At 60.9% G+C, this 57,671-nt stretch carries 52 protein-coding genes and 1 riboswitch (1 of these 53 running past the window's edge); of the genes, 26 read left to right on the plus strand and 26 right to left on the minus strand.

All coding sequences use genetic code 11. From position 1 onward, the window contains the following. The first annotated feature begins 227 nt into the window (after positions 1-227). Positions 228-1,505 carry an acyl-CoA dehydrogenase family protein gene (locus M0D66_RS11115; protein WP_211707100.1) on the plus strand — a complete coding sequence of 426 codons (1,278 nt, stop codon included), beginning with the start codon at positions 228-230 and terminating at the stop codon, positions 1,503-1,505. A gap of 70 nt (positions 1,506-1,575) precedes the next feature. On the opposite strand, the gene M0D66_RS11120 is transcribed toward M0D66_RS11115, so the two are convergent. Further along, complete coding sequence (locus M0D66_RS11120) at positions 1,576-2,550, minus strand: aliphatic sulfonate ABC transporter substrate-binding protein (RefSeq protein WP_211707101.1); 975 nt, start codon at positions 2,548-2,550, stop codon at positions 1,576-1,578. 185 nt (positions 2,551-2,735) lie between these two features. Here M0D66_RS11120 and M0D66_RS11125 point away from each other — a divergent pair, with 185 nt between their 5' ends. From M0D66_RS11125 to M0D66_RS11145, 5 genes are all read left to right on the plus strand, one after another. Beyond that, positions 2,736-3,794, plus strand: coding sequence for an LLM class flavin-dependent oxidoreductase (locus tag M0D66_RS11125; protein WP_211707102.1), 1,059 nt, complete (start codon positions 2,736-2,738; stop codon positions 3,792-3,794). A 102-nt stretch (positions 3,795-3,896) separates the two neighbouring features. After that, entirely contained in the window at positions 3,897-4,415 is a 519-nt protein-coding gene (locus M0D66_RS11130) for an SLATT domain-containing protein (RefSeq protein ID WP_054035484.1), read from the plus strand. 280 nt (positions 4,416-4,695) lie between these two features. Further along, a complete protein-coding gene (locus tag M0D66_RS11135; RefSeq protein ID WP_093644193.1) occupies positions 4,696-5,466 on the plus strand; it encodes a DUF4118 domain-containing protein in 771 nt (256 codons plus the stop codon). Between the two features lie 3 nt (positions 5,467-5,469). Continuing rightward, on the plus strand, positions 5,470-6,354 hold the full coding sequence (locus M0D66_RS11140; protein WP_093644195.1) for a carboxylesterase: 885 nt from the start codon (positions 5,470-5,472) through the stop codon (positions 6,352-6,354). After that, positions 6,351-7,190, plus strand: coding sequence for a MipA/OmpV family protein (locus M0D66_RS11145; RefSeq protein ID WP_211707103.1), 840 nt, complete (start codon positions 6,351-6,353; stop codon positions 7,188-7,190). Before M0D66_RS11140 ends, M0D66_RS11145 begins: the two co-directional genes overlap by 4 nt. Positions 7,191-7,260: 70 nt before the next feature. Here the strand turns inward: M0D66_RS11145 and M0D66_RS11150 are convergent, their stop codons facing one another. Beyond that, positions 7,261-7,965: a YceH family protein gene (locus M0D66_RS11150; RefSeq protein ID WP_054035438.1), complete on the minus strand. Its 705-nt coding sequence runs from the start codon at positions 7,963-7,965 to the stop codon at positions 7,261-7,263. Positions 7,966-8,188: 223 nt separating this feature from the next. Here M0D66_RS11150 and M0D66_RS11155 point away from each other — a divergent pair, with 223 nt between their 5' ends. Continuing rightward, the gene (locus tag M0D66_RS11155; protein ID WP_211707104.1) at positions 8,189-8,761 is read left to right on the plus strand and encodes a helix-turn-helix domain-containing protein; all 573 of its coding nucleotides are present in this window, start codon (positions 8,189-8,191) and stop codon (positions 8,759-8,761) included. Positions 8,762-8,773: 12 nt separating this feature from the next. Further along, complete coding sequence (locus M0D66_RS11160) at positions 8,774-9,301, plus strand: GNAT family N-acetyltransferase (RefSeq protein WP_211707105.1); 528 nt, start codon at positions 8,774-8,776, stop codon at positions 9,299-9,301. 31 nt (positions 9,302-9,332) lie between these two features. On the opposite strand, the gene M0D66_RS11165 is transcribed toward M0D66_RS11160, so the two are convergent. Next, positions 9,333-9,965 (minus strand): LysE family translocator, encoded by a 633-nt coding sequence (locus tag M0D66_RS11165; RefSeq protein WP_054035436.1) that lies wholly within the window; start codon positions 9,963-9,965, stop codon positions 9,333-9,335. A gap of 137 nt (positions 9,966-10,102) precedes the next feature. Beyond that, positions 10,103-10,196, plus strand: a riboswitch (glycine riboswitch). A gap of 175 nt (positions 10,197-10,371) precedes the next feature. On the opposite strand from M0D66_RS11165, the gene M0D66_RS11170 reads away from it, so the two are divergent. Beyond that, entirely contained in the window at positions 10,372-11,580 is a 1,209-nt protein-coding gene (locus M0D66_RS11170; protein ID WP_211707106.1) for a D-amino acid dehydrogenase, read from the plus strand. A gap of 69 nt (positions 11,581-11,649) precedes the next feature. On the opposite strand, the gene M0D66_RS11175 is transcribed toward M0D66_RS11170, so the two are convergent. The 4 genes from M0D66_RS11175 to tssI are packed head-to-tail and all read right to left on the minus strand — an operon-like array spanning position 11,650 to position 19,525. After that, a complete protein-coding gene (locus M0D66_RS11175; protein WP_211707107.1) occupies positions 11,650-12,480 on the minus strand; it encodes a hypothetical protein in 831 nt (276 codons plus the stop codon). Continuing rightward, positions 12,458-16,915, minus strand: coding sequence for a DUF6531 domain-containing protein (locus M0D66_RS11180; protein WP_211707108.1), 4,458 nt, complete (start codon positions 16,913-16,915; stop codon positions 12,458-12,460). The genes M0D66_RS11175 and M0D66_RS11180 overlap by 23 nt, the downstream gene beginning before the upstream one ends. A gap of 13 nt (positions 16,916-16,928) precedes the next feature. Continuing rightward, complete coding sequence (locus tag M0D66_RS11185; RefSeq protein WP_211707109.1) at positions 16,929-17,351, minus strand: DUF1795 domain-containing protein; 423 nt, start codon at positions 17,349-17,351, stop codon at positions 16,929-16,931. Between the two features lie 41 nt (positions 17,352-17,392). Continuing rightward, a complete protein-coding gene (tssI, locus tag M0D66_RS11190; protein WP_211707110.1) occupies positions 17,393-19,525 on the minus strand; it encodes a type VI secretion system Vgr family protein in 2,133 nt (710 codons plus the stop codon). 318 nt (positions 19,526-19,843) lie between these two features. Between tssI and M0D66_RS11195 the strand changes: the two genes are divergently transcribed. Continuing rightward, entirely contained in the window at positions 19,844-20,113 is a 270-nt protein-coding gene (locus M0D66_RS11195; protein WP_093644215.1) for a BON domain-containing protein, read from the plus strand. 2 nt (positions 20,114-20,115) lie between these two features. Here the strand turns inward: M0D66_RS11195 and M0D66_RS11200 are convergent, their stop codons facing one another. The 4 genes from M0D66_RS11200 to M0D66_RS11215 all read right to left on the minus strand — a co-directional run bounded on the left by M0D66_RS11200 (position 20,116) and on the right by M0D66_RS11215 (position 24,432). After that, a complete protein-coding gene (locus M0D66_RS11200; protein WP_211707111.1) occupies positions 20,116-21,288 on the minus strand; it encodes an acetate/propionate family kinase in 1,173 nt (390 codons plus the stop codon). Between the two features lie 12 nt (positions 21,289-21,300). Then, positions 21,301-23,694: a phosphoketolase gene (locus M0D66_RS11205; protein ID WP_211707112.1), complete on the minus strand. Its 2,394-nt coding sequence runs from the start codon at positions 23,692-23,694 to the stop codon at positions 21,301-21,303. A 376-nt stretch (positions 23,695-24,070) separates the two neighbouring features. Continuing rightward, positions 24,071-24,277 carry a hypothetical protein gene (locus M0D66_RS11210; protein WP_093644221.1) on the minus strand — a complete coding sequence of 69 codons (207 nt, stop codon included), beginning with the start codon at positions 24,275-24,277 and terminating at the stop codon, positions 24,071-24,073. Between the two features lie 32 nt (positions 24,278-24,309). Continuing rightward, the gene (locus M0D66_RS11215; RefSeq protein WP_266210774.1) at positions 24,310-24,432 is read right to left on the minus strand and encodes a hypothetical protein; all 123 of its coding nucleotides are present in this window, start codon (positions 24,430-24,432) and stop codon (positions 24,310-24,312) included. A gap of 324 nt (positions 24,433-24,756) precedes the next feature. Between M0D66_RS11215 and M0D66_RS11220 the strand changes: the two genes are divergently transcribed. Next, positions 24,757-24,882, plus strand: coding sequence for a hypothetical protein (locus M0D66_RS11220; protein ID WP_266210775.1), 126 nt, complete (start codon positions 24,757-24,759; stop codon positions 24,880-24,882). A 43-nt stretch (positions 24,883-24,925) separates the two neighbouring features. On the opposite strand, the gene M0D66_RS11225 is transcribed toward M0D66_RS11220, so the two are convergent. From M0D66_RS11225 to M0D66_RS11245, 5 genes are all read right to left on the minus strand, one after another. Beyond that, positions 24,926-25,630 (minus strand): HAD family hydrolase, encoded by a 705-nt coding sequence (locus M0D66_RS11225; protein ID WP_200652745.1) that lies wholly within the window; start codon positions 25,628-25,630, stop codon positions 24,926-24,928. Between the two features lie 15 nt (positions 25,631-25,645). Continuing rightward, positions 25,646-26,683, minus strand: a complete 1,038-nt coding sequence (gnd, locus tag M0D66_RS11230; RefSeq protein ID WP_211707113.1) for a phosphogluconate dehydrogenase (NAD(+)-dependent, decarboxylating) — start codon at positions 26,681-26,683, stop codon at positions 25,646-25,648. A 404-nt stretch (positions 26,684-27,087) separates the two neighbouring features. Continuing rightward, positions 27,088-28,410: a sugar efflux transporter gene (locus tag M0D66_RS11235; protein ID WP_211707114.1), complete on the minus strand. Its 1,323-nt coding sequence runs from the start codon at positions 28,408-28,410 to the stop codon at positions 27,088-27,090. A 174-nt stretch (positions 28,411-28,584) separates the two neighbouring features. After that, complete coding sequence (locus tag M0D66_RS11240; RefSeq protein ID WP_211707115.1) at positions 28,585-29,118, minus strand: hypothetical protein; 534 nt, start codon at positions 29,116-29,118, stop codon at positions 28,585-28,587. A gap of 42 nt (positions 29,119-29,160) precedes the next feature. Further along, entirely contained in the window at positions 29,161-29,541 is a 381-nt protein-coding gene (locus tag M0D66_RS11245; protein WP_211707116.1) for a DUF2628 domain-containing protein, read from the minus strand. Positions 29,542-29,725: 184 nt separating this feature from the next. On the opposite strand from M0D66_RS11245, the gene M0D66_RS11250 reads away from it, so the two are divergent. The 4 genes from M0D66_RS11250 to M0D66_RS11265 all read left to right on the plus strand — a co-directional run bounded on the left by M0D66_RS11250 (position 29,726) and on the right by M0D66_RS11265 (position 32,038). After that, positions 29,726-30,142, plus strand: coding sequence for a MarR family winged helix-turn-helix transcriptional regulator (locus M0D66_RS11250; RefSeq protein ID WP_054035429.1), 417 nt, complete (start codon positions 29,726-29,728; stop codon positions 30,140-30,142). 58 nt (positions 30,143-30,200) lie between these two features. Further along, positions 30,201-30,488, plus strand: coding sequence for a hypothetical protein (locus tag M0D66_RS11255; protein WP_211707117.1), 288 nt, complete (start codon positions 30,201-30,203; stop codon positions 30,486-30,488). 168 nt (positions 30,489-30,656) lie between these two features. Next, a complete protein-coding gene (locus M0D66_RS11260) occupies positions 30,657-30,977 on the plus strand; it encodes a thioredoxin family protein (protein ID WP_093644233.1) in 321 nt (106 codons plus the stop codon). Between the two features lie 41 nt (positions 30,978-31,018). Continuing rightward, the gene (locus M0D66_RS11265; protein ID WP_211707118.1) at positions 31,019-32,038 is read left to right on the plus strand and encodes a class I fructose-bisphosphate aldolase; all 1,020 of its coding nucleotides are present in this window, start codon (positions 31,019-31,021) and stop codon (positions 32,036-32,038) included. A gap of 45 nt (positions 32,039-32,083) precedes the next feature. Here the strand turns inward: M0D66_RS11265 and M0D66_RS11270 are convergent, their stop codons facing one another. The 4 genes from M0D66_RS11270 to M0D66_RS11285 all read right to left on the minus strand — a co-directional run bounded on the left by M0D66_RS11270 (position 32,084) and on the right by M0D66_RS11285 (position 37,950). Continuing rightward, the gene (locus tag M0D66_RS11270; protein ID WP_211707119.1) at positions 32,084-34,237 is read right to left on the minus strand and encodes a hybrid sensor histidine kinase/response regulator; all 2,154 of its coding nucleotides are present in this window, start codon (positions 34,235-34,237) and stop codon (positions 32,084-32,086) included. 394 nt (positions 34,238-34,631) lie between these two features. Beyond that, positions 34,632-34,811: a DUF2934 domain-containing protein gene (locus M0D66_RS11275; RefSeq protein WP_200618875.1), complete on the minus strand. Its 180-nt coding sequence runs from the start codon at positions 34,809-34,811 to the stop codon at positions 34,632-34,634. 172 nt (positions 34,812-34,983) lie between these two features. Further along, a complete protein-coding gene (glgX, locus tag M0D66_RS11280; protein ID WP_211707120.1) occupies positions 34,984-37,200 on the minus strand; it encodes a glycogen debranching protein GlgX in 2,217 nt (738 codons plus the stop codon). Between the two features lie 291 nt (positions 37,201-37,491). Beyond that, entirely contained in the window at positions 37,492-37,950 is a 459-nt protein-coding gene (locus tag M0D66_RS11285) for a response regulator (protein ID WP_175051437.1), read from the minus strand. Between the two features lie 566 nt (positions 37,951-38,516). On the opposite strand from M0D66_RS11285, the gene M0D66_RS11290 reads away from it, so the two are divergent. From M0D66_RS11290 to zapE, 4 genes are all read left to right on the plus strand, one after another. Then, positions 38,517-39,419: a YihY/virulence factor BrkB family protein gene (locus M0D66_RS11290; RefSeq protein WP_093644243.1), complete on the plus strand. Its 903-nt coding sequence runs from the start codon at positions 38,517-38,519 to the stop codon at positions 39,417-39,419. A gap of 125 nt (positions 39,420-39,544) precedes the next feature. Further along, positions 39,545-40,351: an alpha/beta fold hydrolase gene (locus M0D66_RS11295; protein ID WP_093644245.1), complete on the plus strand. Its 807-nt coding sequence runs from the start codon at positions 39,545-39,547 to the stop codon at positions 40,349-40,351. 4 nt (positions 40,352-40,355) lie between these two features. Further along, positions 40,356-42,677 carry a PAS domain S-box protein gene (locus tag M0D66_RS11300; RefSeq protein ID WP_093644247.1) on the plus strand — a complete coding sequence of 774 codons (2,322 nt, stop codon included), beginning with the start codon at positions 40,356-40,358 and terminating at the stop codon, positions 42,675-42,677. 19 nt (positions 42,678-42,696) lie between these two features. Further along, positions 42,697-43,815, plus strand: a complete 1,119-nt coding sequence (gene zapE / locus M0D66_RS11305) for a cell division protein ZapE (protein ID WP_211707121.1) — start codon at positions 42,697-42,699, stop codon at positions 43,813-43,815. A 34-nt stretch (positions 43,816-43,849) separates the two neighbouring features. Here zapE and tkt read toward each other — a convergent pair whose 3' ends face one another. From tkt to M0D66_RS11320, 3 genes are all read right to left on the minus strand, one after another. Then, positions 43,850-45,934, minus strand: a complete 2,085-nt coding sequence (gene tkt, locus M0D66_RS11310) for a transketolase (protein ID WP_211707122.1) — start codon at positions 45,932-45,934, stop codon at positions 43,850-43,852. Between the two features lie 229 nt (positions 45,935-46,163). Then, entirely contained in the window at positions 46,164-46,409 is a 246-nt protein-coding gene (locus M0D66_RS11315; RefSeq protein ID WP_093644253.1) for a DUF6723 family protein, read from the minus strand. Positions 46,410-46,676: 267 nt separating this feature from the next. Continuing rightward, complete coding sequence (locus M0D66_RS11320) at positions 46,677-47,783, minus strand: porin (protein ID WP_200618882.1); 1,107 nt, start codon at positions 47,781-47,783, stop codon at positions 46,677-46,679. A 285-nt stretch (positions 47,784-48,068) separates the two neighbouring features. Between M0D66_RS11320 and M0D66_RS11325 the strand changes: the two genes are divergently transcribed. Then, the gene (locus M0D66_RS11325; RefSeq protein ID WP_211707123.1) at positions 48,069-49,295 is read left to right on the plus strand and encodes an AAA family ATPase; all 1,227 of its coding nucleotides are present in this window, start codon (positions 48,069-48,071) and stop codon (positions 49,293-49,295) included. A gap of 37 nt (positions 49,296-49,332) precedes the next feature. Then, the gene (locus M0D66_RS11330) at positions 49,333-51,084 is read left to right on the plus strand and encodes a cobalamin biosynthesis protein CobT (protein ID WP_211707124.1); all 1,752 of its coding nucleotides are present in this window, start codon (positions 49,333-49,335) and stop codon (positions 51,082-51,084) included. 5 nt (positions 51,085-51,089) lie between these two features. Here M0D66_RS11330 and M0D66_RS11335 read toward each other — a convergent pair whose 3' ends face one another. Together M0D66_RS11335 and M0D66_RS11340 are read right to left on the minus strand one after the other, a co-directional pair. Continuing rightward, the gene (locus M0D66_RS11335) at positions 51,090-51,923 is read right to left on the minus strand and encodes a class II glutamine amidotransferase (RefSeq protein WP_200654203.1); all 834 of its coding nucleotides are present in this window, start codon (positions 51,921-51,923) and stop codon (positions 51,090-51,092) included. A gap of 96 nt (positions 51,924-52,019) precedes the next feature. Continuing rightward, on the minus strand, positions 52,020-52,697 hold the full coding sequence (locus M0D66_RS11340; protein WP_200561711.1) for a MarC family protein: 678 nt from the start codon (positions 52,695-52,697) through the stop codon (positions 52,020-52,022). 347 nt (positions 52,698-53,044) lie between these two features. On the opposite strand from M0D66_RS11340, the gene M0D66_RS11345 reads away from it, so the two are divergent. From M0D66_RS11345 to M0D66_RS11355, 3 genes are all read left to right on the plus strand, one after another. Next, the gene (locus M0D66_RS11345) at positions 53,045-53,260 is read left to right on the plus strand and encodes a DUF3311 domain-containing protein (protein WP_154560458.1); all 216 of its coding nucleotides are present in this window, start codon (positions 53,045-53,047) and stop codon (positions 53,258-53,260) included. Then, on the plus strand, positions 53,257-54,729 hold the full coding sequence (locus M0D66_RS11350; RefSeq protein WP_200618865.1) for a sodium:solute symporter: 1,473 nt from the start codon (positions 53,257-53,259) through the stop codon (positions 54,727-54,729). The genes M0D66_RS11345 and M0D66_RS11350 overlap by 4 nt, the downstream gene beginning before the upstream one ends. A gap of 135 nt (positions 54,730-54,864) precedes the next feature. Further along, complete coding sequence (locus M0D66_RS11355; RefSeq protein ID WP_211707125.1) at positions 54,865-55,512, plus strand: glutathione S-transferase family protein; 648 nt, start codon at positions 54,865-54,867, stop codon at positions 55,510-55,512. A gap of 65 nt (positions 55,513-55,577) precedes the next feature. Here M0D66_RS11355 and M0D66_RS11360 read toward each other — a convergent pair whose 3' ends face one another. Then, complete coding sequence (locus M0D66_RS11360) at positions 55,578-56,411, minus strand: phytochelatin synthase family protein (RefSeq protein ID WP_211707126.1); 834 nt, start codon at positions 56,409-56,411, stop codon at positions 55,578-55,580. 195 nt (positions 56,412-56,606) lie between these two features. On the opposite strand from M0D66_RS11360, the gene M0D66_RS11365 reads away from it, so the two are divergent. Together M0D66_RS11365 and dmeF are read left to right on the plus strand one after the other, a co-directional pair. Further along, positions 56,607-56,882 carry a metal/formaldehyde-sensitive transcriptional repressor gene (locus M0D66_RS11365; RefSeq protein ID WP_054035422.1) on the plus strand — a complete coding sequence of 92 codons (276 nt, stop codon included), beginning with the start codon at positions 56,607-56,609 and terminating at the stop codon, positions 56,880-56,882. Positions 56,883-56,895: 13 nt separating this feature from the next. Then, positions 56,896-57,671, plus strand: partial view of a CDF family Co(II)/Ni(II) efflux transporter DmeF gene (gene dmeF, locus M0D66_RS11370; RefSeq protein WP_211707127.1) — the 5' portion only. The gene runs 259 nt beyond the window's last position; only the first 776 of its 1,035 coding nucleotides appear in the window; its start codon is at positions 56,896-56,898; its stop codon lies off the right edge, out of view.

Below are 57,671 nucleotides of genomic sequence, written 5' to 3' on the forward strand. Positions count from 1 at the left end.
CCGCACAGGGGCAACGCTAATAGACCACTAACAATGCAAGGAAAGGCACCAAGGCAAGAACAAGGAAAGGCCAAAGCCCTAAGAACACAGACAACAAGCGCCGCGCAGGCACAAAAACCATTTCACTCCCCGTTCTAAGAATCAACCAAATACTTGGTTGCCCGCCCCCTTCCCCTCCCGTACCGTTCTCAGATTGCGCTCGGCGCCAGGCCCGCTCTGGAGAACCCATGTCAACATCTGAATCACACGCATCCCCGAATCCTGCAACCGCAGACGCAGCAGACCCGTTCGGCGAAAACGAACTAACCCAACGCTTCGCACCTGTATTCGCCCGCATCGCCGAAGGCGCGGTAGAACGCGAACAGAATCGGGAACTGGCCTACGCGCCGGTGGAATGGCTGCGCGAAGCCGGCTACACCAAACTGCGCGTGCCCAAGCGCTTCGGCGGCGAAGGCATCTCCCTGAAAGCGTTCTTTGCGCTGGTCACGCGTCTCGGCGAAGCAGACTCGAACCTTCCGCAAATCCTGCGCGTGCACGGTGGATTTATCGAATCGCTGCTGGAAAACGGCGATGAATCGTTGCGTGACCGATGGTTCACGCGTATCGCACAAGGTGAAATTATCGGCGGCGCCGTTTCCGAACGCACCGGCGTGACCAACAACAGCGTGCGTCTTACCCAAACCAACGGGGCGTGGCATCTCGACGGCGAGAAGTACTACACCACGGGCACGCTCTACGCTGACTGGGTCGACGTTACCGCGCACGACGGCGAAAGCGACGTCCGCGTACTCGTCAAAACCGATGCGCCAGGCCTCGCCCGCATCGACGATTGGGATGGTTTCGGGCAGCGTCTGACCGGCAGCGGTACGGCACGTTTCGATCATGTGCCGGTCTCGCTCGACAATCTGTACCGCCGGTATAACGCGTCCGAACCTCGTCGTAACAGTCTGCTTACTGCGTACTATCAGGCACTGCATGTCGCGAACCTTGCCGGAATCAGTCGTGCGGCGCTGCGCGATGCGGTGGCGTTCACGCAGGGTAAAACGCGGACCTTCGGTATTCCGGGTGAATCGAGCCCGCGTGACAATCCCTTGGTGCATCGTGTAGTCGGCCGGCTTGCGAGCCTTGCTTACTCGACGCAGAGCATCAGCGCTTCGCTAGCCAACGCGATCGATGAAGTGTCAGTTGCGCGGCAGGAAGGTCGCACTGATGAACAGACCTATGTGCGCCTCGATATCCAGACTTTTCAGGCGCAGCAAATCGTCATCGAACAAACCCTGCAAGCGGCCACGTTGTTGTTCGAAGTGGGCGGTGCATCAGCGACCAGCGAGACGCGTCGCTTCGATCGCTACTGGCGCAATGCTCGCGTGCTGGCGTCGCACAATCCGGCGATCATCCGTGAAGCTGCTATCGGTGATTTCTATCTGAATGGGAATGCGCACAAGGAGAGGTTTGGTGTGGCGCGGAATCAGGAAGTCCTCACCGCGACTGCTGCTCAACTGTAACGACTAAGGCCGCTCGCGCGGCCTTAGAACTTCTTGCCCGGCCGCTGCTAGATGCAGCGGCTCCCCTGAATCACTTCGCCGAGGGCGTCCAGATACGGATGTCCGTCGCTTTCAAAGTAGCGGGAATCAGCCCCACCGCGCGATACGTGTCGGCGATACGCTGCTGTTCGGCCAATTGATCGCGTTTCACCGGCACGATGTCGTAGCTGCGGCGGCTATTGGCCAACTCAACAGTCGGCCCAGGAATATTGCCCCACACCGGGCCGAGAATCTGTGCGGCTTCCTGAGGATGCGCCTTGACCCACTTGCCGGTCGTGTTCAATTCGTCGAATACGACGCGCAGCACATCCGGATGCTTGTCGGCGAAGGCCGTTGTCGCTGTATAAAACCGGTTGTATTGAGCGACGCCGCCGCTGCCGTCCGCAATCACGCGAACATGCGCCTCACGCTGCTGAGCCGCGAGAAACGGGTCCCAGATTGCCCATGCATCGATATTGCCGCCACGGAATGCGGCGAGCGCGTCGGGCGCTTCCAGATAGCGCACCTGTATATCGTTGATCGTCAGACCCGCTTTAGCCAAAGCGCTCAGCAACAAAAAGTTGCAGCCTGAACCTTTGGACACCGCCACACGTTTGCCCTTCAGGTCCGCCACGGAATGAATCGGCGAATCCGGCGGCACGATGATCGCCTGGGCAGTCGGCGCCGAAGTCTCTTCGGCGTAGTAGGTCAACGGCGCGTTGGCGGCCTGCGTAAAGAGCGCAAAGGCATCCGCCACATCCGCATGCAGATCGACGCTGCCGGCGTTGAGCGACTGCAGCAGTCCCGTCGAGAACTCGTGCCAGCTCACGTCATAGCCGAGCGCGTTGAGCTTCTTCTCGAGGGCGCCAGTGCGTTTCAACAGAATAAATAGCGTCGATGAACGCTGGTAGCTGATCGACACCGTTTCGTTGGCGTATGCCACGTCAGTCGACAGCACGCCGCCGATCAACGTCAGGCATACGCAGAGGCGTCGCAGGCTTCGGGAGCCGGAGAAAGCGAGAGGCATCGATCGAGATCCATGTGATGTGAATATGCGGAATCGCTGAATATATAAAAGAACGACACACGGCCAAAGACTGATTTCATCGATCGATATGGGTAGAAATTGGAACGCGTGGCGGCGGCATCGCTCATCATTCGAGGTTTGATGCGAGTTGAAGCACACGCTTTTACCGTGGAGATTTCTGCTTTATGTCGACACTCCCTCCCCGCTTCGGTATCTGGGCGCTGGTTCATGGCAGCCGCGCAGCGCTGCAGGACCCCGATGAGCCGTACGACGCGTCGTGGGCGCGGAACAAATCCCTCGTTCTCGAAGCCGAGCGGCTTGGCTACGACTCCGTGCTGGTCGCGCAACATACGATCAATCCGCACAATCCCGACTTCGATCAGCTCGAAGCGTGGACCGCCTCCGCTGCGCTCGCGGCACTGACCGAGCGCATCGAGATTATCGCCGCCATCAAGCCGTATCTGTATCACCCGGTGGTGCTGGCGAAGATGGCGCAGCAGATCGAACACATCAGTGGCGGGCGTTTTGCGATCAATCTTGTCAACGCGTGGAATCGCCCGGAGCTGGAGCGCGCCGGTATCGGCTTCGCGGAGCACGACGCGCGTTATGCGTACGGACGTGAATGGATCACGGTGGTGGATTCCTTGCTGCGCGGCGAGCGTACGCGCTTTCGCGGCGAGCATTTTAATGTGGATGACTATCTATTGCGTCCCGCGGATCCGTTTCGCAGCCGTCCGCGCATCTATGTGGGCGGCGAATCGGAACCGGCGCGGGAGCTGGTCGCCAACAAGGGCGACGTGTGGTTCATCAACGGCCAGCCACTGGACGCCGTCAAGGCGTTGATCGCGGATGTCTCCGGCCGCAAGCGCCCTCGTCCGCATGAGCCGTTGCGTTTTGGTTTATCGGCCTTCGTCATCACTCGCGAATCCGGCGAGGCCGCCGATCAGCACCTCGCCCATCTGTTCGCACTGGCCGCAAAAGATGCCCCGTTACGTGAGCAACAGAAATCGAACATCGACCCCAAGGCGGTGATGTTCCAGACCTTCGCGCAAACGCCGCGTGTAGGTTCGAACGGCGGTACGGCGGCTGGACTGGTCGGCAGCTATGACACAGTCGCGCAGCGGATCGCCGATTTTCATCGTGCGGGGATCGAGTTGTTCATGTTGCAATTCCAGCCGTTCGAGACTGACATGCGCATTTTTGCCGAAGAAGTGATTCCACGGGTACGTCGCCTGCTCGGCTGATCCGGGCGAGGTGCGCGGCTTTCAGCGCGTCGCACTCATGTGGCACAGTATCGTCAAACGCATGCGCTACGCTTGCGATACTGGACAGCCCCGATGAGCGAGATGAAGAACCTGACTGCGTACGAGCCCCCGGTCGACGAAGACCAGCTTCTGCTGAAGTGGATCCGGCGCGCGCGTGAATCCCAGATGAGCCATTACGACATGGCCGACCTGCTATCAGCGCGAGACCGCAGTGTCGGCTGGCTGGTCACGGCATTGACCGCGTTCGTGGGGACGGCCGTGTTTGCGTCGTTGAGTTCGACCGCTGTCTCGCCGGCGCTCAGGATCTTTGTGGGCTTCGTGAGCGTTGCGGCGGCGGTCTCAGCCGCGCTGCAAACCTTCCTCAGATATGCGGAGCGCGCGGAAAAGCATCGCGCGGCGGGGGCCCGCTATGGCGCTGTACGGCGCAGGCTGGAAGCGATCTTCGCCGGTGACGCCGACGCACGCGATGGCCACTATCTCACCGCGATCCGCGACGAACTCGACCGGCTCGCAGAAGATTCACCCAACGTGCCGCCGCGCATTTTCTATCGCACCCAACGAACCCTGTCCGCCGAACCGCGACGCAGTCGCGATGCCTGAGCGGCCGCGCCACGCATTTGTAAATGGCATCAACTTCAATTTGCGGTCCTTAAGCGTCACTTAAGGACACTGCCTGCACAATCCACGCTGGTGAGAATACCCCTATTCACAGGTATGTTTTTCCGCCACCCATTCGAAACACGATAGCCCCGCCCGGCCTTCCGGTATTTACGTCTTTCCGGGCCTTTGCGTCCGCCCGATTATGGTATCGTCCGACCTGCGCTTAAAAGCGCAGTGTCACACTCAATCGGGAAGCGCAATCGCTCCCTAAAAAAAGATTATGGAAGTCCAAAACGCCCGTCGTTGGGCACCACGGGGAACCCGCGTCTGGCTCACCGCGGCCGCCGCATTGGCGATCGCGAGCGGAGTACGCCTGGTACTCCATCCGCTGCTGGGACCGATCATGCCGGGCACCGCGTTCTGTATCGCGGCGGCCCTGGTCGAGTATTTTTGCGGGCTGGCCCCGGCGCTCACCGTCATGTTTCTCGGCCTCGGTATCGCCGACTATCTGTTCGTCCCGCCTTACGCCACCATCGCCGTATTCGATCGCGCCGACGTGGTCCTGCTGGTCTCGTATCCGTTGGTGACGCTGATTGTCATCGTGCTGATTGAACGCCTGCGCCGCTCGCAGTTTCGTGCCGAACTGATCGCATCGGTTGCGCAATCGCGCTATGAAATGCTGCTGCGTCACGACAACGAACGCATGCTGGCGCGCCGCGGCGTCGACGAAACGCATCGGCTGCTGCGCCACCTATCCCATCACCACAGAACTTTCATTTTCATTCAGGCGCTCGAGCGCAACGCGCTACAGCCGGGTAACGACATCAAGTCGCAAGGCATGCTGCCGCGTCTGCCCAACGAGATTGCGCCAGGCCCGCGCTTTACCGACGTCGATCCCGACGACATCCAGCGGCTCAGCAAAGCGCTGTGGCCTGGCAGCCATCGCGTGCACCTGAAAAGCGGCGACGGTCCGTCGAAGCTGACCGAGTGCATGTGCGAGCGGTTCACCACCCACGCCGGCGAGTTTCTCGTCCTACGGATCGGAGCCTGATCCATGAGTCAACCGACGAGTCTCTTCTTACCCGGCGACGATCATGCCGTGCTGATGTTGCACGGCCTGTCGAGTTCGCCGCTCGAATTGCGTTTTCTCGCCCGCTTTCTGAATGCTGAAGGCTTCACTACGTGCGCGCCGGTCCTGCCAGGCTACAGCGCCGGCTCTGAAGAAGAGGCAATGGAGGCATGGCTCGAAGCCGCCGTGCGCGAGTACGACGCTTTGGCCGGGCGCTTTGCCCGCGTCTCGATCTGCGGACTATCGATCGGCGCGGCCTTGGCGCTGGCTCTCGCGCATCGCCGTCCAGGGGCGCAGTCGCTCGTGTTGTTGTCGCTGACGCTCTCATACGACGGCTGGGCGATCCCCTGGTATCGTTTCCTGCTCAACTGGGCGTACTTCACGCCAATGCGCAAACGCTGGCGCTACCGTGAAGAGGCGCCGTTCGGCCTGCGCAATGAAGCGCTACGAGCAAAGATCGCTCGCGCGATGCAGCGCAGCGATTTCAGCGAAGTCGGTCCGTCGACGATTTCATTGCCGGCCTTGCACCAGGCGAGCCGCCTTGCCGCGAGCGTGCGCACGCAGGTACGCGACATCAAGACCGATTGTCTGATTGTCCACGCGATCGACGACGAGACGTCGAGCCCGCGCAATGCCCGCTTTGTCGCCGCGAATATCGGCGCTGCCTTTTTACGCACAATCTGGCTGGATGATTCGTATCACATGATTACGTCGGACAACGAGCGCGAAATCGTCGCGCGTGAAACCGCCCTATTCCTGCGCGAAAGCGAAGCCGTCCATAGCGGCGACGACGGCAAACAACAGGTCGTCTCGAAGGCTTTGGCGCGACGCCTCAGGCAACTTGCGGCGCTTGGCAAGGAGCGCGCATGACGGCGAATACCACGCTGAGGTTCGGCAAGCCCGCACGTATGTCGCTACTGCTCGCCGCGGCGCTCGGCCTTTGCGCTGCACGCGCGGCCTACGCGGACGATGCAAGTCCGAACGCGACAACTGACGCCAGCACCGGCGCGGCCACCAGCAGCAAATGGAAAATCGGCGTGGGTCCTGGCGTGGTGATTACGCCCAAGTACCCGGGGTCCCGCCAGTTGAGCGTATTCCCGTTCCCGGCGCTGGACATCTCATACGACGACCGGATTTTCTCGCAGGGCCCTGACGTGCTCGGCGTGAACGTGCTGCGCGGCCCTGCCTACCACGTGGGCGCTGCGTTGAGCTTCGATTTCCAGATGCGCAAGGAGTCCGACGATCCGCGCCTGCATGGACTTGGTAATGTGAATGGCGGACCGAAACTGAAGCTCTTCGCTGACTACACGTGGTGGGCGTTTACCGGGTCGGTGGCCTTGTACCAGGATATCGCCGGGCATCACCAGGGGACGACGATCAGCACGGATTTCGTGGCGTCCGCCCCGGTTGGCGGCTGGTTGTTCTCGGTGGGACCAGGCTTCACCTGGGCGAATGGCACTTATACGCGGACGTTTTTCGGCGTGTCTGAGCAGCAGAGCGCGGCGTCAGGATTGCCTACGTACAGCACCAGTGCAGGCGTGCGGGACGTCCATATGAACGCCCAGGTGACTTACGACTTTTCGAAGCACTGGAATGGCTCGGTTTCCGCGACCTTCGGGCGACTGGAGCATGACGCCGCGAATAGCCCGATTACCGAAAAGAGATTCGAGCTCAACACGCTCGCTTCGGTGAACTATAAGTTCTAGTTTCTGGTTTCTTGCGCGCTCGCACGTTCCAACGCTCGCAGCGTGCGAGAAACCAAATGCCAATCGCGGTTCAATCCTCCGTGCGCAGCTCTTCAACTTCAATCCCCAACTCAGCAGCCATCCGGCGCACCACCACCTGAAGCCGGCTCACCTCGTCGGCAAGCCGCTTCTGTTCGGCTTTGACTGCCTCGAACGCCGACAGCGGCACGACCTCATCGTCTCCGCCAGGCTGGGCAAGATCGCTTGCGCTGACTTCGCCGCATAGCAGATGCATCCAGCGATTTTCGCGCTCGCCCGGCGTGCGGGCCAGCTTCGCCACTCGCGGCGGATCGTTGGCAGCCAGTTCGTCGAGAAACGCCTCGACCGAGGAGATGTCGGCAAATCCATGCAGGCGCGCGCTGTTCAAACGCAATTCGGCTGCGGTCTGCGGACCGCGTAACAGCAACGTGGTCAGTAACGCAGCCGACTGGCTCGGCAAGCCCAACACCCGATTCATGTTGTGCTCGAAGCGCGGCACGCGGCTGCTGCTGCCTTCCATCACGAGGCTCAGCCGCTTCAATCCGTCGACGGCGGTCAGCACCTCAGCTTCGGTCGCATTCATCACGGGTGCGCGGCCGGTTTTCTGATTGCAGCCCAAAGTCAGTGCGTTCAGCGAAAGCGGATAACTATCCGGCACGGTGTGCTGCTTTTCGACGAGCACGCCGAGCACACGCCCTTCAAGCAAGGTCAAAGCGCGGATGGAGGGACGGGAAACAGCGTCGGGAGTGGAGTTCATAGAAGATGTCGCGGCATGCGCCGCCGGGTCTCGTGGATGGTGTGCCTTACCGTTGCACAGCCAGGCGGCAGGTTTTAGTTTGTGGCCACTATGATAAACGGCCCGGCCGCTCGCAGTGTACGAATCTCCGCAATGGCGAAGCGTGCCCGGAACGCATTCGTATCCGCTTCGGCGTTTTTTTGTTCCGTTGACGAATTCCCATATTCGAGATAATTTCCCGAATATGGAAAACGCACTCACCGATGACAACGCCATCGACCGTCGCATCGCCCAGCGTCTGCGCGGATTACGCGCCGAGCGCAACTGGTCGCTCGACGATCTCGCCAAGCTGAGCAACGTCAGCCGCGCCACCCTCTCGCGCCTCGAGAACGCCGCCGTGAGCCCCACGGCGAGTGTGCTGGGCAAGCTCTGCGTGGCCTACGGCTTGCCGATGTCGCGTCTCATGCACATGGTCGAAGAGGACTTCGCGCCGCTGGTGGCGCGCGACGAGCAGTCGATCTGGGTCGACTCGAGCGTCGGTTTCCGGCGCCGCTCCGTGTCGCCACCCGCCCAGGCGCTGAGCGGCGAGGCGCTGGAGTGTGAACTCGATGCCGGCGTACGCATCACATACGACGCGTCGCCGAGAGCCGGCCTCGAACATCATCTGATCCTGCTTGAAGGGCAACTGCAGATCACCGTCGACGGCCGAAGTCACGATCTGCAACCCGGCGACTGTCTGCGCTACCAACTGTTCGGTCCCAGCGCGTTCGTCACGCCCTCGCATAGCGCGGCGCGCTACATCCTCTTCATCGTCTGAGTTCGAGCCACCATGAACGCGACCAGCATCACGACCTTTTCCGCCGACGACCTTGTTCGCCATCTGCCCGAACTCGGCGCGCTGCTGCGTGCCTGCGTCCGTGACGGTGCGAGCGTTGGCTTTGTATTGCCGTATAGCGTCGAGGAAAGTGAGGCGTTCTGGCGCGGCAAGGTGCTGCCGTCGCTGCGTGCGGGTGCGCTGGTGCTTTTTGTTGCTCGCCATGGCGAGGCGATTGCCGGCACCGTGCAACTTGATTACGACACGATGCCGAACCAGCGTCATCGCGCCGAGGTGCGCAAGCTGCTGGTCCATCCGTCGTTCCGCCGTCAGGGCATCGCCAAAGCGCTGATGGCGGAACTGGAACAGCGTGCGCACCAGTTGCAGCGCAGCCTGTTGACGCTCGATACGCGCACCGGCGACAAGGCCGAGCCGCTCTATGCCGCGCTCGGTTATCAGACGGCTGGTGTGATCCCGCAGTTTTGCCGCGACACACTGGAGGAGCGGCTTGATTCGACCACCATCATGTACAAGACGCTGTGAGCGTGATGCAGGCGAGTCTGCATCGCGTGATTTAACGGCGCGAATCGAGCGCGATCCGTACAGCCAGACCGGCGAGCACGGTGCCCATCAGCCAGCGTTGCACCAGCAGCCATACCGGCCGCCCAGCGAGAAACCCGGCGATTGAACCTGCCATGATCGCAATCAACGCGTTGATCGTGACGGAGACGACGATTTGCACGCAACCCAGCGCGATCGACTGCGTGAGCACGCTGCCGTGCTCCGGTGAAATAAATTGCGGCAACAGCGACAGATACATCACCGCGATCTTCGGATTCGCGAGGTTCGTGACGAGCCCCATGGTGAAGAGTTTGCGGCGGCTGTCGTGCGGCAGGTCGCGCACCTGGAACGGCGAGCGGCCTCCCGGCTTGACCGCCTGCCACGCCAGATACAGCAGGTAGAGCGCGCCGCCGAAACGCAGCGCGTCGTACGCGTAGGGCACCGTCAGCAGCAGTGCGGTGATACCGAACGCCGCGCAAAACATGTAGAACACAAAGCCGAGCGCGACGCCTCCGAGCGACACAAGCCCTGCGCGCCGCCCCTGGCAGAGCGATCGCGAGATCAGATAGATCATGTTCGGGCCGGGCGTGAGCACCATGCCGAGCGAGACCAGAGCAAAGGCGAGCAACGTTGTGGCAGCGGGCACGGCGTTCTCCTGTGGGAATTGAAATCGGGCAGTGCCGCTAAATATAGCCGATGCCACTGGTACTGTGCCGATGGCGCATTGCATCGAAAGAAACACTTGCGGCGAAATTTATTGCCCGGTATCGTCTAGCCGTTCTGCAATGCAGCGCGGGAGAGATCGTCAGAGGATTGTGACGACGCCGACGGAGCAACCGCCCCGGAAACTCTCAGGCAAAAGGACCGCGCAGCTGGAACATCTGGAGAGCGGCGCCATGCGCGCCCACCGAAGGGGATTCCCTGCATACCGCATGCATCGCGATGCGTATGCTCACAGGAAGAAACTCTCAGGTACATGGACAGATGGGGCATCGACGCCGGTTTCGACACGAAATCGACACCGGTGATGCTCAACTACTCTGGACCATGTCATGTCACGAATCGCCGTTATAGGCGCCGGCATTACCGGCGTTACGACTGCGCACGCCCTTGCGCAGCGCGGCCACCACGTCACCGTGTTCGAACGTCATCGCTATGCGGCGATGGAGACCTCGTTCGCCAACGGCGGCCAGTTGTCCGCCAGCAATGCCGAAGTCTGGAACAGCGCGGCCACGGTGCTCAAGGGCTTGCGCTGGATGCTCACGCGCGACGCCCCGCTGCTGCTCAATCCGATGCCCACGTGGCACAAGTATTCGTGGATGGGCGAGTTTCTAAGGCAGATTCCTCATTACCGGACGAACACCGTTGAAACGGTGCGGCTCGCGATTGCGGCGCGCGAGCACCTGTTTTCGATAGCCGAGCGCGAAGGGATCGACTTCGATCTGGAGCGGCGCGGCATCTTGCACATCTACAAGACGCGCAAGGAATTCGATGCGGCCAGCAAGGTGAATGAATTGCTGCGCGAAGGCGGGCTGGAGCGGAATCCGGTGACGTCGAGCGAGTTGCACGCGATCGAGCCCACGCTGCATGGTGATTTTTTTGGTGGATTTTTTACGCCTTCCGATTCCACTGGCGATATTCACAAGTTCACACGCGGGTTGGCTGAAGCTTGCGTGCGGCATGGTGTCGAGTTTCACTACGACGCGGAAATTACGGCAATCGAGCAGCCGGCTGAGGGTCGGTTTTCGTTGATGGTCAATCTGGAAGGTGAATCGCAACGGTTTGCTTTCGAGCGGATCGTGGTGTGCGCCGGTGTGAAGAGCCGCGACTTCGCGGCGATGCTTGGCGATCACGTGAACGTCTATCCGGTTAAGGGTTATTCGATCACCGTATGTCTCGATGATGAAGTGAGTCAGCAGAACGCGCCGTGGGTCAGTTTGCTCGACGACAGCGCGAAGATCGTGACGAGCCGGCTTGGCGTGGACCGGTTTAGGGTTGCGGGGACGGCGGAGATCAATGGGTTCAATCGGGATATCCGGTCGGATCGGATTGCGCCGCTGGTCGACTGGACTCGACGGTATTTTCCTGAGGTGTCGACCTCGAAGGTGATTCCGTGGGCGGGGTTGAGGCCGATGTTGCCGAGCATGTTGCCGAAGGTCGGGCGTGGGAAACGGCGAGGTGTTTTTTATAACACCGGGCACGGGCATTTGGGGTGGACGTTGTCGGCGGCTACGGCGCAGGTTTTGGCGGGGGTGATTTAGTAGGCGTTTTTGCGACAGGCCCGGTGCCCGCAAGGACACCGGCAGCACTCTCCACTGTTTCCAGTGCCTTCAAGGCAGTTTTCGACCTGGGCGCGGGACTGCTTGCGGCTTCCATGAAATCAGGATTCCCGCTTCCCCGCATAGCTGATTGATTGAATCCAGGGCGGCTTCTGGCACCAACCAGAGCCAAAGGTCATTCCCTATGGGCTGCAGGGATCCACGATTGTCTTCCGCGACAATCCATTCTTTAAGCTGAATGCCACCAACCACGATGTTAAGGTGACGATCACTTATAACATTGATCGGATACACCATCCTTAGCATGCTTTCTTGATAGCGAGCCGCTCCATAAGATCCGCCTGGCACTTCCTTGCCGAAGGCCGACGGATTCTCAAATGGCTTCAGTTTCGCGAGATTGCTCCCGGCTGCATAGTAAAACGCGGAGGTCATCTTCGGCGCTTCATATGCTATTCCATAAGAGACATTCAGACTCGTGGCTATTCGCTTGATGTAGTCGATAAACTTGTCGGCACTATCCGCAAGTTGAACATCGATCTGTGCATCAATACCAAAAAAACCGCCAAAGGAAGGCGTGTTGTAGCCGAACGAAGCGCGCCAAGGTATCTGGCCACCTGAGTTGTTGTATATCCGGAAATCGGTTGCGACTCCAGATTCAATCAGGCTCTTGAGCTCGTCGAAAGGAACCTCAACAAGTTCGACGTCCCTCTCGCCAGCGACTTCAATGTAACGTGTATATCCCGCAGTCGTTATGTCGACCGACATTGCTGAAAAGAACTCATGGCCGGCCTTGTATGCTTCAAGCGGACTTATTCGATCTGTCCCATATAGCGCCATTCCTGTGCACATGATCCGCCCACTAAATTCCGGAAATAAGGTCATCCAAAACGCTCTTGATGTCGGACGCGTTGTACGGATGATCGAGAACGATAATTTCGCCGCGATTTGATGCCGGCAGATTGCCCATGGCGGCCCTATTTCGAGCAGTCAACGTTGGAAGCTTGGCCCCCATATCAGTCCTCGACGCGAGCTCTATTGCATGCGTCTGGCCGTTGACATCGACCGCCATGATATCGGGGCGTCTGAGCGACACATCCCCACTGTTCGCGTAATTGTACGAGCGATTCAAATAGATATCAGTGAATTTTCCGCTCATTGCAAGTTTGTTTGCTATGACCTCGGAAAATTGATCGTGACCTGGCGTTCCGTCTTTCTGTCCGGTGCCGTGTATTTTCGCTCCGTTGACTTCTCGAACCGGACAGCTTGCTAACCCGAACGGATCAATCAACATGTCCGGGACCGTCACATAAGCATGGGTACGCAGGCCACCAGCGAGTCCAAGCGGGTCAACTGTCAGGTACTGCCCTGTTTGAGGATCGTAGAATCGGTGCAGGTTGTAGAACAGATCGCTTTCCTCATCGTCCCATTGTCCGGGAAATCGGAGGTTTACTTCTGACGGCTCGTCGGTCCCAACGTGATTGTTGACTCGATCTAACTTGAGATGCCGCCCCCATATCGTGTAGGAAGCGTCCCAGATTTTCGCGCCACGTTCGTCGAACATGGCCTTGGGTAAGCCGGACTGATCCGACAGAATTGGAAAGACACCACTGTCTGTTTCATGAGCTAGCGGGTTGACGTTCTCAGAAAAGTGCCAGCCCCTAACAAACGCACACGTTCCGTCCTTGTCTTGCCACTGCTCCGCGATCTGTCCACAGTCCCAAAGAAAGCGAATCGCTGTTCGCGCACCAACCAGCCTCTTTTCTACGCGCCTGCCGAACGCATCGTACCGATAGATCCAAACCCCTTTCTCCGGTGTACACACCTTCACCAATCGGTCCAACCCGTCCCACGCGTATTGCCAACTCTTCGGCCTGAACCCCGGTTGCTCCACCGTCTTTTCGATCGTCCGCCCGCGCGCATCGTAACGATAGCGCGCGTAGCCGACGCGTTCCGGAAGCCCTCCTGGAAGGTAACAGTGAGCGTCAGTGGGCCCCTGCTGGCCGTGCGCTGCAATGTTGAGGTTCGCGTCATAGCGGTAGTGCTCCGGTGGCTGACGGAGGCTATGCACGGACGCTATCTGTCCACGTAAGTTGCGTTGATACGTCACGCTGTCGGAATCAGTGTCTACACGCTCCAACTGCCCGGCCGCATCGTACGAATACAGTTGACGCGTGAGGTTTTCCAACGCGTGAACCGGGTTCGACTGTATCTCGTCGAACGCCGATCGCGGCCCCGCGACCTGCCGGCGCACACGGCCCAACGCATCGTATTGCCGCTGCATGACGAACTCGCCAGCCTGCCGGCCTGTTTCCCGCCCCTGACTATCGCGCAGGATCGACATCGGGCCGACCTTGGTCAGTGCGCCGAGCTTGTCGTATTCATACAGCGTTTGCCGATGTGGCGTTATTCGCGCACTGCGTCGACCTTCGGCGTCGTACATGTGTTTCAGGAGATCACCGTGCTGGTCCTCTCCAATCAGACGCCCCTTTTCGTCATAGCTGAAGCGCGTTACGTGGGCGGACCCGCCTCGCACTTCGGCCGTAGCGAGCCGACCCGCATCGTCATAGGTGTAGGCCAACCCTACGTCGCCGGCATCGACCGTGGCCAGGCGGCCAGACGGATCGTACCCATAACGCCATTTACCCCCGTCCGGCAGCGTCTTTACAAGTAGACGGCCAATCGCGTCCCGTTCGTAGTGCGTCGTGCGGCCACCCCAGTCGATCTCAGTGATGAGGCGACCTGCGCCATCGTAACGATATTCCCACGTCTCGCGCAGTGCATTAACGACCTTCGTCAGCCTCGTAGCATGGTCGTACTCAAATCGGGTAATGTGGCCGGCAGGGTCAATCGACGCCGTAACAAGGTCAAACGGCCCGTACTCGTGTCGGGTAACGCGGCCGAGTTGATCGCTCTGCTCTACGAGCAGACCTTCGGTGTTGTACCGCGCACAGACAACGGCGCCGTCCGGCTGGATAAGCTTTGCGACCGCGCCACGGGGATTCTCAGCGCCCGCCGAATGGTCATACCGGGTGACGTTACCGTCAGGATCAACTTCTTCGACGAGACGCCCAAGGACATCAAATACCGTACGGAATTCCGCGCCGGTCGGAAGTCGAGTCGTGATCAGCCGCAGCCGCGCGTCGTAGTCGAGCCGCACTTCGCCAACGCCATCGATGGCACGCAAGAGTTCGCCGCGCTCTCCATATCGGTAACGCTTAATCGTCCCGTCGGGCTCCGTGCGAGCTATCAGGCGCTGCAGATGGTCGTATTCAAACTTGATGCGTACTCCAGCGGGCAGCACGACCGCGGTCATCAGCCGAGTGTCGTCATATTCAAACCGTGTCGTGCGGCCAGTTGGTTCCTCGGCAGACACGAGATTGCCCGTATCGTCGTAGAGAAATTGGGTGCGTCGGCCGAGCGCATCCACCTGAGTCAACAGCCGTCCGAGTCTCCACTCCCGTACGGTGGTGTGGCCGAGCGGATTGCTCTCAACAGTGACCAGGCCGTCGGCGTTGTAGTCGTAGACCCATTCGCCGTCGCCGTCGATGACGCGCGTGCGACCGTCCTCGTAGACGAATTGCCCGGTGTGATACCCCTGCCGCGTACCCGTTTCGACCACACGGCCAACCTCGTCGTACAGGTAGTGGACATCGGTCTGATCGGTGTCTCGCCAGGCCGTCATCCATCCATTGTGATCGTACGTGTAATTGAAATGACCGTGCTGGAAGCTCGCGACGCGCGCCAGCATCGCCCCGTCATATCCGTATTCGACGAGTGTGTGCGGCTTGCCCGATACATCGTAAAGGACAATCTGGTCGACCTCGCGCTTCGTACCACGATACAGAATATCAAGCCTGTAGCCGTCCGTATGCACAAGCCCGTCGAGACGGCCATCCGCATCGTACGTAAATGTGCAAGCATTGCCGCTCAGATCCTCGATCCGCTCGAGCCTCGAAGTATGAGCTTCGGCAAGCGGTGCAAATACCAATACCTGTCGTGTCTCGTGATCGAAAATCCGCGGTTCGTCCCGCGTGCCGATCAGGCGATAACGAGGCTCGCGCAGGTTGATGCCGTCGAGACCGACTTCCGGCGCTATAAAGGTGATCGTCTGTCCGCTCGCACTATGGAATCGCACGAGGTGACCATCATCGAACGACAGACACTGCGACCAGTTGTTCGACCACTTCGGCCCGAGAAGGCCTGTGTCTTCCGAACGCGTGCGGTAACGCCGCGTGAACTGCAAGGGCAACACACCTGGAATTGAAATGTCAGTGCGGACGTCGACCACCTCGCCAGTCGCTACATCGACCGGGTCCTCCTTGCACGTGGAGACTTCGTCCTTCTTTCCCGACACCTCAGCAGATTGGGTCGGCTCCCGTTTCGGAAGCGCATCTCCGAGCATGCCACCTAGTTTCGCGCCAAGCAGGCCGCCAAGCAAACCCGCGAAGAACTCTTCACCGGCGGTAAGCTCGGGATTCTTCGGTCCGTACTGCCCAGTCGTTCGGTCAACCCAAACGCTTTTACGACCCGAATTGACCTTAGCACTGCAATGAGTCGAATGGCCGATGCGCACCAGCGGCAGGCTATTGATCGTGATGGTCTTGCTGCCTTCGACCAGTGGCTCCGGGGAGCTCGAATGTTTGGAGCATGACGCAACATCGGTGACGCGAGCGGCGGCTTTTCCCTCAAATGTGACGTTTCCCGATCCGCTCGAGATCTTCCCGCAATTGCTACCCATACTCTGACTCGCCGAGGCAAGTGCGCTGCCCAGGCTCAGCCCACCGGCCATGCAGACGCCAACGATAAGTGCCCCTGCAAGTCCCCCGGTCACCACCGTCGCGGCGACCATTGCTCCAATGGCGATACCCACCGCAAGTCCAGCCATCATTCCGAGGAAGCCGGACGAGTGTGCAATATCGTCGCCAACGCACGCCGGGTGGGGATCACCCCGGCCGATGGTCAGGCCGAGTGCATCGCCAACTTTCGTCATACCCTCGGCGATCGCTCCAGTGACGCCCAACTTACCGAGCGCCCATGACCCTGCGAGAGCAACGACCGCGGGTACCGCAGCAAGCGCTGCGGCGCCCGCCGCCGCAGCCCCGGTCGCGCCGGCCCCAATGACTGCAGAACCTGCAGCGTATGCGCCGTAACCAACGTCGGCGCCGAGCATCCCATAGTTCGCGCCGTCGACCCATTCCATCTGCCGTTGCTTGACGGCCTCGCCATCTTCCAGTGTCTGCAGATGAGCCAGCCGTTCGCTAGCGGTACCAGTTGGTTCGCCGGTGCTAACGGGAATGTCGTTGTCCTGGTCAGCCATGGTCTTGCGGTGTTCAGTTAGGCTCGTTAAGCGAGAAGCTCTGGATCATCGCGTGTACCTGAGTTTTCTGCGTTTCGCTTATCGTGCCCGCAGCAGTAAACGTCAGCATGAGGACCCGCTTGCCATACTCGACCATCGTAAGCAGCTGTTGGATCGGCTTGCCGTTATTGAGCCATCTGAATTCGTGCGTGTACGCAGCGCGGCCTGACACCTCGGACTCCGCACCGGCAACTAGCTCGTAACCCGCGACCTGTTTCGAGAGTTTCTGAATTTCGTTGGCTGTGTACTCATGAAACTTCATCCCCCATGGCAAGCTCTCCCGGGTCACGACAAAGCTCACACCTTCCGTTCCCGTGGCCGCCGACACAAACACGTTCATCGTCTTGTCATGCCAGTCGGCCGGCAACGACAGTGAGCCTTCCTGTATCTGATACATGTTGTTCTTCCAGTGACACGGAGGTTGATATGAGTCGGGAATCAGCCGTTATCGGGATTGATGTGTGTGTTACCGGCCTGAACCTTGATCTGCCCGTCGTCGATATGGATGACCGACGAACCCTTGTAGATTTCAATCGCATCAGCTGTCATGTGAATCTTCGTCCCCCCCTCCCCACCCACCTTGATCCACAACTCCTTCGCCTCGATCGTGTGCACCCCTGCAGGTGTCTGCTGCGTCGTATTCCCCTTCGTAACAGCGTCCTGCAGATCGCCGACCGACACAGTCGTAAGGTGGTCGCCCTTAGCCACGGCAATCGACCTATCGCCCTTCAGCACCTGAGTACTCTGGGCGTTTTCCACCACGGTATTCATGTCCTTCTGCGCGTGCATGAAGAACTCCTGCGCACCGTTCACGTCCGAGAAACGCAGTTCGTTCGAGCCGTCCCCTTTGTGCGTCTGGCTTTTAAGGCCCATCGTCTGACCGCTGCTGCCGTGGTATGGATTGCCTGACTCGCCATTGAACACACGCCCAACGATGACGGGGTTATCCGGATCGCCCTCGTTGAACGCCACGATCACTTCCTGGCCGATGCGGGGAATCGCCGAGCCGCCCCAACCTTTCCCGGCCCACGGCTGCGACACGCGGACCCACATCGAATCGGAACCGTCCTGTTTGCCACGCCGGTCCCACATGAAGTGAAGCTTCACGCGGCTGCCGTCGGTGTAGATTTCTTCGCCCTTCGGGCCGACCACGATCGCAGCCTGCGTGCCGTGCATGTAGGGCTTGGGCGTGCGTCGCTCGGGCCGGAATGGCACATCGCGCGGCAGGCACGTAAAGGTGTTGCGGTAAGGCATCTCGGCTTCATGCCGCGAGTAGTCGTTCACCGCCTGGTGCCGCACGTGCAGGATCACGAAATCCTTGTTGTAGGTGGATACCGGGTGGTTCACCAACGTAAAGCGGCCAACCGTGGTCATGCGAGAGGCGTAGCCACTGCCAGTGAACTGGCGGGCCTGCGCCTCTTCGGCCTCCATCGCGTAGCGGGCGTAGCGCTCGCCGTCGTTGCCATGGTCATAGAGCGAGTGATACTCATACCGCTCCGTGCTGCCGATATTCGGATTCTTCAACGTGGCGGTTGGCACTTCGACGTGCATCAACGGCGACGACGGCGCGTTGTAGTTGAAGTCCCGGAACGTGACTTTCCCCACGCGGAAACTGAATGCTTCGTCCCAGCGGTCGATACCGTTCAACTCGCTGGCCGAGCTATCCGCGTAATAGGGAATCGTCTTCAGATTTTCGATCGGCGCAAACGTCGAATTCGAGTCGCCGATCACGAGCACGTGCTTGTCTTTTTCATAGCGGAAGGTCCAGAACAAGCCCTCCTGCTCCATCAGACGTGCGCAGAAGTTGTAGTACGACTCCTGGTACATCACCACATACTCGAGTTGCGGGCGCTCGCTCTGGATATGGAACTCGAAATCCGAAAATCCCAGCTCCTTGAAGATCGACGTCAGAATGTCCTGCGCGGTCTCGTTCTGGAAAATCCTACAGTCCGACGAACGGGTGAGAAACCAGAACCACGGCACTACCGTCATTTCGTAACGGGTGACCGTGCCGGAATTGCCAACACGGCTGAACGATGCCGCATATCCATGAAAATACCGGCGACTGCTGTCGGGAGACGCAACGGTCGTTGTCAGAATATTCGTATTGGCGCTCTGCGGATCCAGCGTAATCTTCACGCGCTGGCCGACGATCTTTTCAATCTCGATATTATTCTGGTGGGATAGCAGATCGAGGTGAATTTCCGGAAGCTGGCTGACGAATTCATCGGCAACCAGCGCACTGACCAGCAACACGTTGCCGCCAAGCGGCGACTCGATTTTGATAAAGCGGTTTTCCTGCGTCAGCTGGGGCTTTAAACCGGACGCACCGTTGATCGAATCGGCAATCGAGGCCGGCGTTCGCCCGAGCAATGACATGCCCGTCTGGGCAAGCTGCACAGCGCGCGCTGCCCCGCCCATCAAGCCCGCGCCGGGCACGCCGGCGAGCGAACCCGCCTGACCGGCAAGGCCGGCGATCGAGCCGACATCACCCAGCACACCGCCCGCCGCAAGCGATCCGATGGGACTGCCACCGGCGCCGTTACCACTTCCAATTGATGCAAAACTCATGATTTACCCCGCCAGGTTATTGGGGAGCCTTATCGCCAATAAAAGCGATACACAGGGGGTTTCTTTTTCAGGAGTTAATCTGACACCGCATGACGGCGGTCACTATATCAAGGCCTTGTGAATTAACGAACGTAATGTCGCAATTTTTAACAATTTCATAATCAATTCACATTGGAGTCACTATTGATTGTGCTATTGCCTGAATACTTGTGGGGATTTTAAGGGCGGTATCAGAAGGCGGTTTCCATAGCTGCGGCCAAAGGCAGAATCGTCTGCATCTGTTAGTGTTCGGTGACTTGGCACCTCGATGGAGTTCGTATGCGTAAATCCCGCCAGGCTGCGCACAGCGCAGGCATTATCGGCAGCTCGCGCCTGAGTGATGGACAGGTTGCGGCTGAAGCCAGAACGCGGCTAGCGTGGGACGCCGCGGTGCCTAAAGACGCGATAAAAGTAAAGGTCTCCCACGGCCGCATCACGCTGCAGGGCGAACTTCACCGTGAGCAGCAAAGAACCGCCGCACTCGAAGATGTCACCCGTCTGTTCGGTGTAACCGGCGTCTCGGACCGCACCACGATCAAAAACGAATAACCTCAGCCAGAACCTGCCTGCAACAGCCTCCGGCAATGCCTCGCAATCTGCTTCTCCTCCTCCGTATGAATCGCCCTCACCTTCCCCGCTGAATCCCCTTCCGATAGCCCCAAAAACGCAAGCCCCGCGCACACCCGCTTACGAATCTCCTCACTGTGCTCACCGATTCCACCCGTGAACACCAGCAAATCGATCCCGCCTAACAAAGCTGCATAGGCGCCAACCGTCTTGCGCACGGCCGTAGCAAACGCATCCAGCGCCAGCAATGCATTCACTTCGCCCGCCGCGGCGCGCTTTTCAAGCGCCTGCATATCACTCTCGCCATCGGCGTAACCGGCGAGGCCGCTCTGACGATTCAACAGCGTCTCCAGCGCATCGGCATCGAGCTTCTCTACGCGCATCAGATACAGCAGCACACCCGGATCGAGGTCGCCGCTGCGCGTGCCCATCGGCACGCCACCGGTCGGCGTGAGACCCATCGACGTATCGACGGATTTGCCGTCCTGCAAGGCACATAAACTCGACCCGTTGCCCAGATGAGCGAACACCGCTCGCGGCGGCAAATCAGCGCCGAGCCGAGTCACCAACGATTCATACGACAGCCCGTGAAAGCCGTAGCGAATCACGCCAGCCTCAGCGTAACGGCGCGGCAACGCAAGCTGCGCCGCGCGTGCCGGCAGTGTTGAATGAAACGCCGTATCGAAGCAGGCGAAATGCGCCGCGTCGCCAAAAATCTTCGTTGCCTCGTCGATCAATGCCAGCGCCGGTGGAATGTGCAAGGGCGCAAAGTGCACAGCGTCCTGCAAGCGCTGCCGGACTTCAGGTGTCAAGCGTTGATGCGTTCGCAGATGCGGCCCGCCATGCACCACGCGATGCCCCACCGCAGCGGGACGCCCGTGCTTCTGTTCAGCAAGAACGCGCGCGAGCTTCTGCAACGCGTCGGTCTGCGACTCCAGCACATCCTTCTCCTGCACCAGCACGCGACCGTCAGGCGACTTGATACGCAAGCTTCCGTCGCCGCGCCCAATACCTTCAGCACTCCCTTCCAGCAACAATGTTTCATCGCCGCCAGCGTGCGCGGAGCGCGTAAACAGCCCGAATTTCAGCGACGACGAACCGCTGTTCAACACCAGAATCGTCGGAGCCGGGTCGTCGGTCTTCTCATGAGTCGCCATGGCACGCTCCGCTCAGCCCTTCCACGTCCAGTTGCGGATCTCTTCCTTGTCGATGCCCTCGGCATGCGCATAAGCAAGATGCTCGATGATCTGCCCACGCAGCCACTCTTTCGCGTGGTCGCCAACGCCGCGCAGCGCCGGCACGCGATCGATCACGTCGATAGCCAACGAGAAACGGTCGACCTGATTGATGATCGCCAGCTCGAGCGGCGTATTGATGTTGCCTTTCTCGTGGTAGCCGTGCACATGCAGATTGCCGTGATTGGTCCGGTTGTACGTGAGCTTATGCACCAGCGAAGCATACGAATGGAAGTTAAAAATCACCGGCGTGCTGGTGGTGAACAACGAATCGAAATCGCGATCAGACAGACCGTGTGGATGCGCATGTTCAGGCATCAGGCGAAACAGATCGACCACGTTGACAAAGCGGATCTTCAACTCGGGAAAGCGCTCCTTCAGAATCTGCACGGCGGCAAGCGCTTCCATGGTCGCGATGTCGCCCGCGCAGGCCATCACCACGTCCGGCTCGACGCCCTGATCCGTTGATGCCCAATCCCAGATGCCGATGCCCTTGGTGCAATGCGTGACGGCCGAATCCATGTCGAGATACTGCAGATGCGGCTGCTTGTCGGCCACGATCACGTTGACGTAGTCACGCGAACGCAAACAATGATCGGCGACGCTCAGCAGACAGTTCGCGTCCGGCGGCAGATAAATACGCACCACGTCCGGGCTCTTGTTGGTCACGACATCGAGAAACCCCGGGTCCTGGTGCGTGAAGCCATTGTGATCCTGACGCCATACTAGCGACGTGATCAGCAGGTTGATCGACGGCACTGGTTGCCGCCAGCCGAGATCGCGCTTCGCTTTCTCCAGCCACTTGGCGTGCTGGTTGAACATCGAATCGATCACGTGGACGAACGCTTCATAGGTGGCAAACAGCCCATGGCGTCCGGTCAGCACGTAACCTTCGAACCAGCCTTCGAGCGTGTGCTCGCTCAGCATCTCCATCACGCGGCCGTCCACGGAGAGTTCACCGCCGTCAGCGTCGCTTGCCATGGTTTCGGCGAGCCAGGTTTTCTCGGAGGCTTCGTAGATGGCCGTCAGCTTGTTGCTCGCAGTTTCGTCGGGGCCGAACACGCGGAAGTTCGTCATGTTGTTGCGCATGACGTCGCGCAGAAACGTGCCGAGCACCTCGGTAGGCGACGTGTACGAGCCGCCCGGCTTTTTCACCGCTACCGCGTAATCGCAAAACGCCGGCAGGTCGAGCGTTTTGCACAGCATGCCGCCATTCGCATGCGGATTGGCGCTGATGCGGCGCGTGCCTTCGGGCGCGAGTTCGCGCAGTTCTTCGACCAGACGCCCTGCTTTGTCGAACAAGGATTCCGGTTCATAACTGCGCAGCCAGCTTTCGACGAGCTTCAGGCTCTTGCTATTCGTGACCGGATCGAGCACCGGCACCTGGTGCGCGCGCCACGAGCCTTCTACCTGATGGCCGTCGACTTCCTTCGGCCCGGTCCAGCCTTTCGGCGAACGCAGCACGATCATCGGCCAGCGCGGGCGCGTCGCATCATTCGCTTCGCGTGCATGCTGCTGGATCGCGCGAATTTCGCCGACGCATTGTTCGAGCGTTGCGGCCATCTGTTGATGCATGGTGTCCGGATCGTCGCCTTCGACGAAATACGGCTTGTGGCCATAGCCGGTCAGCAAGGCTTCGAGTTCCTCGCGGGGAATGCGCGCGAGGATCGTCGGATTGGCGATCTTGTAGCCGTTCAGATGCAGAACCGGCAGCACCGCGCCATCGCGAATCGGGTTGAGGAATTTGTTCGAGTGCCATGAGGTGGCAAGCGGACCGGTTTCCGCCTCGCCGTCACCGATCATCACCGTGACAATCAGATCGGGGTTATCGAACGCAGCGCCGTAGCCGTGCGACAGGCTATAGCCGAGTTCACCGCCTTCGTGAATCGAACCCGGCGTTTCGGGCGTGCAATGCGAGCCGATGCCGCCGGGAAACGAAAACTGGCGAAAGAAGCGCCGCATGCCGGCTTCGTCCTCACTGCGGTCGGGATAGATTTCCGAGTAATGGCCTTCGAGGTAGCAATGGGCCAGCGTGGCAGGCGCGCCGTGGCCCGGGCCGGCGATATAGATCACGTTCAGATCGAGCTTTTTGATCAGCCGGTTCAGATGCACCAGCAGGAAGCTTTGCCCTGGGTCCGAGCCCCAATGGCCCAGCAGACGATTCTTGATGTGTTCGGGTTTGAGCGGTTCACGTAACAGCGGGTTGTCGCGCAGGTAGATCATGCCGGCCGAGAGGTAGTTGCAGGCGCGCCAGTAGCGATCCATCTTGCGTAACGTTTCGGGCTCCAATGTTTTCGGCGGGGTCGGACGGGAGGTTGCTTCGGCCATGGCGCCACTCCTTGAAAAGGACTGTCAGGCTGGTTAGCGGGTGCTGCAGCGATTGTTCGCGACGCAATCAGTGAAGAAAAACCGGTAATGGCTGCCACCTTGTCATGCGCATGACATAACGCAAGCGTAGGGAAAAGATACGTTGTGCAAGGCTCTTGAGGGCGGGCCAGCGATCGTCAGAGGTGTGACAGGAAGCGCGCGTCATGGTTCGGCGCGATCGTCCAAAGCTTGATCTTGCGACACGTGTGCGTCGCTTTCGTGTAGGCGCGGGAAGCGCCGATAGGGAGATGGCCGATCCGATTGCCGACCCGAACGTTGGCTAGCGCCCGTTCGATTGTGTGTTCGTTCTTTCGCGGGTGTTCAGTTGCAGTCCTTCTTACACCGGCTCTTTCTCTTTCCGCTGTGGTGGCTGGTAGCGCCATTTGCTGGCATTGGGATCGTTGCGCGTGTCGTCGCGTTCGCGTTGCTCGGCACGCGCTTCGTCGGCGCGGCCCAATTCAGCGCGCCGGTCGCGCACGGCGCCAGGCGAATCGGACTGACGTAACGGCGACGGCGAACGTCGCGGAGCAGGTACTGGTGACATGGTGCCTCCCTTTTTCGAGGATGTGGGACGAATCAACGTTTCTTGCCAGTCCAACGGGGGTCCGGGCGGTGCAGGAGACGAAGCTGACGCAGGTACATCGAAGCGGCGACCATCAGCGCCATGCCTGCTACGATGCCCCAGATTGCGGATGTCATGATTTTTCCTTGGCCCGCCGGCCGCACTGCGTTTGATCGCTTGCGACGTGAAAGTGGGCATCCGATTGAGCGCGCGGCCGATTATGAGTCAATCAGGGGTTACAACGCGCGCCAAGCAAGGATCATGCGCTCAATTGGCCGCCGTGTCTGTACGGTGTTGGACGGTCCGGCTGGCGGGCCGTTGGCGCGGCAGAGGCTGGCGGTCTTGCGCCGGACTTTAAGTGAGGATTAAGTGAATGCGATTAAGCTCTTCATGCTAAATGCGCGACGGCGGGCCGCATCTGGCGCGCTCTCTGCTGCTCGCTCTCTATCTGAACGGCCATCATGTCGACTCCCAGCCGCCTCAAAGGGCCCCTGATTCTCCTTCTCTCGCTCGTGCTGTTGTGCGCCGGCGTCGCCGTGCTGGTGGGCATATTCGGCTTGCTGGTCAAACTGCTGGGCCTTGGCTAGCAAGCCACTGAAGCCGCCGGGTGGGCGCTGAAAGGCAGAAAGTCTAGGCGCCCCCTACCGTCCCGCCGCTCAGAAGCATATCGACGTCGATATCAGCCAGCTCCCCAATCCGCTCGATGGTCACATCCGCTGGCGGATTGCTGGAAATCTCCTTGGGATCGAAGGCGTAGTGCCCCTGGCGAGGAAAAACCGTAGTCAGCGTCTCTCCCCAAGCCTTCTTCATGGCAGTCAAAATCCGTAATTTGTCGTCCACCATCACATAGTGCCGGGCCGGATAGCATTCCATCACCTGATCGAGCATCAGCTCCTTGTGGATGTAAATCAGAACCCGTCCCCCGACCTCTTCCCATAGGCCCGAGCGGGCGATCTTGCGCGGCTGGAACACTACATCGCCGTCGGACAGAATCACTGCAGGCCCCCACTGCGACACATGTTTGATCGCATCCAATGCGCCCGGATACAGCCGGTTCGCAAACGGATAATCGATCAGAAACGCCGACATCGACAACAGGCGCGTGTCCCGAGGGTTCTCCAGTCGATACCGCTGCAACGCACCGAGGTAATCGGCGTAGCCAAGCTCTGCACGCAGGTCCTCGAATATTTCCCAGTACCGCGCACAGTTCTGCTCGCCGAATTCCCGTTTCATCTGCGCGCGTAAATCCGCCAGCACATGATCGTTGTCCAGCAACGTGTTATCGCAATCGAAAAGAAAGACGACGTCGTGAGGGGTGGTATTGGAGGCTGGCATCGCGGCTCCCCTGAATTAGCTCTTGTGTCCATCGGCCGGCGTGGCTGCTTTCTCGACGTGACCGCCGAAGTCGTGCCGCATGGCCGACAACACCCGGTTCGCGAAATCTGCCTCGCCTCGCGAACTGAAACGCGCGAATAGCGCCGCGCTCAGAACCGGCGTGGGCACGCCTTCGTCGATCGCTGCCGCCACCGTCCAGCGCCCTTCGCCGGAATCCGATACGCGCCCGGCGTAGCTTTGCAGATCGGCGTCGCTGACAAGCGATCCTGCTATCAGGTCGAGCAGCCACGAGCCGATCACGCTGCCGCGCCGCCATACCTCGGTGACCTCGGCAAGATTCAGTTCGTATTGGTAAAGCTCAGGACGGCGCAGCGGCGACGTTTCGGCATCGGCTTCGCGCGCATGTTTGCCGGCGTCGGCGTGACGCAGAATGTTCAGGCCTTCGGCATACGCGGCCATCATGCCGTATTCGATACCGTTGTGGACCATCTTCACGAAGTGCCCCGCGCCCTGCGGGCCGCAATGCAGGAAGCCCTGATCGGCCGTGCTGCCGCCGGCTGCACGCCCCGGCGTGGCAGGCGCTGCGCCCACACCTGGCGCAAGCGTCGAGAAAATCGGTTCGAGCCGCTTCACCACTTCAGGCTCGCCGCCGATCATCAGACAGTAGCCGCGCTCACGTCCCGCAACACCGCCGCTCGTGCCCACGTCCACATAGTGAAGCCCGCGCTTCGCCAGTTCTGCGCTGCGGCGTATGTCGTCGTGGTAATAGGAGTTGCCGCCGTCGATCACGATGTCGCCGGGCTCCAGCAAAGGCACGAGGTTCTCGAGCGTTTTGTCGACCACCGCGGCGGGCACCATCAGCCACACCGCGCGCGGCTTTTGCAATTGCGCGACCAGATCTTCCAGCGATGCGGCCCCCGCGACGCCGTCCTGTTTCAGTTTTTCCACCGCTGCCGGTTGCACGTCGTAAGCGATGCATTGCTGACCGCCTTTCGTCAGGCGCCGCACCATGTCCGCGCCCATGCGTCCCAATCCAATCATGCCTAGCTGCATATCTCGCTCCGGAAAATGTCTCGTTGCGCTGCTCGGTCTGGCTCGGTGTGCTGCGGCCATGCCGCGCGCTTCGCATGCGGCAAGTGGCTCTCCTAACTGTAGTTGCGTTTCGCGTGATACGACCGACACACGGTAGCAGCCTCGCACCGTTCATGCAGTGAATCGCGCATTCCCGTCCGCATCGAACGACGATACGCTTCTTTGCAGAGGTTTTGCGCAGCCGGAAGTTCCGGACGTGCGTCGGTGCTCGCTGTAGTCAGCGCGAAGGTTTCGATTTAGCTAACTGCCTTCTTACACTTCTGGCACGGGATTAAGCGCGACGCTTTCGCGGGCGCCGCTGCATGTGGGCATGGACCGGATTGGTTTGAACGCGCGAAGGGCGTGGCACGTGCGAACGGCAAGCTCTATCGCCGCCGCGCCTGGACCTTCTCGTATTGCGCGAGTGCAAAACGTCGCACCGCGCGCCACATGATCGGATAACGATAACCCGGCACCGCAAACAGCACCAGCGCGCAAAGCGCCAGCAATCCGCAGAACAGGAACGTGCCACGATAGCTGAATGCCTGGACCAGCAAACCCGACAACACACCTGAGAGAATCGAGCCGACCCGCGCAGCGTTGAAGAACAACGCCGTCGCGCGGCCCGGTGCGTGGGGCATCAGATCCTGCACGTAGACCATGCCGAGGCACGAAGTCACCGCAACGACGAACGCGTTGAGTATCTGCATCGGAATCAGCACGTGGACGCTCCCCGCCATCGACATCGCGACGAAATACAGCGCGTGAACCGCTGCGCAGGCCGCCAGCCAGTTCGGCTTGTGCAGCGTCGACGACTTCGCGCCGAGCGCGAGCATCATCGGAATTTCCGTCAAGGCGCCGAGCCCGAGCATCACCGACACGTCGAGATGCGTGCCGTTCAGGCCGTGCACGATGTAGAGCGGCAGCACGATCATGGTGGCGTTCGCGGCGAGACCCAGCAAGGTGAGCGCGGCCACGGCACGGCGGATGTCGTTCTGCGAGGCGACGCCCGGCAAGTCCTCGTGCGCATCTTCGCCGGGGGCGGTCAGCGGCGGCACGGTGATCGAGGCCGACGGCTCCGAGGCCGTGTCTTCGACCGTGTGATCGCCCAGATGGCCTTGCGGCTCCCGCATGCGCCAGACGATGGTCGCGCAGGTCGCGAAACTTGCCGCCGCGAACAGGAAGAGCCCATAGAAGCCGGCGCCGGCGAGCACCAGTGCGCCCACCGACGGCCCGAACACCCACGCCGCCGAGAGGATGGTCCGCAAGGTGGCGCTGGCGAACGCGCGTTCCGCGGGGTCCGGCACCGGCAGCGCCGCGCGGCTAAACGAGAACACCATCGAGATGGCCGAGCCGCCCGCGCCGATGAAGACAATGCCGACCGCCAGCAGCAGCCGGTAGTCACGCACTACGCATAGACAGAGATAACCGAGTGCGGCGGCCACCAGTGCCGCCAGCAGCAACGGCCGATGCCGTCCGCTCGCGTCGCTCCAGCGGCCCGCGAAGGTGCTGGCGAGCACCCCGCTAGCCGCGATCAGCGTCATGAAGATGCCGAGCTTGAGCGGCGTCATGCCGGCGCGCTCTACGCCGAACAGCGACAGATACGGAGCGGTGAAGGACATGGCCACACCGAGCATGAGCGTGGCGGCGGCCAGCGGCTTGAAGCCAGGGATGTGCAGCAGGTCGAAAAAACGGGAGGTTTTCAACACGGGTGGCGGTGGGTCAGGGAAAGCGAGTCTGCGACGAGCGATGCGCGGCGCAGACGTCGTGGCCGGAACAACCGGGGCATTATCAGCCTAGCTTGCGGACGCGTAAACCTGCGCCCTCTGCATCCCAAATCCATGTTGCGCGCCGTTGCGGACACGCTGACGGCATGGACGACGCTACTTGCCGTCCGTTGAACGCATTTGCTGCGCTTGCGCCTTGTAATCGTAGGTCGGATAAAACTCGGTGCGATAGCCGCCCCACGCCGTCGTCTCGATGGCTCGGTTGACTTCACGCAGACGGCTCGCCGGCACGCGCAGCGTGACGACCTGGCCGATGCCCATCATCACGTACCACGACACGACCTCGATGCCGGGCGGCGGAAAGGTTTTGAAAAATCCTTGCGCGCGCAACTGATCGTTGATTTTCGGCAGCGGTTTGGATTCGTCGTGACGCAGGAAGATGGTGAGCAGAAAGGTGTCGTCGGGCGACGTAGCCGACGCTGCGGCTGGCATGGCGGCTTGCGCGCCTGGCGCGGCCGGTGCGCCAGGGCCAGGCGTTGGCGCAACGGCCGGATCAGCGCTGTATGCAAGCGGCGCCGCACTGAGCGACGAGATAAGCGCCGCGCATAACAGTCCGCGGCGGAGCACGGCGCGAGGCGTGGCAGACGGGACAAACGGGGCGGAGGTCCTTACGGCAATTCCAATCGGCATCGAATATCTCCATGACGGCGTGAGAAGACCTGGCGGCCTGCTTCAGGGGATCTGCTCAGGGGGACGTGCATGAGCGGCTTGAGCTTGAGCGCTATCCGCTCCCACCGAACTGCCCTCGCCCGCCGGACGCACCACAACGTATCCGCGCTGCTCGAGCGTCCAACGGTGCCACTGGTTGCCATAAACACCACAGGCAACGCCGAACAGCACCGACAGCACCAGCCCGATCGTGCCGATCGTTTCGCCCCACAAGCCCGAGAAAAATAGCAACGTGTTGACCGCCAGCATGATGAAAGTGGCAAACCACATTCTCTTCGACATGGCCCAGACGAAACCCAATAGCAACGCGCCCCAGCTGAAACCGGTGGCGACCGCGACGGTTTCATCCTTACCGGGGTGCCGAAGGGAGATCTTTTCTGCCATGTCCTTTCCTGAACGCGATGGTGCCTTGAGAGCGAATCATGACGTTTAACATGTCACGCTTGCAAGAATATGCGTTTGTGTGAAATTTGCGCGACGATGCACCCGCTGGTGGCTCCCAAACAGTGAGATGCATCCCGGCAAATTTTAGTTGCCTTGCTAACCATATTGAGTTTCAATAGCGCTCATGTTCGATCATTGCCTTTACTTCAATTCATCCGCATTGGCGCGGCTTGCCGAGCGCGAATGGGGTCTCGTGTACGCCGAATTCGGGCTGACGCCGCCGCAGGGTTTCGTGCTGCGCGTCGTGCTGGCCACGCCCGGTTGCTTGAGCAGCCAGGTGGCGGATCTGCTGGGCATCGCCCGCCCTACTGCCACGCGGCTGATCGATAACCTGAGCGACAAGGGCTTGATCGAGCGTCGTCAGGGCGAAACTGACGGCCGCGAATGGCGCGTGTATGCCACGCGGGCCGGCAAGGCGTTGGACCGGCCGATCAACGAGGCCAGCGCGCAGATAGCGAAAAATCTGCGAGCGAAGATTGGGCCCGAGTTGTTTGAAGCGGCCGTTACCTCCATGCACGGCGTGCGAAAAGCGCTTGGATAAGGTAAGGCGCTTTTTTTTAACCAGATGGTTGTCTTGCTAACTATAACGAGAGGCGTAAATGGATGATCTGGCGAGTCAGCACTGCACAGCGATCCGCAAGGGTGCAAGATTTTCTGCCGGCCATGTGCGGTGGTCGGCGAACTGGATTTTTGGCGGCGTGATCGGGATTGCGCTTTGTGTCCTGCTTGGTATCGCGATTGCCTGCGCGCCCGCTGCCGTACGCAGCAACAACGAGCGTTGTTTGCAGGCGCTGGCCGAGGAACAGCACATTAACGTCGAGGACTTTTTCCAGAACCCCGCGGGTCAGGATGCTTTGGCTCAGGCGGTCACGCAATGCACCAGGTAGCAGGTTTTGCGCCTCGGGCGGCGTTGTGGGTTTGCCTGCGCACAGACAAAGCCACCCGCACTGACGATCCTGACCATAGCTGCTACTCTTACAAAAATCGATGCGCAGCGAGACTCCGCGACAGTGGAAAACCCTGCCGGCACAGGTAAAAAAAGCACCGGAGCACTAATGGCAACCCGAACCGCCTATTCCCCCAAAGCACCCGCACGAGCCGAAATCGACGCCTTCCCGGGCGTCACGGTCATAGAATTCGGCACCGACTGGTGCGGCTACTGCCAGGGCGCACAAGCATCGATTGCAAAAGCTTTCGAACCGCATGCCGGCATCAGACATCTGAAAATCGAGGACGGTCCTGGCCGCCCGCTGGGCCGGTCCTTCAAGGTGAAACTCTGGCCCACGCTGATCTTCATGCGCGACGGCGCCGAAATCGCACGCATTGTGCGCCCGGCTAACGCCACCGAGATAGCAGAGGCTTTCGCGTCGGTCTGACAAGACTTCATCCGCTAACCGGATTACTGGGAGCACACTTCATGGACACCCGTAGCGAGCTGCAAGCCACCATCGATGCGATGGCCCAACCCGGCAAAGGTCTTCTAGCCGCCGACGAAAGCGGCCCGACCATCGCCAAACGCTTCAAGACGATCGGCCTCGAATCCAGCGAGGAAAACCGCCGCGCCTATCGCAACCTGCTGCTGACCACGCCGGGTCTCGGCGAATTCGTGAGCGGCGTGATCCTTTACGAAGAAACGCTCGGCCAGAAAGCGGACGACGGCACGCCTTTCCCGCAACTCTCCGCGAGGAACGGCATCGTGCCCGGTATCAAGGTGGACCTCGGCAAGATTCCGCTCGCGCTCGCCCCGGGTGACGAAATCACCGAAGGCCTCGACGGCCTCGCCAGACGTTTCGTCGATTACAAGCGGCAAGGCGCGCGCTTTGCGAAATGGCGCGCGGTCTACAACATCACGGCAAGCTTGCCGAGCCGTCTCGCCATCGAAGCAAACGCCGACTCCCTCGCGCGTTACGCGGCGATCTCGCAGGAAGCGGGCATCGTGCCGATCGTCGAACCGGAGGTGCTAATGGACGGTGATCACACCATCGGACGTAGCGCGGAAGTAACCGAGGCCGTGCTGCACGAAGTCTTTAACGCTTTGCATCGGCATCGCGTAGTGCTTGAACACATTTTGCTGAAGCCGAGCATGGTGCTGGCGGGCTCTGAACACGCGCAGCAATCGTCGACCGCGGACATCGCGGCGCACACGGTGCGGATACTCAAGCGCACGGTGCCGTCGGCGGTGCCGGGAATCGTATTCCTGTCCGGCGGCCAATCCCCGGAAGAGGCAACGGCCAACCTCGATGCAATGAATCGCCTCCGGCCGCTGCCGTGGAATCTGAGCTTCTCGTATGGCCGCGCGTTGCAGGAACCGCCGCTGCAAGCATGGAAAGGGCAAGCGAGTAACGTCAGGGAAGCCCAGGCGGCGTTGCTCAAGCGCGCCCGTTTGAACAGCGCGGCGGCGCTTGGCAAGTACGAAGCTTCTCAGGAAAAGAGCTAGTTCCACGACGGGCGGTTCGCGCGTGCCGCCCTTGCCAGGGCGGCCTTACGGTTCGCAAACAACCAGTGCGTGCAGCTCGTCGATGTTGAAGGGTTTGGCGAGTATCGCTATGCCGAGCCGGCGCGCCCGATCGAGTTCGTCGGCGTAGCCGGTCATCAGCGCGATCTTCTGTGCCGGCCACGCACTGCGTACTTTCTCCGCGAGGTCGATGCCGTTGAGCTTGCCCGGCATCTGAATGTCGGACAGCACGAGTTCGAACTTTGCACCGCCGCTCAGCACGTCGAGCGCCTGGTCGGCGGTCGGTTCGTGCCGCACCTCGCAGCCGAAGGTTTCCAGCACGGCGGCTACGCCGGCCGCTACATCCTCGTTGTCTTCCACCAGCAACACGACGCCCATTGGCTCCGGTGCCGGCTGCTGCGCCGTTTCTACGTCAGGCACTGTCGCCTTCTGCCGCTCGCGATAGCGCGGCAAATACAGCCTGACCGTTGTGCCACTGCCCGGCACGCTGTCGATTTTCGCCGTGCCGCCGGCCTGTTCGCACATGGCGAGGACCTGGGCGAGGCCAAGGCCAGAGCCCGAGCCGCGCAGCTTGGTGGTGAACAGCGGCTCGAACGCGCGACGGGCGACAGCTTCGGGCATGCCTTCGCCGTCGTCGGAACAGGCAATCAGCACGTATTCGCCGTCAGGCAGCAAGGTGTCGCTGCCCACCAGACGGTTGTTCTGGCAACGGATCACAAAACGGCCGCCGCGCGGCATCGCATCGCGAGCGTTGACCGCCAGATTCATGATCGCGAATTCGAGGTCGGTCGGGTCGGCCAGCACCTGCCAGACGTTTTCGACCATGTTCAAGGCCATTTCGATGTTGTCGCCGAGCGCCGCGTCGATGAGTGGCGCGGCGCTCGGCAACCATGTGGCGAGGTTGACCGGCTCCTGCTTGAGCGGCTGTTTTTTCGCCACGCTCAAGAGCCGCCGCGTCAACGATTCCGCCGTGGCGGTGGCGCGCTCGACAGCTTGCACTTCTTTTTCCAGGTTGTTATAGCGCTTCAAACGCGCGAGTTCGGTGTTGGCCGATACGACCATCAGCAGATTGTTGAAATCGTGCGCGACATTGGCGACGAGATTGCCGAGCGCACCCATGCGCTGTAATTGCCGGCTAGAAGCCTCGGCCGAAAGACGCATCGCCACTTCGCCTTGCCAGCGCTCCCACGCGCGGCGCTCGTCGGCAAGTTGGCGCAATGAGAAAAACACCAGCAACCAGATCGCGACGCAAGGCACAGCCGTGACCGCCGCGATCGCCATGAAGTGCTCGCGCCACGCGGCGCCGATCGAGCCAGTCTCATACGCGCTCATCACATAGAGCGGATAGTCGCCGACGCGGCGAAACGCCAGCAGCCGTTCGACACCATCGACCGTGGACGTCAGACGGATGTGGCCGAATAGCTGTTTGTCGCGCAATGCCGCGGTAAACGCACTCTGCTGGGTCGGCTTGGCGCCGCTCGGCCACGCGGGATAACGCACCAGCAAGCTGCCGTCCTGGCGGTACAGACCTAGCGAGAGCGACGTATCGCCATTCGTCAGCTCACGGTAGAAGCGCGAAAAGTAATCCGTGCGCAACGCTACGGACACCACGCCCAGGAATTGCCCATTCTCGCCCGAGCGGCCGGTCGCGGTGTTGAACACATTGGTTTGCGACAGCGGCCCGAATAAGGGCAATGAGAAATAGGGTTGCGGCCGCATCGCCTTGGCGGCAGTAAAGTCTTCACGTTGACTATTCGACATGACCGGCGCCGGATAAGCGCGGCTCGACACCAGCAACTTTCCATCCGTACCGAGCAGGTAAATCGACCCGACCTGCGGAAAGTCGCCGCCGATTTGCCGCAGACGGTCGTGCAAGCCGGCTTCCTGCGCGCGAATCTGCGCATCATTGTCGTTGCCGAGCAAGTCGACGATGCGCGAGGCCATCTGCTGGTTGAGGTCCAGCACCTTGACGGCCTGTTCCTCGGTGACGCGCGCGAGCCGGTCGATCATGTCGTTCGAATCGGCAATCCGGCGCTGGTAATCGAAATACCCATAACCCGCGAGGCATGCCAAAGGAAACACAATCGAAACCACGAGCACGATCAGAAGCACACGCCGCGTCGCCGCGAAATTGCGCGACGGCATGGGGAAATCGACTGCAACACGTTCGGCACGTTGCACGGTCACGATCTCCATGAAAGATAGGTACGGGTCGGGGTAGTCATACACAACGACAACGCGCCCCGCGTTGTTCGTGCGCTATTTCCGCTCCCCGGAATTTACCGCACTTCCGCCGTTCTCCATAGCGTGGCTCGTGCCGAATGTGACGCACTTAGGGTTGCGGAGAGTCGGGCACACGCATTGCTCTCGCGGGGCGTTCATTGAGAGGTCGTTCACCGCGTGTTGCAGCGCCGCGAAGATGGGGTAGATCCTATTTAATCAGACGTAATGGGCGTAACGGGTCAGTGAGCGGCACACGTCGACGGCCGCGGGCCGTCGACGATGCAACTCGCTTCTGCACCTCATCTGTGTGTTTCGATGGCGCCTGCGCGTCGACGTGTGGACCAGCGCATTGTCACTTCTTCGGCGCCCCAGCCACCGGGCCGCTTTCTGTCGGCGGCGCTTCCTTCTCGACCTCGTCGCGTGCCTGTTCCCAATACTCGTCAGGCGTGCCCTTCGGATCGCTCGCCTGTTGCCAAAGGTAGTAAGCGCGTGTGCGAATCTGCTCTTCCTTAGACGTTGCTTCCTGTTCCATTTGTGTTTCCTGTTCCATTTGATCACCCCTCGGTTGGAGCTGACGAAGACCGATATCGGCTGTACCGCGCGTCTGTCGACGAAAACTCAAGGCAAACGACGGGCGCGCAGCTATCCGGAATCGAGCAAGCGCTATACCTGGCTGTCAGCACTCGCGCGAGACTCCAGCCTCGTCACGTTCCGGCCGGAGGTTCGTTTTCGTCAGTGGTAAGTTGTTCTTCCAGGCGATCAAACACGCGTTGGGTTGCGCGGCTCGGCGCTTCGAGTGCGAACAGCAGCAATGAACGGCCGGTCACCTGATACGCGTCGCCTGCGCTGAATTGCGGCAACTCGGCGCGCACCGGCATATTCGTATCCAGCAGACAGGTCCACTGATCGCCCTCGGGAACATCGGGCAGCGTGAAATTGACCACGTCGTGATGCGCGTTCAGCACCAGCAGCAAGGTCGCATCCGACGCGGGCCGTCGAATGCCGCTCGCCTGAGCACGTCCGTCGATCACGAGGCCGAAGCAGCGCATCGACGGATCGTCCCATTGTTCCTGCGAAAGATCAGTGCCGTCTGGAGAAAGCCAACGCGCGTCGGTCACGTCGAGCGCCTCGTTATATTCGCCGCTGAGAAAACGCCCACGACGCAGTACCGGCAGACGATGGCGCAGGGTGGTCAGGTTCTTGACGAACTCGATCAGCGCACGGCCGTCGTCGTCGACGCCTTCCCAATCGACCCAACTGATTTCATTGTCCTGGCAATACGCGTTGTTATTGCCCTTCTGCGTGCGGCCGAATTCGTCGCCCGCGAGGATCATCGGCGTACCTTGCGAGAGCAGCAGCGTGGCCAGCAGATTGCGTTTCTGGCGCTCACGTTGCTGCCGGATCTCCGGATCGTCCGTTGGTCCTTCAACGCCCATGTTCCATGACTTGTTGTCGGAGTGGCCGTCCTTGTTGTCTTCGCCGTTGGCCTCGTTGTGCTTGTCGTTGTACGAGACCATATCGTTGAGCGTGAAGCCGTCGTGCGCGGCGACGAAGTTTACGCTGGCCCACGGTCGGCGCCCGCGATGGTTGAACTTGTCGCCCGAACCGGTCAGGCGTTTGGCGAGATCGGGGACCTCGCCTTCGTCGCCCTTCCAGTAGCCGCGCACCGTATCGCGAAAGCGATCGTTCCATTCGGCCCAGCCGGGCGGAAAGCCACCCACCTGATAGCCACCGGGGCCGCAGTCCCACGGTTCGGCGACCAACCGCACAGCGGAGAGCACCGGGTCCTGCCGGCAACTGTCGAGGAAGCCACCGCCTTCGTCGAACCCATGCGTTTCACGGCCGAGAATCGTGGCGAGGTCGAAACGGAAACCATCGATCTTCATTTCCGTCACCCAGTAGCGCAGGCTGTCAGTGACCATCTGCAGCACACGCGGATGCGACAGATTGAGCGTGTTGCCGGTGCCGGTATCGTTGATGTAATAGCGCGGATTGTCAGGCATCAGGCGATAGTAAGACGCGTTGTCGATACCTTTGAAGGAGATCGTCGGACCGCGCTCGTTGCCTTCCGCGGTGTGGTTGTAGACCACGTCGAGAATGACTTCGAGGTTGGCGTTCTGAAAGCGATCCACCATCTCTTTGAATTCTCCAACCGAGTCGATCGACGACGCGAAGAAGCGCGGGTCGGCCGCGAAGAAGCCGATCGTGTTGTAGCCCCAGTAATTGGTGAGGCCTTTATCGAGCAGATGGCTGTCGTTGACGAAGGTCTGGATCGGCATCAATTCGACCGACGTGACACCGAGGCTCCTGATGTAATCGAGCACCACCTGCTGGCCGAGCCCTGCGAAGGTGCCGCGCAAATTCTCCGGGACTTCGGGATGACGTTTGGTAAAACCGCGCACGTGAGTTTCATAGAAAATCACGCGCTCCCAGGGCAGCGCGTTGCGTTCCGGATGACTCCACGAAAAGTTGGCGTCGACCACCTTGCACTTCGGTACAAAGGGCGCGCTGTCGCGCTCGTCGAATGACAAATCGCCCTCTTCCGAATCGAGCGTATAGCCGAAAATTTCCGGCGCCCATTTGAGCTCGCCGATATGCGCTTTGGCGTAGGGGTCGAGCAGGAGTTTGTTCGGATTGAAGCGATGTCCGTTTTCCGGTTCATAGGGGCCATGGACGCGATAGCCGTACACCGCGCCTGGCTTCAGATTCGGCACGAACACGTGCCAGACCTCGTCGGTGTACTCCGGAAGTTCGATGCGTTCGATTTCCGTCTCGCCGGTTTCGTCGAACAGACAGAGTTCGACGCCGGTTGCATGCGCTGAGAACAGCGCGAAGTTCACGCCGCTTCCGTTCCACGTCGCACCAAGCGGGAAAGGCGTGCCTTCCGCGATGCGCGTCGAATAGCTGGCTTGGAATGACATAGGGATTCCTGTAAAAGCTGAGGGCGCTCGCAGACGTGTTTTAAATGTGCAAGCTTGTTGCGTCAGCAAATTATGGGCCTGAGCGTTGCGCAACTGGAATGCAACGGAACAAGGCGCCCTTCAGGCAACTACGGAAAAACGCATGGACGTCGCAGTGCAAGCACTGCATACGATGCGTTCGCCGCGCATGAATGGAGACAGGAATGACGCGGACTAAAGAGCGTCCGCAGAACCGGCTAACCGGTGGGAACTTCGAAGAGAAATTAACGAACGGGCATGATTACGCCGTCTTTACTGCGGTCCCACAGTATGCAACGCGGCGGCAGACTCGAGCACGCGCAAGAGCCGCTCCGGTGTCAAGGGTTTGGCACAATGCGCGTCGAAACCGGCGGCCTTGGCCCGCACCTTGTCTTCGCGCGAAGCAAACGCCGTACAGGCCACCAGCAACATGTCCGAAGTCAACGGATTGGCCCGCAGGCGACGAGCCAGCTCAAGGCCATCAAGGCCGGGCATCTTGATGTCAAGCAAAACCGCGAACGGCTGCCACTCGCAGGCCATACCGCAGACTGCAAGCGGATCGCATAGCGCACGGCACTCGAAACCGTCGGCGTTCAGCAGCATCTGCAATGCTTCGGCCGCTTCGCGGTAATCGTCGACCACCAGTACGCGACGGTTTGATGCCATCGCATACTGAATAGTCCGCCAAACCACGACGTCATCGCTCTCGTCCATTCTGTCGTCGAACGTCACCCTGGTCTCCTGGCTTCTTTCTGGTGCCGCTTCTGGGCATCGAGGAACATGCGAGCAAGATTCGCTCCCACCGCGCGGCAAGCGCTTATCGCTCGCCAGGCATTTGCTTCGGTTTTCGCCACGCCGCGCTCGATCCACCGCTGCACATGCGCCACATCCTCACCATAGCGCAACGGGCGAACTGCCGCTTCCTGATTTATGCTGTCTTGACGCCTCGCGACACATCGTGCGCAAGCACGGGATATTGCGCTGAAATACAGATGAAACGCACTTCCGCCGTGCATGCCGCCCTTGCTGCGTGCATTGCGCATAGCTTCGTATTCACCATGGCATCATCGGCCCGTTGTATACGAACGAATATAGTCGCGACGAGTTGGGGAAAACACCCAAACCTCGGTCGGAGAAATGCGCGAAATTTTGTCGGAAAACGGCGTCGCATCGATAACGCTGCCTGCGGGTTATCCCGCACGGTCGCCGGGGTGGCTGCGTTCTTGCTACGAATTTACGGTAGGTGCTGAAACGGATTGCCTTTCTATCAGGCCCGAAGACGCACACCGTGAGGAGCCATGCCAACCATCATCGATGAGCACGCGCTGTATGTGGCGAAACATCCCGGCACGTTTGTGCTGCAGACGTTGAAAGCCTTCCGCGCGAACCAGGGTTTGCTGCTCGCGGGGGCGGTCGCTTATTACGCGCTATTGTCGATTGTGCCGCTCATGATTCTTATCGTGATCGTGTTGTCACGCCTCGTGCCGCAGCACGTTCTGCTGGCAGCGCTGGGACATCTGTTGCAGTGGCTGGTGCCTGGTCAGTCCACTGCGCTGGTACGAGAGCTGGCCAACTTTCTGGCGCATCGCGCGGTGATTGGCTGGGTTCTATTGCTGACCATGATTTTTTTCAGCTCGCTCGCATTCACGGTGCTCGAGAACGCGATGTCGTTAATTTTCGTACACCGGGTGGTGGTGCGGCGCCGACACTTTTTGCTCTCTGCGCTGCTGCCCTATTGCTACATCCTCTTTCTCGGCATTGGATTATTGATCGTGACGTTTGTGTCGAGCGGCCTGGAGGCCGTCGGGGCCGAGGGTGTCGAACTATTCGGCCTGCATGTTTCATTGCAGGGATTGTCGCGCGCGGTGTTATATCTGCTCGGCCTCGCGGGCGAGGTTTTTGTGTTGACGTCGATTTATATGGTCATGCCCGTTGGGCGACCTTCCCTCAAACACGCGCTCTTCGGCGGAATCGTTGCCGCCGTGCTGTGGGAGATCACGCGGCATGTGCTGGTCTGGTATTTTGCAACGCTGTCGCAGGTCAGTGTGGTGTATGGGTCGCTGACCATGGCCATCGTGATCCTGTTCAGTCTGGAGTGGCTAGCTACCTTGCTTCTGTTCGGCGCGCAGGTGATTTCGCAATACGAACGATTCGGGCTCGAGCCGGCTGAAGCTCCGCCGCAGGAAATAAAAACAGCGTGAGGGATATCGCACCCTTGCGGCTGCACATCGGGCACGGCCTCACGGCAAGACTGCGGTAACATTGCCTCATAACATGCCGGGCCTGGCGTTCCGCCACTTAGGCCCGCAGGCCTCAGGAATCGGTAATGAGCATCAGCAAGCGCAATAACGTGAAAGTTTCCGGTTCCGGCCAACGAACCATGGTGATGGCGCACGGCTTCGGCTGCGATCAGAGCATGTGGCGTTACCTCGCGCCGTCGTTCCATGGCGAATACAGAACCGTGATGTTCGACCTCGTCGGCAGCGGCTCTTCTGATCTGTCGGCCTATGACTTCGACAAGTACGGCTCGCTGAACGGCTATGCGGCCGACCTGATCGAGATCGTCAATGATGTTGGCGCCGAGGGGCCGGTGGTGTTCGTCGGCCACTCGGTCAGCGCAATGATCGGCTTGATCGCCGGTCTCGAAGTGCCAGATCTCTTTGCCGCGCACATCATGGTAGGTCCGTCGCCATGCTATGTGAATGACGGCGACTATGTCGGCGGCTTTTCGCGCGAGGATATCGAGGACCTGTTACGCACGCTCGAAAGCAATTACCTCGGCTGGTCGAGCACCATGGCGCCGGCCATCATGGGCGCGCCCGAGCAGCCCGAACTCGGCATCGAACTGACCAACAGCTTCTGTCGCACCGACCCCGAGATCGCGCGGCACTTCGCCCGCGTCACGTTTCTCTCCGATCACCGCGCGCTGCTCCCGCGCATCGTCACGCCTGCGCTGATCCTGCAATGTAGCGACGACATCATCGCGCCGCGCTCGGTTGGCGAATATATGAAGAGAATGATGCCGGCCAGCACGCTGCACGTCATCGAGAACGTCGGCCATTGTCCGCATCTGAGTTCTCCCAGCGCGAGCGCCGCGGCCATGCGCGCCTTCCTCGAGCCGATGAGTCTGTAAGACAATGCAAAGCACGGACCGTCCGCTGCCGTCTGCCGATGTGTTGTTCGAGCACGCCGCCTGCGGCCTGCTCGTGACCGACACCGACGGCGGCATCCTGCGCGTGAACGCGACCTTCTGCGGTTGGCTCGGCTATCAAGCGCTTGAGCTCGCCACCACGAAGCGCATTCAGGACCTGCTGACCACCGGCGGCAAAGTGTTCTACCAGACACACTGGGCGCCGCTTCTGCAGATGCAAGGCTCGGTGGCCGAGGTCAAACTGAACATGATGCATCGCGAAGGCCACGTGGTGCCGATGCTGCTCAACGCCGTACGCCGTCGTCATGGCGAAGTCACCTATGTCGAAGTGGCGGTACTGATCGTCGCGGATCGCCATAAGTACGAGCAGGAATTGCTACTCGCGCGCCGTAATGCGGAGGCGTCGGTCGCCGCGCATCAACTCGCACAGAAAGAGTTACAGGAAAGCCGCGATGTGCTGAGCCTCGCCATGCGCGGTGCGCGTATGGGTGCGTGGTCGCACGAACCGAAGTCGGGCAAGTTCTGGTGGAGCCGCGAACTCGAAGCGCTCGCGGGCTACGCCGAGGGACGGTTTGCGAAAATACCCGGTGGTTTTTTCGAACTGATTCATCCCGGCGACCTGATTGCGCTCAACGAGGCAGTCGATCATGCGGTGAAAAGCGGTGACGACTACGTCGCTGAATTCCGCTTCCTGCATGCAAGCGGCGACTGGTGCTGGATGGAAGGCCGCGGCCGCGCCACTTATAACAGCCACGGCGAGCCGCTGACGATCTACGGCCTCGGCATCGACGTTACCGAGCGCAAGGAAGCACAGACCGTGCTGCTGCGCCAGGCGGCGATTTTCGAGCATCTGAGCGACGCGATCGTGATCACCGATCTCCGTGGGAACATCACCGATTTCAACGTCGGCGGAGAACGCATGCTGGGTTATCGCATGCGTGAGATTCTCGGCAAACCGATTTCGATGTTCCATCCACCGGAAGATGCGCTACGCATCCGCCGCGAAGCGTTCGCCGGCCTCGCTGCAGATGGCACGTGGCGCAGCGAACTGACCTTCATGCGCCGCGACGGCTCACGTGGCGTGTGCGAAACGGTGGTCAAGCCGCTGGCGAATGCGCGCGGCGACATCTATGGCGCGGTCAGCGTGAGCCGCGACATCACCGGGCGCAGGCGTGCCGAACAGCAATTGCAGCGTCTGAATCTGGAGCTCTCAAAAGCCGATCGCCGCAAGGACGAATTTCTCGCCACGCTCGCGCATGAGCTGCGCAATCCTCTCGCGCCGATGCGCAATGTGCTCGAAATCCTGCGTCTGAAGGAATTCGCCGATCCGCAATTGAGCTGGTCTCGCGACGTGTTCGACCGGCAATTGCAACACATGACGCATCTGGTCGACGACCTGCTGGAAGTGTCGCGCATCACGCAGGGCAAACTCGAATTGCGCAAGCAGCGGCTCGAACTCGCGCGTGCGATGCAATCCGCCATGGAAGCGGCGCAGCCCACCGTGCAGGCGTCGGCGCATCATCTGAGCATGACGTTACCGCGCGAGCCGCTCTATCTCGATGCCGATCCCACACGCCTGTCGCAGATGATCCTGAACCTGCTGAACAATGCCGCGAAGTACACGCCGCCCGGCGGCAGCATCTCGCTCGCCGCGGAGCGCGAAGGCGATGAAGCCGTGATCGTCGTACGTGACTCCGGCATCGGCATTCCGCGCGAGCATCTGGACAGCGTGTTCGAAATGTTCTCGCAACTCGCCCCGGCGCTGGAGCGCTCGCAAGGCGGCCTCGGTATCGGTCTCGCGCTGGTGCGCGGCCTCGCCGAACTGCACGGCGGCACGGTCGCCGCATTCAGCAGCGGTCCTGGCAGCGGCAGCGAGTTCGTGATCCGCTTGCCCTTATCGAAAGCGACCCCGCAGCAGTCGGAGAATGCGCCGGCCGAAATGCCGCGCACGGCGGGCTTGCGCGTCGTGATCGTCGACGACAATGCGGACGCCGCCGATAGCCTCGCCATGGTGCTCGAACTCGAGGGCCACGAGGTGCGCACTGCCGGCGACGGCATCGCCGGCTTGGAACTGATCGGCGAATTCGCACCGCAGGCGGTGATTCTCGATATCGGTTTGCCGCGCCTGAACGGCTATGAATTGGCGCGGCGCATTCGCCATGATCATCATGACGCAGGCATTCTGCTGATCGCCGTTACCGGCTGGGGCCAGCAGCAGGACAAGCAGACCGCTGAAGAAGCGGGCTTCGACCACCATTTCACCAAGCCTGTCGATCCGCGAGAATTACAGCGCGTATTGAACCGCTAACAGACGGAACCTCCAGCCTATGCTTGATGAAGCTCATGTAGTCAGCGCCCTCGCCGCGCGCGACATCGTTCCCGATGCAACGCAACGCGATGCCATCGCGGCGCTCGTCACGTTACTAGGCGTAAGCGGAACAAGCGGGTCAAACGGGCGCCGCGCAAAGTCCGGCTCCACGCCCACACATCAGGGCGTCTACTGCCACGGCTTACCCGGTCGTGGCAAAAGCCTGGTAGTCGACACGGTGTTCGAGTTGGCAAGCTGCCGGAAGCGGCGCCTGCATTTCCACGAATTCCTGCGCGAGATGAACCGGCGCCTGGTGAATGAGCCGCGCGGCGACGACCGGCTGGGGTCAGTCTCGCGACAATGGCTCGACGGCCTGGAGTTGCTGTGCTTCGACGAATTCCACGTGCACGATATCGCCGACGCGTTCCTGATGGGCCGGTTTCTCGATACCGCGATCGGTTTGGGTACGCGCATTGTGCTGACCTCGAACTACGCACCAGACGCCCTGCTGTCCGACCCGGAGTTTCACGAGCGCTTCCTGCCCACGATCGAACAGATCAAACGTTGCTTCACGGTGATTCATTTCGACGGCGCACGTGATTACCGTTTCGGCGGCGAAGAAGCCGCGCTGTCGCACTTTTTTGCGCCGCTCGACGCGGCCACCGGCGACGCACTCCTGCAAATTTTCGAGCGCTATGAAGGCAACGAGACACTGGAGCCTGCCACCGTCAGCGCGGCAGGCCGGCCGCTCGCCGCGCACGCCGCGGGAGCCGCTTTGCTATGGGCGGACTTCGAAAACCTGTGCGTGGCAAGCCGTTCGCACCTTGACTACCTGGACCTCGCCGAGCATTGGCACGGCCTGATTCTCGATCAGGTGCGCACTGAGTGGCTTGCCCAGGCGCATACGCTGCAGCGGCTCATATGGCTTGTCGATATCTTCTACGACCGCAAATGCGCGCTGTTCATCGCGTCCGATCAGCCGATCGAGGCAGCGCTGAGCGGACTCGAAGGCGCGCACGATCTGTCGAGAACGCTCAGCAGGCTCGCCGAAATGCAATCGCGCGGCTATCGCAGCACGCTCGACAACGCTGCCGGCAGGATCGAGAGCGCCGCAGCGCAGGCGGTCGCCCAGCCGTGAGAACGGCGTGAACGACCCTCTGCCGACACACACCCTACGCCTTGCCGCGCTTCCCCTTCACTCGCGCAATCTGCTGCTTCGCCGCGTCATACACATGGTCTGGCGTGAAGCCGAACTTCTTCTTCAGATCGGCGAGCGGCGCCGACGCGCCGAACGTATGCATCACCACCTGCGCGCCGAGCCGGCCGACATAGCGGTCCCAACCCAACGTTCCCGCCTGCTCGACGGCCACGCGCGCATCCACATCGGGCGGCAGCACGGAATCCTGATAGGCCTCGTCCTGTAGCTCGAAGAGGTCCCACGACGGCATCGACACCACCCGCGCCGCGATCCCTTCACTCTTGAGCTTCTCGTAGACGTCGGCACATAGCGACAATTCGCTGCCCGTGGCGAGCAGAATCACTTCAGGCTTCTGCCCGTCAGGCGCATCGGCGAGCACATAAGCGCCCTTCTGCACGCCTTTCGCCGACGCATAGCGCGTGCGGTCCAGCGTCGGCAAGGCCTGACGCGACACGATGATGCACGACGGCCGCTGTGAATGCGACATCGCCACGCGCCACGCTTCGGCGACCTCATTCGCGTCGCCCGGACGCAGCACGGTCAGTCCCGGCACGCCACGCAGCGAAGCCAGTTGTTCGATCGGCTGATGGGTCGGACCATCCTCGCCGACGCCGATCGAATCGTGCGTGAACACGTAGATCGCCGGCACTTCCATGATTGCGGAAAGACGAATCGGCGGCTTCATGTAGTCGCTGAAAATCAGGAAGGTCGAACCGAACGGCCGCATATTCGACAACGCGAGCCCGTTCACCGCCGCGCCCATGCCGTGCTCGCGAATCCCGAAGTGCAGGTTGCACCCGCCATAGTCGTCGGCTTCGAAACTGCCGGCGCCTTCGAATTTCAGATTCGTCTTGGTGGACGGCGCGAGATCGGCTGCACCGCCGATCATCCAGGGCACGCGCGCGGCAATCGCGTTGAGCACCTTGCCTGAAGAATCACGTGAGGCGATGCCCTTCGGATCGGCATCGAAGGTGGGGATGCCACTGTCCCAGCCCTCCGGCAATTCGTGCGCTTCCATCTGCGCGAATTCGCGTGACAGTTCCGGGTATTGCTTGTTGTACGCATCGTACTTCGCCTGCCATGTCTCGCGCGCCGCCTTGCCGCGCGCGCCGATACCCTGCGCGAAACGTTCATGCACGCCGTCCGGCACGTAGAAGAACTTGTCTTCGGGCCAGCCATAGAATTTCTTGGTCAGCGCCACTTCGTCGACACCCAGCGCCTCGCCATGCGCGGCGGACGTGTCCTGCTTGTGCGGCGCACCCCAGCCGATGATGCTATGGACCACGATCAGCGTCGGCCTGTCCGTGATGCTTTTCGCTTCAACAAACGCGGCTTCGAGCGCCGCGGCGTCGTTGGCATCGTTCACATGCAGCGTGTGCCAGTTGTAGCCACGGAAACGGCTCTCCACGTCGTCGCTATAAGCGAGGTCGGTGTGGCCCTCAATGGTGATGCGGTTGCTGTCGTAGATCCAGATCAGATTCGACAACTTCAGATGCCCTGCCAGCGACGCCGCTTCGTGCGAGATGCCTTCCATCATGTCGCCGTCTCCGCATAGCGCGTAGACGCGGTAATCGAACAGCGGCGCATCGGGCTTGTTGAAGTGGCTTTCGTGCCAGCGTGCCGCCATCGCCATGCCGACGCTATTGCCCAGCCCCTGGCCGAGCGGACCGGTGGTCGTCTCCACACCGGTGGTCATTCGGTATTCAGGGTGGCCAGGCGTGTTGCTGTCGAGTTGGCGGAAATGTTCGATGTCGTCGAGCGAGACGGCGGGCGACCCGGTCGGCTTGCCGTCGTGGTCCACCGCCTTGACGTTCGCCAGATGCAACAGCGAGTACAACAGCATCGACGCGTGCCCAACTGAGAGCACGAAACGGTCGCGATTCGGCCACAGCGGCTCGTCCGGATCATAAACAAGGTGGTTTTGCCACAGATGGTAGGCGACCGGCGCCAGGGCCATCGGTGTGCCGGGGTGACCGGAATTGGCCTTTTGCACAGCGTCCATCGACAGCGTGCGAATCGTGTTGATGCACAACTGATCGAGGGCGGGATCGTTTTGCATGGGACACTCCTTGTTCGGCGGTTGGAGACATCGCCGGGACGCGCATTGAATCGGCGTGGTCGGCGACCGGTGTTCATTTGGAAGAACGTGGAAGAACGCTTGAGGACCACAAGGCTCATCGATGATGCGCCGATGCGCGTAAATCTGCACGGCGCGTTACATCCTGTGCCGCGTTGTGCTGATGATTGGAGGTAGTTCTTTCAAACGGCTTGCGGCTTTACCAGGCGCGTTACTTCTCGGGGGCCGCACGGTCGGCGGCCACAATCTCGCGGCCGTAGTCGATCGCCGCGCGGCGCGCCTCGTCGGCGGTCGCGTACGGGCCGATCTCGGGTGCGCCATCGAATGGAAACAGAATCCGCCGGTCGGCTTTTCTGACGACCTTCAATCCACCTATGTAACGGCCGTCGCCTGTTCCGTGATAGCTGGCGTAAATCTCGAAGTCGTCGTCAACCACGTCGGCCTTATGTCGCGCCATGTTTATATCCCTTATCCCTGCACCTCTGGTCCGGTGCGCCAATTCCAATGGCAGCAAGCTGCGTACCGGCGTCCAGCAATACCCGTTCCACCCGAAGCGGAATGGGCTCAGCGCGAAATTGGGAGGGAAGTAAAACAGCGCGCACTGGAAATCCGTTGAACCCGGTTCGAGTGCGCCTGGGCAAATCGACATGAGGTTGTTGCAGCCGCAACGGGTTGCGGCTGCCGTCGTATGGACGGCCGTTACGAACGTGCCGCGAAAGCTACCTTAAAACTGATGCAGCATCCCGACATACGCGCCGGTTTGCGATTCGCCCGCAAGCGGACTCGTGTTATTGGTGGCATCGCGCGGCGACGCTTCAAGCGAAAAATTCGAGTTGCTGCCGTTGCGTACGTAGCCCACCGTGCCGTACACGAAGGTCCGCTTCGAGAGGTTATAGGTGGTGCCGAGCACGTACATCATCGCGTGGCCGGACGGGTCGTGCGCGGCATCGCTGCCGCCGTCGCCGACCTTGATGTAATAGCCGCCCGCCGTCACCGCCCAGCGCGACTGGATGTTGTACGTCGCGCCGAGCCAGTAGTGATCGGCAGTGTCGGCCACGCCCACCGGGGAATCCGGCGCCGAGTAATGCGTATAGGCGCCCTGGATTTTCCACGCATCGAAATGCACGTTCGCACCGGCGAAGTATTCGCGCGAGGCCTGGAAGATGTTGGTGAAGCGGCCGTTGCTGTCACGCAGTTCGTCGTAGATGCCACGCACGTCGAAGAGCGGCGAATGATACGTCAGCATGATGCCGTCGGAGCGGCCAAACTCGCCCGATGCACCGCTGTTGAATGCGCCCGCCTGATTGCCGAAAGCGTATTGCGCCTGCACGTCGAAGCCCCAGAACACCGGGCTGTGATACTCGACGTTGTTGCTGGTCTGCTGCCAGTTGCGTCCGCGCACGAGCGATGCCGACGAAAATGCCTCCTGCACGAACGGGTCGAATTCCCATACGCCGTCGCTATCGATAAACAGATTGCGCCCGGCTTGCAGCGTGCCCCACTGGTCGCTCTTCAAGCCGACGAAAGCACGCCGTGACCACAGCCGTCCGCCACCTGTGGTGCCGTTCATGATTTGCAGACCGGTTTCGAGGTTGAAGATCGCATTCAACCCGCCGCCCAGATCTTCATTGCCTTTGAGGCCCAGCATACTGGTGCCCCAATCGCCGCCTTCAGCGCTCCAACGGGTCGAACTGCCGCCCGCGCCATTATTGATGTGATTCAGGTATTCCAGGCCGCCGTCGAGACGGCCATATAACGACACGCTGGTTTGACCATATGCCAGCGGACTGATCACCGCCAGAGCGGCCACTAATTTTGTATGTAGTCTCATCATTGTTTTGCCGTGAGTTTCTTCTGTCGAGAATAGAATGTTGTAAAACTACACGTTTCGCGCACGAACTATAGGTGATCGGTGCTTGCTGGCCTATCCGTTTGACGCAATAAGCTTTTGCGGACTGCGCGCCCGGCATTGAAAATCCGCAGTGGAGTCGGCGTGCCTCAAAAGAAATCCCCATCGGTGAGATCGAAAGGTACTCACGATAAGATAGTCGCTCATTCGGCATCAGCCAAATAGAAACGCGCTAATCGTTTGCCCATTCATCCATTGCCACTCGCCATGAACGTGCCTGAACTGACCGAAGACGAAAACCTTGGCCTTTACCAACGTGCGACGGAGAGCGGCGCGGAATGGTGGCGCGTCAGCGTAGCGGACCGGCCCGAAAACTACCGGCTCGAACATGGCGTCGATGACGGCAACGGCGCCGGATCGGTCGATATCGATCTCGTGGTCGATGCGGAAAACCTGCGCGCGAAGCTGAAGAAATGGCGCCGCGAGGGCTTTGCAATCGATACGCCCGATGCCGCGGACGAAGCAGGCGCCGCAGAACGCGTGGCCTTCATGCCGGAGCTGCAGCGCGTTGCGGCGCTGGCCTCGGCGGCGAAGCGCCATCTGCAAGTAGAGGGTGCGGGTGAAACGGTGCGCATCGGTCGTGTCGACGTGGCCTGCGGCGTGGACAACCCGCTCGTGCCGCGCGTCAATCCGGCCTATCTGTTTTCCGAACGCTTTAACGACATCGTCGAAGATATCGTGGAGAACCGGCGCGTCATGCTGATCGGCCACACCGGCGCCGGCAAGACCAGCCTGATCGAACAGGTCGCCGCGCGCTCGCATCACGGCGTGTTGCGCTCGAACATGAACGGGCAAACCACCGTCGGTGACTTTGTCGGTTTCTGGACCGTCAAGGGTGGCGAAACGATCTGGGTGGACGGCGTATTGCCCACGGCGATGCGCGAGGGCCTTTGGCTGATCGTCGATGAAATCGATTTCGCCGAACCGTCGATTCTCGCCGCCCTCACCGCCGTGCTCGAACCGCACGGGCGTCTCGTGCTGAAAGAGAAAGGCAATGAGATCGTCGCGCCGCATCCCGCGTTCCGGCTGTTCGCGACGGCCAATGCAGTCGGCGCGATGAGCCAGTTCCGTCATCTGTATCAGGGCGCGAATCTGATGAACGAGGCGTTTCTCGATCGCTGGCGCGTCTATATGCTGGATTATCTGACGCCCGCCGAAGAAGCCGACGTACTGATGCGCACCCTCGCCCCGCATATGACACGCGCGCTCGCCACCACCCTCGCCGCCATTGCCGCCGACTGCCGCGCGGCGTTCGCTCGCGAAGACCTGTCGAGCGCATTCTCCACGCGGCGCCTGCTCGACTGGGCCGAGCTGATGCTGCGCACCGGCGACCCTGAACGCGCCGCCGGTCCTGCGATCTATGCGAAGGTCAGTCCCGAGGACGCGGCCCTGATTCGCGGCATCGTTCGCCATCACATTGCGCCGGCCGCCTGACGCTAAGTGACCACAGCACACTGACCACGACACGCAAATGAACGCCATGCACGCAATGCGCGACACGCGAGGCTTCGCGTTTGAATCGACGCTGAGCAAAGTGGCGCGCGTGCTGACCGGGCAATACGGCGTGACGGTCGCCTTCAGCCCGGATGGGCCGCGTGTGGAACCCGGCCGCATCGTGATTCCCGACTACGAGCTGAGCGGCGGCGTCGAGCGCGACGTGCTGATCGGCTATCTGGATCTGCTGGTGGCACGCGCCAAACATTCGTCGCTCGCGCAGATGGACGCGCTGCCGCCGGGCGTGGCGGCGAATCTCGCGCAGGTGATCGAGGATCGCCGCGTCTGCGTACAACTACTCGACGAGTATCCGGGCGCGCGCTGGTTCATCGGCAAACTGCGTGTGCATGCCGCTGAGCAGGCGCGGCTGCGCTGGCCGAAGCTGCATTGGCGCGACCGGCTGGTCTGGCTGGTGGAGCGCGCGCTGTGGGACGAACGGCCGACCCGGACCGAAGCGAGCCATTCCCTGCTGGCCGCGCTGCACGCCGCGCAGGATCTGCTGGACGAGTCGCGCAGAAGCCGTTCGACCGCGCGAAGCATCGCGGCCGCGCAGGCGTTGGTGGCGCGCGTGCGGGCTTTATCGGCGGGCGATGTCAACAGCATGGTGTTCACCGCGGATCCGGTTGAAGACATCGACACGGAAACCGCCACGTCGTCCTCGGCGCCACTCAACGACGACGACACCACCCTGCCCGACCAGGACAACGCAGCCTCACCGCCGTCCGATAAAAGCGGTGGCGCACAAGCGGAAAACGCGGTGGGCATGGGGCAATCCCTAGCCGATGCGCAGCAAGCGTCGGCACGTTCTGAAGGGCAAGCGGGTACCGCGTCAGACACCACTCGCGCGCGACTCTCGATTCCTCTCGCCACCGAATTCGACGAGATCACCGACGTTACCGGTCAAGGCGATAGCGCGACATGGCGCGAGCTTCGCGCGCAGGCCCGCGCGGACACCGCGCCGCTCAAGGAGAAACTGGAGCGTGCGCTGAGCGCCGACGAACGCACCCGTTGGCGCCGCGAACAGGAACGCGGCGAGATCGACCGCACCGCGCTCGCCAAACTGGCGACCTCGCCCGGTTACCGCACGCCGTTTCGCACGCAGCGGGCAGCCAAAGGGCGCGACGTCGCCGTGAGCTTGCTGATCGATCGCAGTGGCTCGATGGCCGGGCGCAAGATCGAGCTCGCGCGCCTGTGCGCGACCGCGCTGTGCGATGCGCTGACGCAGTTGTCGTTCGACTGTGAAGTACTCGGTTATTGCTCGCTCGAGTCCGCGCCGATGAGGCAACTGTATGAGCGGCAACTCGCGGCCGGCGCTGATCTGCAGCGCTATAACCGCTTTGTCGAGCGACTCGATCTGAAAGTCTATAAACGCTTTGGCGCGATCGATCCAAGCGGGATCGCCACGATCGATTGCGGTCACGAGAATCCGGACGGCGAGGCGCTCGCCTGGGCGGCAACGCGGCTTGCGGATCATCAAGCCGAGCGGCGCATCCTGATTGTGTTCTCCGACGGCTATCCGTCGACCGGCGACGGCGATCCACAGGTATTGCGCCACGATCTGCGCGAACGCGTCGCGGCGATCCAGAAACGCGGCATCGAACTGCTGGGGATCGGCGTATTGACCGACGCGGTCGAGGACTTCTATCCTCACAACGTGGTGGTGAGCCGCCTGGCCGAATTGCCGTCGACGGTCTTCTCGGTGTTGAGTTCGATGCTGCTGACGCGCTAGCGCGCCTACGCCAGCTGCGGCCTGAACGGATACTGATCGATCTCCCCGCCCCGCGCGACCACGGCCGTGCTCTCCGGAATCTCTTCCCACCAGCCAGGCAAATCCGACAGCGGCTCCGACAACACGAGGAAGGCGTCTTCACCCGCTGTCGCGATGCGCGGGTCGTCTGGATACAGATCGTGCAGATGCCGGAACGAGGTGCTGTGGAAGAGCGAGCGCGACTGCCCTTCGCTCGAATAGCGAACCGCGACGATCTGTTCGCCGTCGGTGGCACATACGGTCATGTTCAGCGGCTCATCGACACCGTGTTTGCGCCCGATGTCCTCGACAAAACCCACCATCCGCTCGAGCGCGGTAACCGGCGCGAGTTCGAGACCGAAGGTCAGCGCGAGAAAAAACAACACCTCGGAATCCGTCGAACCTTCGATTGACGGGAAAAACTCGGGATCGATCGCCAGCATCAGATCGCGGCGTACCAGCGGAAAGTTACGCACCAGCCCGTTATGCATGAAGAGCCACCGCCCGTACCGGAACGGATGACAGTTGGTTTCCTGCGAGGGCGTACCGGTGGCCGCACGAATGTGCGCGACGAACAGCGGCGCGCGAATCGCCCGCGCGGCCTCGCGCAGATTGCGGTCGCTCCACGCGGGGTGGATGCAGCGATAGCGAAACGGGATGTCGGTGGGCTGACCGTACCAGCCGATGCCGAAGCCATCGCCGTTGGTGGTGGTCTGGCCGAGCCGCGAATGCAGACTCTGGTCGATCAGGGAGTGTTTGGCGTTGAACAGCACCGTTTCGAGTTGCAGCGCGTTACCGGTATAAGCGAGCCAGCGGCACATGAGTTCCCCTCCGGTTGCGACGTAATGCGATGAATTGCGACGAGATGTCTGACGAAACTCGCGCGAGCCTCGATCAGGCTCACGTGCCGCCGACCGCTATTTGACCACGGGTTGCAGCTGTGCGATCGGCGTCAGGAACTCCGAAAAACCGGTCAGGATAATTTGCACGCCAATGCACAGCAGCAGAAACGAAGAGACGCGCATGGCGACCTTGGTGCCGTCCACGCCGAGATACTTGGCGAACACCACCGCGCGGCTGTAGATCAGATACACGGTGGCCGCCACCAGCAGCGAGATCACCACCGAAGCGATGCTCGACAGCACGAACGCCGAGAGCTTATGCGTGCGGTTCGCGGTCAGCGCGACCGCGGTAGCGATCGAACCCGGCCCGGTGGTGAGTGGGATGGTGAGTGGGAAGAACGCCTTCGACATGGCGTTATCCGCGTCCACGCGCTTGACCGCGGGCTGCTCGGCCGGTTGCGTGTCGGGCGCGTTGAGCATCTGCCAACCGCCGACCGCGACCGCGAGGCCCCCGCCGATGCGCAAGGCCTCCATGGAAATGCCGAAGAAATGAAGAATCGGGGTGCCGACAAAGAAGGCAACAAGCAGCACGCACATGACGTTGAAGGCGATCTTCTTCGCGAGCGCCGTGCGGTCTTCCGTGGTGAGCGATGCTGTCCGGTCGAGAAAGACGAATGCCATGCCGATTGGGTTGATGATGCTGATCAGCCCGGTAAAGCCAAAGAGAATGTCCGAGATCAGACTTTCGACCATATGCGATCCGTTTCGGGCAGCGGCGCGGGCGGGCCGATCGACTGACCGCCCACCAGCGCGCCACGCCAGGTTGAAGTGCCGGACGCCTTCGGGCGGTCCAGATTGTTGCTCGCGTTGCGTGGCTCAGATGATATCGCGGCGCGGCACGCAAATTGGCGAAAAACGGGGCGATGCACACAGCGCGCGGCGCTGCACCGCAGCAGACGGGCGTAGAAAGATGCGCGCACAACTTTCGAAAAGCCTACACTTTTTTGACTTACTTTACGTAACAGAAGCATCAGGCATACAGTCCCCAGCGAAGCCGCACTTTCAACGAGACGTACTTACCGGTTCGAGGAGTCGCCCCTATGTTGCTTCGTGTACTCGCTGCGCTGCCGTTCATCGGCATTCTGCTCGGCGTCCCGTTTGTGAATCGTGTCGAGCCGCTGGTGCTCGGTATGCCGTTCGTGCTGGCCTGGATCGTCATGTGGGTGGTGCTGAGTTCAATCATCATGGCGATCATCTACCGTCTGGACCCGAGCAACCGGCAGCTTGCCACGGATGCCGAGGAGGTCCGATCATGAGCGCACTCGTCATCATTGCGGCCATTACGCTGTTTGCGCTGTACCTGGGCGTGCGCGCGCGGCGCGGCCACGACATGAGTCTCGAACAGTGGACCGTGGGCGGCCGCAGCTTCGGCACCGCGTTCGTGTTCCTGCTGATGGCGGGCGAGATCTACACCACCTTCACCTTCCTCGGCGGCAGTGGTTTTGCTTATGGCAAGGGCGCGCCGGTCTACTACATTCTTGCCTACGGCACGCTCGCGTACATCCTCTCGTACTGGATGCTGCCGCCCATCTGGCGCTATGCGAAGAATCACCATCTCGTCTCGCAGCCGCACTTCTTCACGCGCAAGTACGACAGCCCGGCGCTCGGCACCCTCGTTGCCCTGGTTGGTGTGGCCGCGCTGATTCCGTACCTCGTGCTGCAACTCAAGGGACTCGGCATCATTGTGGCAACGGCCTCGTATGGCGCGATTTCGTCGACGGCGGCCATCTGGATCGGCGCCGCGGTGGTGACGGCTTACGTGATCGTCTCCGGCGTGCGCGGTTCCGCGTGGAATTCGGTGGTGAAGGATCTGCTGATTCTGGCGATCGTGCTCTTCCTCGGGATTTATCTGCCGCTGCACTACTACGGTGGCTTCGGCGAGATGTTCCACGCCATCGACGCGGCGCGCCCGGGCTTCCTGACCTTCCCGGCCAAGGGCTCGAGCGTGACCTGGTTCCAGTCGACCGTGCTCCTGACCGCGCTGGGCTTCTTCATGTGGCCGCACACGTTCGGGTCGATTTTCACGGCGAAGGACGAGCGTATTTTCCGGCGCAACGCGATGGTGCTGCCGCTGTATCAGTTGATTCTGCTGTTCGTATTCTTCGTGGGCTTTGCGGCGACGCTGAAGGTACCGGGCCTGAAGGGCGGCGACATCGACCTCTCATTGTTCCGTTTGTCCTTGCAGACTTTCGATCCATGGTTCGTCGGCGTGATCGGTGCGGCCGGGATTCTGACGGCGCTGGTGCCGGGTTCGATGATCCTGACGTCGGCGTCCACGCTGCTCGCCAACGACGTGTATCGCGGCATGGTGAGCCGCAATGCCTCGGACGCGACGGTGGCCAACCTCGCACGCATCCTGGTGCCGGTGGTGGCGCTGGTGGCGGTAGGCTTTACGCTGCATGGCGGTGAGACGATCGTGGCGTTGCTGCTGATGGGCTACAGCTTCGTGACCCAGCTGTTTCCGGCGGTGATCTGCAGTTTGCTGCCGCACAACCGCGCGACCAAGTACGGCGCGTTTTGCGGGATTCTTGCGGGCGTTGCGGTCGTCACGGTGACGACGACCATGCATCTGAGTATCGGGCAATTGATGCCGTTTTTGCCTGACGCCCTGAAGGACATCAATATCGGCTTCCTGGCATTGGCCGTGAACGTGATTGTTTTTGCCCTGGTGAGCGCTATGACGCAGCCGCGCTCGGTCGAGCAGACTCACGCGCCGGTGCATTGAGGTTTTCTTCGTATCTTTTGCATGGCAGTTGAAGGGGCTGGTCGCTTTGCGCGCCAGCCCCTTTTTTTCACGAATCGCGCTAGACTTCGCCCGAATTGAAGTCGACCGAATCGAATGAGTATGCGGAGCGAATGAATGGACTATCGTCTTTACTACTCGCCGGGCGCGGCAAGCATGGCCGTTCACTGGATGTTGATTGAAATGGGCATCCCGTTCGACGTCCAGCTTGTCGATATCGATGCCGGCAATCAGCGAAATCCTGACTATCTGCGGCTGAATCCCGCAGGCCGCGTTCCCACGCTGGTAGTCGACGGAACGCCGCGCCACGAGTCAGCCGCATTGCTGATGCTGCTGGCCGAGCGGCATCCGGAAGCCGCCCTCGCGCCGGCGCCGGGTTCCGCAGACCGTGCCGCGTGGCTGGAACGGATGATCTATCTGGCTAACACGCTGCTGCCCGCCATGCGCGACTGGTTTTACGCCGACGTCGACGGCGAGCCTGCCGGCGCCGAAGCAGTTCAAGCACTCGCGCGGCGCCGCATCGAAGAAGCCTGTGACCAGCTCAACGCCGATCTCGCCGATGGACGTGACTATCTGGTCGGCGGCAAGCTCAGCACGGTCGATTTCCTCGCGGTTGTCGTGATGCGCTGGACACGCAACATGCCGCGCCCCGCTCTCGGCTGGCCGCATCTCGCCCGCTATATCCGCGGGCTGCGAGCGCTGCCCTCGTTCATCGAATTGAATGCGCGGGAGGGGCTTACGGAATGGCGCAATCAGGATGATTGATGCGCGTGCAACTAATTTTCGCTCGTCGTCGGTTAGCGTGACCGCGTAGCTATGAAAAACGTCAGTTAGTTCGAGTTCGCTCGCGTGCCGACGATCACGATGCCGCGTGACAGTCCGCTCACGTTGTCGACCGCTTGCGCCCCTGCGTACAGTTGCGTAACCGGTACCCAGACTGCCGGATACTTGTAGCGCGCTACGTCCAGAAGCAGCGCGCTGTCGCTCGCCGCGTCGTAGGCGGCGAGGGGTGACCAGTGACCGCCCCCTGCTTCGCCTATCTCCACCCGCCTGAAGTTCAATAAGGCAAAGCGGTCGCTGTGACCCGTCGTGTCACGAATCAGATCGCGAAACTGACCGAGCGTCAGGTCGCCGGCATGGAATTTCCTCACCTCGACAGGAAACGCGCTTAGGGCCGTGCTGAGCTGGTCGAGCGTCATACCCTCCCTCGATACTCGCGCGGCGCTGGCCACCTGCGGATCGACGCTGCGAAAAAAATCCTCTTGCGAGAAGTATGGGAAATCCGGGTACAGCGTCGACTCGGGACGGCGAATGCCCAATGCATTGAGCGCCATCACCGAAGTTGCGACCGAACAGTAGGCTTCGTTGCGCTGCGTTTCGAAGTACTGCGACAGCGGCCAGTACGACTGGTTGTGGGCAGCGTCCATCAAGCGCTTCTGGCCAGCCGGCTGTGTCAGCGCGATCAGGTTCGGCGGGACGGGCAGCGGCCCGTCGGCTGCGCGCGCCGTGCCCGCTGCGGGGGCTTGATGCGCGGTTTGATCCGAGGCTTGATTTGCAGCCGGCGGCAGCGGCGCGCAGGCCGTCAGTGTTGCCGTCAGCACAACAACAATCCACTCAGGCCGGCTTACGCGCTCAATGGCGCGCATCAACGAATGTCTGGACATTAACCCTTCCGCTGCGGATGACTTCGGAACGACTTCGGCCGTGCCGATGCGTTTTTCATCCCGCATCGGCAAGCCCCGATTTTTTAACACGAAACGGATCGGCGCGTGAGTTCGCGGCCCAGAAGCAGACGAACTGAATCGCCTCCGCTCGATCTGATAATATATACCCCCCTATGGTATTTTTCGAGAGCATTCATGGGCCACACGATTCGGGAAAAACAGAAGCTTCTCAACCGCGTTCGCCGCATCAAGGGGCAGATCGAGGCCATTGAACGCGCGCTCGAAGACGAACGCGGCTGCGCCGATGTCCTTCAGCAGATCACCAGTTGCCGCGGCGCGATGAATGGTCTGTTGGCGGTCGTGCTCGAGGACCACATCAGAAACCACCTGGTGGATGCGCATACTGACGAAGACCCTGCTGGCAGCGCCACCGAACAACTCATCGAAGTCGTTCACAGCTATTTCAAGTAAACCGGAGCAGGACATGAGTGACTTTAGAAACGCTGCCTTCGGCGCGGGACACGATCACATTTTTCTGGGCGCAGCCCATGAAAAGAACGAACGCAGAACATGGGCGGTGATCGCTTTGTGTGCCGTGATGATGGTTGCGGAAATCGTCGGCGGCAGCCTGTTCGGTTCGCTGGCGCTCGTGGCGGATGGCCTGCACATGTCGACGCACGCGGGGGCGATGCTGATCGCCGCGCTCGCTTATACGTACGCGCGCAAGCATGCGAGCGACTCACGCTTTGTATTCGGCACCGGCAAGCTGGGCGACCTCGCGGGATTCACAAGCGCTATTGCGCTGGCCATGATTGCGCTGCTGATCGGTTATGAAGCTGTGTCGCGCTTTCTCTCGCCGGTACCCATTCATTTCGGTGAAGCGATTCCGATTGCCGTGGCCGGGCTGCTGGTGAATCTGGCCAGCGTGTGGCTGCTGCGTGGCGATCATCACGGGCACAGCCATGGGCATGGGCACGGACATCACGCCCATGGGCATGAGGATCACGATCACGCGGAGGGTCACGCTCATGACAATCGTGGCAACCACGCTCACACAGCCCATCACGATGCCGAAAGCGCGGCCCAGCGGGACCACAACATCCGCTCGGCCTACATTCACGTGATCGCGGATGCCGCGGTGTCGGTACTGGCCATCATCGGCCTCGTTCTCGCACGTGAATTCGGCTGGCTCTGGATGGACCCGCTCGCCGGCATCATCGGCGCGCTGGTGATCGCAAACTGGTCATACGGGTTGATGCG

Source organism: Paraburkholderia sp. SECH2, assembly GCF_030464795.1.
Classification (GTDB): domain Bacteria; phylum Pseudomonadota; class Gammaproteobacteria; order Burkholderiales; family Burkholderiaceae; genus Paraburkholderia; species Paraburkholderia aspalathi.

Coding starts and splice junctions, on each gene's coding strand:
- M0D66_RS11335 (WP_200654203.1), bottom strand. CDS start 51,923: ATGTGCCGCTGGCTCGCTTATACCGGTAACGCGCTGCAACTCGAAACG.
- M0D66_RS11350 (WP_200618865.1), top strand. CDS start 53,257: ATGAGCGCACTCGTCATCATTGCGGCCATTACGCTGTTTGCGCTGTAC.
- M0D66_RS11275 (WP_200618875.1), bottom strand. CDS start 34,811: ATGGAACAGGAAGCAACGTCTAAGGAAGAGCAGATTCGCACACGCGCT.
- M0D66_RS11145 (WP_211707103.1), top strand. CDS start 6,351: ATGACGGCGAATACCACGCTGAGGTTCGGCAAGCCCGCACGTATGTCG.
- M0D66_RS11260 (WP_093644233.1), top strand. CDS start 30,657: ATGGCAACCCGAACCGCCTATTCCCCCAAAGCACCCGCACGAGCCGAA.
- M0D66_RS11130 (WP_054035484.1), top strand. CDS start 3,897: ATGAAGAACCTGACTGCGTACGAGCCCCCGGTCGACGAAGACCAGCTT.
- M0D66_RS11125 (WP_211707102.1), top strand. CDS start 2,736: ATGTCGACACTCCCTCCCCGCTTCGGTATCTGGGCGCTGGTTCATGGC.
- M0D66_RS11200 (WP_211707111.1), bottom strand. CDS start 21,288: ATGGCGACTCATGAGAAGACCGACGACCCGGCTCCGACGATTCTGGTG.
- M0D66_RS11325 (WP_211707123.1), top strand. CDS start 48,069: ATGAACGTGCCTGAACTGACCGAAGACGAAAACCTTGGCCTTTACCAA.
- M0D66_RS11330 (WP_211707124.1), top strand. CDS start 49,333: ATGAACGCCATGCACGCAATGCGCGACACGCGAGGCTTCGCGTTTGAA.
- tkt (WP_211707122.1), bottom strand. CDS start 45,934: ATGCAAAACGATCCCGCCCTCGATCAGTTGTGCATCAACACGATTCGC.
- M0D66_RS11255 (WP_211707117.1), top strand. CDS start 30,201: ATGGATGATCTGGCGAGTCAGCACTGCACAGCGATCCGCAAGGGTGCA.
- M0D66_RS11155 (WP_211707104.1), top strand. CDS start 8,189: ATGGAAAACGCACTCACCGATGACAACGCCATCGACCGTCGCATCGCC.
- M0D66_RS11315 (WP_093644253.1), bottom strand. CDS start 46,409: ATGGCGCGACATAAGGCCGACGTGGTTGACGACGACTTCGAGATTTAC.
- M0D66_RS11185 (WP_211707109.1), bottom strand. CDS start 17,351: ATGTATCAGATACAGGAAGGCTCACTGTCGTTGCCGGCCGACTGGCAT.
- M0D66_RS11250 (WP_054035429.1), top strand. CDS start 29,726: ATGTTCGATCATTGCCTTTACTTCAATTCATCCGCATTGGCGCGGCTT.
- M0D66_RS11160 (WP_211707105.1), top strand. CDS start 8,774: ATGAACGCGACCAGCATCACGACCTTTTCCGCCGACGACCTTGTTCGC.
- M0D66_RS11210 (WP_093644221.1), bottom strand. CDS start 24,277: ATGTCACCAGTACCTGCTCCGCGACGTTCGCCGTCGCCGTTACGTCAG.
- M0D66_RS11320 (WP_200618882.1), bottom strand. CDS start 47,783: ATGAGACTACATACAAAATTAGTGGCCGCTCTGGCGGTGATCAGTCCG.
- gnd (WP_211707113.1), bottom strand. CDS start 26,683: ATGCAGCTAGGCATGATTGGATTGGGACGCATGGGCGCGGACATGGTG.
- M0D66_RS11140 (WP_093644195.1), top strand. CDS start 5,470: ATGAGTCAACCGACGAGTCTCTTCTTACCCGGCGACGATCATGCCGTG.
- M0D66_RS11195 (WP_093644215.1), top strand. CDS start 19,844: ATGCGTAAATCCCGCCAGGCTGCGCACAGCGCAGGCATTATCGGCAGC.
- M0D66_RS11150 (WP_054035438.1), bottom strand. CDS start 7,965: ATGAACTCCACTCCCGACGCTGTTTCCCGTCCCTCCATCCGCGCTTTG.
- glgX (WP_211707120.1), bottom strand. CDS start 37,200: ATGTCATTCCAAGCCAGCTATTCGACGCGCATCGCGGAAGGCACGCCT.
- M0D66_RS11220 (WP_266210775.1), top strand. CDS start 24,757: ATGTCGACTCCCAGCCGCCTCAAAGGGCCCCTGATTCTCCTTCTCTCG.
- M0D66_RS11345 (WP_154560458.1), top strand. CDS start 53,045: ATGTTGCTTCGTGTACTCGCTGCGCTGCCGTTCATCGGCATTCTGCTC.
- tssI (WP_211707110.1), bottom strand. CDS start 19,525: ATGAGTTTTGCATCAATTGGAAGTGGTAACGGCGCCGGTGGCAGTCCC.
- M0D66_RS11300 (WP_093644247.1), top strand. CDS start 40,356: ATGCAAAGCACGGACCGTCCGCTGCCGTCTGCCGATGTGTTGTTCGAG.
- M0D66_RS11290 (WP_093644243.1), top strand. CDS start 38,517: ATGCCAACCATCATCGATGAGCACGCGCTGTATGTGGCGAAACATCCC.
- M0D66_RS11205 (WP_211707112.1), bottom strand. CDS start 23,694: ATGGCCGAAGCAACCTCCCGTCCGACCCCGCCGAAAACATTGGAGCCC.
- M0D66_RS11135 (WP_093644193.1), top strand. CDS start 4,696: ATGGAAGTCCAAAACGCCCGTCGTTGGGCACCACGGGGAACCCGCGTC.
- M0D66_RS11355 (WP_211707125.1), top strand. CDS start 54,865: ATGGACTATCGTCTTTACTACTCGCCGGGCGCGGCAAGCATGGCCGTT.
- M0D66_RS11215 (WP_266210774.1), bottom strand. CDS start 24,432: ATGACATCCGCAATCTGGGGCATCGTAGCAGGCATGGCGCTGATGGTC.
- M0D66_RS11265 (WP_211707118.1), top strand. CDS start 31,019: ATGGACACCCGTAGCGAGCTGCAAGCCACCATCGATGCGATGGCCCAA.
- M0D66_RS11360 (WP_211707126.1), bottom strand. CDS start 56,411: ATGTCCAGACATTCGTTGATGCGCGCCATTGAGCGCGTAAGCCGGCCT.
- M0D66_RS11225 (WP_200652745.1), bottom strand. CDS start 25,630: ATGCCAGCCTCCAATACCACCCCTCACGACGTCGTCTTTCTTTTCGAT.
- M0D66_RS11170 (WP_211707106.1), top strand. CDS start 10,372: ATGTCACGAATCGCCGTTATAGGCGCCGGCATTACCGGCGTTACGACT.
- M0D66_RS11115 (WP_211707100.1), top strand. CDS start 228: ATGTCAACATCTGAATCACACGCATCCCCGAATCCTGCAACCGCAGAC.
- M0D66_RS11120 (WP_211707101.1), bottom strand. CDS start 2,550: ATGCCTCTCGCTTTCTCCGGCTCCCGAAGCCTGCGACGCCTCTGCGTA.
- zapE (WP_211707121.1), top strand. CDS start 42,697: ATGCTTGATGAAGCTCATGTAGTCAGCGCCCTCGCCGCGCGCGACATC.
- M0D66_RS11340 (WP_200561711.1), bottom strand. CDS start 52,697: ATGGTCGAAAGTCTGATCTCGGACATTCTCTTTGGCTTTACCGGGCTG.
- M0D66_RS11365 (WP_054035422.1), top strand. CDS start 56,607: ATGGGCCACACGATTCGGGAAAAACAGAAGCTTCTCAACCGCGTTCGC.
- M0D66_RS11295 (WP_093644245.1), top strand. CDS start 39,545: ATGAGCATCAGCAAGCGCAATAACGTGAAAGTTTCCGGTTCCGGCCAA.
- M0D66_RS11245 (WP_211707116.1), bottom strand. CDS start 29,541: ATGGCAGAAAAGATCTCCCTTCGGCACCCCGGTAAGGATGAAACCGTC.
- M0D66_RS11180 (WP_211707108.1), bottom strand. CDS start 16,915: ATGGCTGACCAGGACAACGACATTCCCGTTAGCACCGGCGAACCAACT.
- M0D66_RS11240 (WP_211707115.1), bottom strand. CDS start 29,118: ATGCCGATTGGAATTGCCGTAAGGACCTCCGCCCCGTTTGTCCCGTCT.
- M0D66_RS11175 (WP_211707107.1), bottom strand. CDS start 12,480: ATGACCTTATTTCCGGAATTTAGTGGGCGGATCATGTGCACAGGAATG.